The sequence below is a fragment of the Aquimarina sp. AU119 genome (assembly GCF_900312735.1).
Lineage (GTDB): Bacteria > Bacteroidota > Bacteroidia > Flavobacteriales > Flavobacteriaceae > Aquimarina > Aquimarina algiphila.
On sequence record NZ_OMPF01000013.1, the window covers coordinates 1 to 57671 of the forward strand.

The following is a 57671-nucleotide window of genomic DNA, read 5'->3' on the forward strand; positions in this document are numbered from 1 at the left end:
GTAAACCTCTATCGGAATGATGTATCAGATCTTTAGTAGTTTTTCTATTATGAGTTGCCATTTTTATGGCCTGTACCACATTTTCTGCACTCATATCATCACTAAGGTGGTAGCCCATTATTTTTCTGCTATAAGCATCGGTAACCAATGATAAATAATGAGTTCTTTCTCTGCCTTTAATATAGGTGATATCGCTAACAAAAAACTCTTCAGGTCTTGAAGGACTAGTATCTTTCATTAAGTTAGGATGTTTTCTAAGCCAATGTTTGGAATTCGTGGTCTTTGTATAGTTTTTCTTTGGTTTTATCAACAGGGATTCACTACCTAGGTAATCAAATAGAGCATCTCTTCCTATTTTGATTCCTTGACGATCAAACTCTTCTTTCAATAAAAAATATAGTTTTCTAGTACCTAGCCTAGGCATATCCATTCGAACTTGTTGTACTAAATATTTTACCTGAATAAGTTGATTACTACGAGTTAATGATCGCTTTTGTGATTGATAGATCGCCTGTCTACTGATCCCAAACAATCGACAACAACGTGACAAACTTATTAGTCTTTGTTGTTGGATGCATCTGATTGATTGGGTAAAAACTTTTTTCTGATCGCAGTACCATATTGTCTATCTGAGATATCAATCATGGTATTGAGAATCTCATTTTTTAGTTTCTCATCCGAGAGTTCACGTTCTAATCGCTTGATCTTTTGTGCTGGTGTTTCTTTTGATTTAGACATTTGATCTTGGGCTGGTTTACTCCAGTCTAAGGTACCATGTTTTCGTAACCAAGCCAAAACAGTACTCCTGCCTTGTATACCGTAAGCTTTTTGGGCTTGTTTATAAGTCATCTCCCCCTTTTCTACTTGAGAAACTATTGCCAATTTAAAGCCTAAATTGTAATCTCGTTGTGTACGCTTCTTCCTTGCTTGTTCTGAATGTTTCATAAATAAGTCAATTTTGTGTCAACTTATTTCAGGACGGGACAAACATATATAAAAAGGCTACTCATAATGAGTAGCCTTTTTATATACACTACTGCTCCATTTTTAAATAATAATCTACAGAATGTTTACCGGATCCATAGAACAGAAAAAATACACATAACAGTAAAATTGTACTGGCAACAATTAAATTTGCTGTATTCATTTCTCCTATGAAATTAATAATAACAGCTCCAAAAAGTAAAGGAAGTTGAGCCATTACCGACCACCTAGTGAGTAAACCGAATGCGATAAGTATCCCTCCTATTAAATGAGCGGGAGCAACATAATGAATAATAATCATAGAACCTGCAAGATTCTGAACAGGTTTGATAAGGTCAACAAGAATTTGGCTATTGCTAATAAAATTTATTCCTTTTATGAATAAAAATACCCCAAGAGCAACTCTTAATAAATCTAATGGGTAATACGTATGTGCATTAGCCCATTTATTTAATGATTTTATTGTTGGCATAATAATACATATATTGATTACACCTCTATAAGATACTGATTTATAACCTAATAAAAAAAAGTAATAAAATCAAACAACACTAACGCCTCGCATATCGAATACTTCTGTAAAGACGAATAATATCATTTTTAAGTAAAAGAAGTATTTCTGGTAGAGACATTATTACTTTTTTGGTAATTAAATCTACTATATAATGCAAACGAAGCTTTAATTGTTCTTCATATTTATAATAATACAAAACCAATGCGCAAATACCAAAAACAAATAATAATGCACCTATAAAAGCCTGTAGTGGAGTTAATGTGCGGTAAAAGAAACTGTTAAGCCCTAACCCAAACCAGCTTCCATAAAGCACAAAAAAGTGAATAATATAGATAGAGAGTGTTCTACCTCCTATTTTGGTCATTATTTTACCTGTAAAATAATTTCTCATAAGAATAAATACAGAGAAAAGCATACACACATTACCCAATCTAATAAATAAAAAATTATTATATGCGACAGATTTAAATACAGTAATACCACTCAAGTCATAAAACAACATTAATATGCTTGAAGAATAAAAAACTAATATTGCTCCTAAAGAAAAAAGTAACGTAATGGCAAATGGATAAAATACTTTATGCTTTCCATACTTAAGAAAAAGACTAGCTATAAAACTACCAAAACATACATAACCAAACCATGGGAACAATGTAAAAACTGATCCATTTTTACTCGTAAAATAATTTGCTACAGTTTTTGGTAAAAATTCTAAAATACAACTTCCATATATTGGTTGCAATAGAAAGATAATGATTCCCATACCTAATACAGTATTTTGAAACCAAGCAGTATTTGTTCGATATAATAAAAGATACATTCCTATCAACAGCAACAAAGACGTTCCCATACACTGCAATACATCAACAAAGAAAAATGAAGGATTTACCGTTCCTTTAAAGATCGCATAAAAACTCAGGCGTAATAAATATCCCCAAAAAATCACTTTAATTGCCCGTTTTATTCCTTTTAACACCCTAGGGTTTTCTAATCCGGTTAAGTTTTGTTTGAGTAATAAATACGTAAAAATAAAACCTGTAATGGTAAAGAATGTAGGAGCGGTCATTCCTCTAAAGTATTCCCAAATTGAATATATTAAATTGTTTCTATCTCGATATGTATCTCCTAAAAGAGTATGCACAAAATGCCCTTGAAGCATCATAATAATAGCGAATGCTCGTATTGCATCAAGAAAATGCAACCGACTACTTTGTTTAGTCATGATTGAAATGTTTGGTTAGTTTGTTTCCCTCAAAACGGGTTTTGAATGTTAATATTACTTAAAAAAAGAAGTAAACCATTTAATTTATAGTCTATTTCTGCTATTTTATGTACCAAATCATACAAATCTAACAGGATTAAAAAATTTGAATATCCTAAAAAATTGAATTTCAAAGAATTCGGATATACTTCAAAAACTTATTGATGTATATTATATTAAAAACATTCTGACAAGGAAGAATTTTCAGAATTATTGATTGATAATGTCACGCTATACTGATAGAGTTCTCAAAATCAAATATCAACATTTGAAGAATAATAACTAATTAATAAAATCAAACCTAATATGTTTTTCTATTTTGGCATCTTTATTGGTGCATTTTTATAAATAAAAACAACATAGTATGAAAACTGATTCTTATACAAAATTTATAATGAGTATAATTGCTATTTGCCTAGTTATTATAGTAGTTAGAGATATGGATATCATTCCAAAAGCTCATGCCAATAATAGCTCTGAGTCAAAATATGGTATTTTACCAATTAATGACGACGGCACTATCACTGTTCGTTTAAGTAATACAGATGAAATTGATGTAAACATCAAAAGCATTGACACTTATGATAAACTCAAAGTAGATTTGACAGATATCAATACAGACAAGGAACTAAATATTAATATTGATGAAATAGGGGGTAGTTATGTATCTAGTGGAGGACCTATCAAAGTGAAGATTCAAAATTAATCCTCTTGAAAAAGCTAAAATATTAGCTTTTTCAAGAGGATACTTAAAACCTGATAATAACATCAGTAAAATATAGGCTAACTCAACTAAATTGTTATTATCTTATACTACAAAGCCGCAGCTCCTTTTGAAATATTATCCAAAGCTTTCGTAATTGTTTGTAATATATTTTCATTTCCATTAATATCGTGACGAAGCCTTAAAAACTCCGGATCATTATAAGAGACCTTTACAACTCCTTCATCATCTTGCCATACCAGTACTTTTTGTGGAAGGTCCAACCCTGTGATTTGCGAGTTTTGCATCAATGGAGTACCTAACTTAGGGTTACCAAACATAATCACTCGCGTAGGGTTTAGCTCTAAACCAACAGATGCTGCATTTGCTTGATGATCCAATTGAGCTACAATCTTAAGGTTTGGATTATTAGTAATAATTTCTACTAATGTATTATATGTATCTTCAAAATTTTGAGAGCTTACTTTTGTAATTACACCTTGCGCTTTATCTATTTCCATTTCTTGTTTAGGATTCTGTTCTTTGTCCTTAGACGTATCATTTTGACTTTGATTACAAGAAGTAATTGTTAATACTATCAAAAGAAATCCAAATATTTTATAAATGGTCATGGTGGTTTGTTTTTTTATTGGTCGTAATAACCTATACGATAATTACAAATTATATTTTATACTTAATATCCAGTATCTAGGTTGAACAACATAGCTAGAGGTACTATTATACAATTCGTTAAAACTATCCCTATTAATACTTTTTGTACCTAATGCATTAGTTACAGAAAATTTATATTCCCATTTACTATCGGATTGCTGATACAACATATCAATATCCCAAAAACTATATTCATTAAGTGTAGTTTGGGTATCCTTATAATTATAATAATTATATGAAGATTTTATCAAAAAACTTTTGGCAAATGACCAGTCTAAACGAACAAAGGGTTGATTGGTATAAAATGTCGTTTCTGCTCCATTATTATCATAGTCGTTTATTGTAAGACTATACCCTATATCAAAATTTGGTCCTTTCTTAAAATTAGTTGACCATTCTGTCCTATACATTTGGGTAAGACTTATACTTTCGCTAGGTTGGGTGTTTATAATATTATTAAAGCTAGACCAGTTTATATTTACATCTAATTCCCCTTTCATTTTACCAAATGTTCTACTAAACCTTCCATTAGCAGAAAATACCTGATCAGCCAAATTAGAATTCACAGAAGTATTCACTCTATTAATTCCATTAATAACACTTGTGTTTTTAATTGGATTACGTCGGTTAGTATAACTGATTCTAGCAAAAACATTGGTATAATTAAACATATTGAAGCTAAAATAATTTAGAGAAAAATTATCATACAAAGCATTTTCTAAATTACGGTTTCCTTGTATTAAGGAGTTATAATTATTAAATATATATCCCCTTGCCAATCTATTGACATCTGTATATTCTGCTGTTATCGAATAATTCAACCTAAAACTTTCACTACTTTTTAACTGAGCCAGAACAAAGAAATCTGGTAGTATCTTCCACTCATTTTGGTGAATAACAGTTCCTAATTGTCGGTCTCTTAAGTCATAATTATGAAGACTGACACCAGGGTTAATTGTAAAAATACCGGTAATAAATTTATAATGCATACTTGCAAAAACATCACTAAAATTATACTTCACTCGATTACCAAATTCTTCGGTTTCAAAATCATTACGTCTATCATTATTAAGAGTTTGAAAAATATTAGAATTAAAGTTTTGTGCACTCTGTATAGTTCCTAAGGTAAAATTGAGATTACTCTTTTTATTCAACACATAATAATAGTCCAGTTTTGCATCTAATTTGCTGGTTTTCGTGTTTTTTTCCTGATTGATATTATACTGATCTGATTCTTCTAAAGGATCAAAGATATCCGAGGCAGGATCTAAGGGATCATTAATTTGAGTAAAAATACCTCTAAACGGAATTTCTGTTCGAATCGCATTATAAAAGGGATCCTCTTCTTGAAAAAGATACTGTGCTTCAAGAGAAAATATATTTTTAGCGTTAAGCGTATAATATGCATTTGCATTCTGCTGTATAGAAAACGGAGTATTTTCGAGCCTTTCATTTATATCTTCAGAAATGGTTGATCTTCTAGAAAGGAAAATATCATTTTCTTGTTGCCTGGAACCTTTTCCAAGAATATCATAATCTAATCTAAAATTGGTATTGGGACTATAACTCGCGCTTAATTTTAGTAATCCTAAAGTGCTTTTTTGCTGTGTATTTTCAGAAGTTTCTTCAACAGTATTATCTGAAGCGTCTGGAGTATCATCAATATAAACTCTGCGTGTATTCGTAATTAAATCTGTTTCGGTATTACTTACAATACCATAACCGCTAAGGTCTAATTTTTTGTTGGCAACAACACTAAAATTAGCAGCTCCAAATTTGGTATCTATTTCATTTGCACGATTATTCTGTAGTGTTGCAAAAGCAAGATCATCTGTAGAAATTGTGAATGACGTTCCTCCTCTTCCCAAATTTCTAAATCCTCCTGTAAAATTAAAATAATCTCTTCTTGTAAACGGAACTTCACCGATGTCATTCAAATCAGTAATAATATTTAAACTATATGACGGACTATAATAAAACAGTTTGGGTTTAATGATATAACGTTCTGTTTCTCCAACTCCGGATCCTGCAGTAATGTCACCAAACCAGAAATTCTTTTTTCCTTCCTTAAGCTTAATATTAATTGCAATCTGATCTTGTGAATTGCGAAGACCTCTCATCTGTCCTACATCTTCATAATTACGAAGCACTTCTACCTTATCCAATGCATCAGCAGGAATGTTCTTGGTTGCCAATTTTGAATCTCCATCAAAAAAATCTTTTCCTTCTACCATCACTTTTGAGACCCTTTTTCCTTCTATTTCAATTTCACCATTTTCATTCACATCAACACCTGGAAGTTTTTCTAAAACATCACCCAACTTTTTTTCTGTTCCATTTACAAAAGAATCTGTATTATAAACCAATGTATCTCCTTTAACAACCACAGGTATTTCATATACAATCTCTACTTCATCCAAATTATTTTCCTGAGATTTCATCTCAAAATCCACAGTAACATTATTAGCGTTTACCTCAATTGACTTCACTTCTGTAGAAAGCCCAATAAAACTAACTTTAAGAAGGTAAACATTATTTTGCGGTACCGAAATTTTATACTTTCCTTCTGCGTTAGTAATCCCATATCCAACCATTGTATTATCAGATTTTTTATATGCAATTACATTTGCCATTTCTATTGAATTGCCAATTGAATCTTTTACAAATCCTATAATCTGACTTTTTTGGGCATTAACTACCTGTGCTATTCCGAAAAGGAATACCAGTACTTGTATTTTTTTACTCATTCTATGATTGATTTTATCCGTTTCTATGTGCAGAAATCATAGTCGTGACATTGTGAGTTCCTATTGTAAAACAATAATCTAATGTATATGCTCATCAGATTATTGCTTTACCTAAAATTCTTATCCTCCAATTCGAATTCTCAAACCGTCTCCATCACCTCTTCTTGACATACGATCCCTCATTTCTTCCATTTTTTTCTCCATAATTTCTTCAAATTCTTGTTCAGAAACTACTTTGCCTTTGACCGGTGCATTGATTTCTATTTTCTTTTTGGGATTGAGAACAATTTTAGAGCATAATATATTTTCATCACCATCACCGACTTCTAATATCAAACCTGGCAATCCCCAATAATTTCCTGGGCCATTAGATACAGGGATTTCTGGAGTATACCATGCAGTAATTGCAATCTCTTCTTCTTCGGATTCATCAGTATTCTCCTCATTATTATCAGTAGCAATTCTTATATTTCTCAAACGTTGCCCCATACGTTTTGCAGTTGCTTTATAACAGGTATAAGCTCCGATAGTTTTGGTTTCATCTTCTAATATCCAATCTAGCTTTTCTAGATTATCTTTTATCAGAAATAATTTACCCATCATATCTTGCTTACTTACATATCTTCCTTCTTTACTATTTTTATATAAAACATTAGAAGGCCCAGATCCCGCTATCATAACTCGTACACCGCTAGCAGGTTTTGGCCCCTCTAAGCTTTGAAGTTCTTTGTAGACAGATTCTGTACCATTAAAGTTTAAAGTATATTCTCTCTGAAATTGTTTTTTGAGCATTTCCTGAAGTTGTTTTTGCATATCTGCATTCATTCTGGAATCATCCATATTAAGATCTACCTTGCGATTTGTCTTATACGTTGCTATACCTTGAAAATCCTGAGCAAACAAACTTTCAAATACAAAAAGGAATATCAATATTAAAATTCGTACCATAACTATTGTTTTTGATTATTACTGTACAAATATGTAAACCAAACATTAATAGAACAGTTAACCAGTGTTAACGTGTGTTAACCGATTCGTTTTATATAAGATAAGAGTCTTACTTTTGAATTATGCGAAGAAGAAGTTATAAGAATATACTATATCTTATCATTGCTGTAATTGTTATTACACTTGATATTCAGATATACTGGAATTTAAAAAACTATGAATCTGGAAAACAACAACTGATTAATGAAGTACAAATCAGTTTGGACAATGCAGTAAACCAATATTACACTGAACTCGCAGAAGAAAACACAATACGCTTTGCTTCAGACTCTGCTAATCTTAGAAAATTTTTAAGAAAAGGGAATTTTAGAAATCTTATGCGAGATATGGACTCTGATTGTATTGATTTTAAAACTTATAATTTTTCTGATAGTATTGATACGGCTGATATATCAATAATTAGAAGTTTATCAAAAGAAAGTATATCCAACCCTCCTAAGCGCTTATTTATTACAGCAAATAATAATTCATCTGACAGAGCAAAATTGACTCTATTACGAAAACACGACAGTATACACCAAAAAGAGATATTCGAACAATTAACATCTAAAATTGTGATTTCAATTACTCAGGATTCTCTTAGACTTCCAAAAATAGATACTTTAATACAACAAGAATTTCTTAGAAAAAACATTACTGTAGATTACGGTTTAAAATATATTGACCCATTTGGTAAGGAAACAAAAACTAAAAATAAAATTGTAGATACTGCTGTCTTAAGCACTTCTTCAGAATCCATATATCTCCCTAAAGTAAGCTCTCTAGAATTATTCTTCACTAATGAAAAACTAACTATTTTTAAAAAAAATCTGTTAGGTATTCTTTTATCTTTTTTATTAATGGGTATTGTAGTTGGATGCCTGCTTTTTTTACTAAGAATCATTAATCACCAAAAACAATTAGCAGAACTAAAAAATGATCTAATTAGTAATATCACACACGAATTTAAGACACCCATTGCTACCATAAGCGCTGCAATTGAAGGCATTCAAAACTTTAATCAGGAAAACGATCCAGAAAAGACTAAAAAATATGCAACGATATCCTCAAATCAATTGAGCAAGCTTAATATAATGGTAGAAAAAATCCTTGAAACTGCCACTTTAGACAGTGATAAACTACAATTAAACACAGAAGAAATATATCTCACAGATTATATCCAAACGATTACAGATAAACATCAGGTAAATTCACCTGAAAAAAAAATCATATTCAACAGTACACAAAAAGATATACGATTAAAAATTGATGTATTTCATTTTGAGAATGCTATTAATAATGTAATTGACAACGCCATCAAATATGGAGGGAATTTGATTAAGGTAAATATTAACGCAATAGTTTCTTCTATTTTGATAGAAATTGAAGACAATGGAAAAGGACTTACTAAGGCACATAAAGAGAAAATATTTGAAAAGTTTTATCGTGTACCTAAAGGAAACACTCATGATGTTAAGGGTTTTGGAATTGGATTATTCTATACCAAAACCATTATCGAAAAACATGGCGGAATCATACAGTTATCTTTAGATAAAGGAGTAACAAATTTCAAAATCATATTACCTAATGGCTGAGATCATCAAAATATTAATTGCAGAAGATGAACCTTCTTTAGGTCAAATCATCAAAGAGAGTCTAGAAACTAGAAATTTCAAAGTATATCTTGCCCAAAATGGCGAAGAAGCATACACTCTCTACAAAACAAAAGCTCCTAAACTATTGGTATTGGATGTGATGATGCCCAAAAAAGATGGCTTTACACTAGCCAAAGAAATTAGACAAGAGGATAATGCAATTCCTATTATATTTCTAACAGCCAAGTCACAAACTCAGGATGTAGTTGAAGGATTTACTATTGGCGGAAACGATTATCTTAAAAAACCATTCAGTATGGAAGAATTGATCGTGAGAATCAATAATTTATTACACCGTATCACTCTACAGAAAAGTGCAGAGATAATTACTATTGGGGCCTATATATTTGATTTCCCAAAACAAACACTCACTTATCAAGAACTAAATCAACAACTTACTCATAGAGAAGCACATCTGTTATTTCATTTGGTAAAAAACAAAAATCAGGTACTGGATAGATCCATGATACTCAAAAAATTATGGGGTGATGATGATTTTTTTAATGGACGAAGTATGGATGTCTTTATAACAAAACTTCGCAAAAAATTAAAAAACGACGATTCTATACAGATCATTAATGTAAGAGGGTATGGATATAAACTCGTCTGTTAGTGCTAATTCTCTTAGATTCTATATCCACAATTAGGTAATTAACTAGGTTTCAAAACATAAATCTTATTGAAATTCTTTTCCATCCTTTTTATGTTCCTCATAAATTCTATTATATTTACGCCCAAACTTGAACCAACGTTTTTTACAAGAACACCCCGAGAAAAATAATCGAATATGCATATAGCTATAGCTGGAAATATCGGTGCCGGAAAGACTACATTGACCCGATTACTTGCTAAACATTATAAATGGGAAGCCCATTTTGAAGATGTATTAGAAAATCCTTACTTAGAAGATTTCTATAACAAAATGGAACGTTGGTCTTTTAATCTTCAGATTTATTTCCTGAATAGTCGTTTTAGACAAATACTCGATATTCGCGAAAGCGGAAAAGATATTATACAGGATAGAACTATATACGAAGATGCCTATATCTTTGCTCCTAACTTACATGCAATGGGATTGATGACCAATCGTGATTTTGAAAATTACAGGTCACTTTTTGATCTTATGGAAAATGTTGTTGAAGGTCCGGATCTTCTTATTTATTTGAGAAGTAGTATTCCTAATCTCGTAAACCAAATTCATAAACGTGGTCGAGAATATGAAAATACAATTAGTATTGATTATCTAAGTAGACTTAATGAGAGGTATGAAGCCTGGGCGCATGATTATGATAAAGGAAACCTTTTAATCGTTGATGTAGACCATATCAATTTTGTAGATAACCCTGAAGATTTAGGAAGTATTATTAATCGTATCGATGCAGAGTTAAACGGATTATTTTAATCTTTTGAGTAGCGATATGGATTTTAATTTGCTCTTTCAATTCCTTGAAGACTTACAAAACAACAATCATAAAGAATGGATGGATGCTAATAGAAAACAGTATCAAACCATTCGAAATTCATTTGTTCAATGGTTAGATGATCTGGATTCGAAATTAGCAGGTATTGACCCTGACTACTTTCCAACTCCAGGAAAAAAAGGGATTAATCGCATCAATAATAACTTACTTTTTCACCCAAACAAGCCTGTGTATAAGGATCATTTTGGGGCAGGACTCGATCAGCGTACCAAACAAGGAGATTTTTATGTTCATATCGGAATCTCAGAGTGTTTATTAGCTGGTGGGTACTGGAAACCTGATAATAAGATTTTAAATAGTATTCGAGAAGCCATTGATTATAATGGAGAAGAATTAGTGAAAATCATAAATAAAAAAAGTTTCAAGCGTACTTTTGGCGGAATGCTTCCTGACGAAGATAAACTAAAAAAAGCTCCAAAAGGTTATACTGTAGATCATGAGCATATTGATTTACTTCGTCATCGAACTTTTGCAGTTATTCATCCCTTAACCAAAAAAGATATTCTTAGCGATGATTTTATGGATAAAGTCATAGAAGTTTATAAAGAAATGCTTCCTTTTCGACGATATTTTAATGAGGCGGTAACTGTATAACGTAGCCCCGTTAAAAAGCAACAATTCTGAAAAATCTAATCTATTTTCTTAGATAAATATTCGACAATTATATTTGTCGCTCCTGTATTGCTATTAATAAAGTGTCCAGAAATCATTCCTGTCTTCTCTCTAAACTTTTTATCTTCTGCAAGTTTCAGAATCACATTGGTAAATTCGACAGCATTAGTAATGGAGAATAGTCCGGCTAGTTTTTGTAATTGTTTTGCTTCTCTAAACTTTTCGAAGTTTTTACCAATTATGATAGGAATTCCAAAAGTAGCTGGCTCTAGAATATTATGCAATCCTCCAGTTCCCATAGCGCCTCCTACATATGCAATATCTCCATAACTATATACTCTTGATAAATACCCTATTGTATTCATAATAAAAACCTGTTGATTTTTTAGATCTACACCTTCTTTTTCTGAATATACAACAGTTTTCTTTTTGATTTTCCCTCTCAATCCATTCACACTACTGTCTTTAATTTCGTGAGGAGCGATAATAAAACAAATTTTATCTGATGCTTCATTTACGAAATCTATAAACACCTCTTCATCTTGAGGCCAGGAACTCCCCATTACAATGCAGAGTCGATCATTAATAAATTCTGAAATAAAATCTACATGATTATCCATCTCTATCTGATGCGATACCCTATCAAAACGTGTATCTCCACTTAATGTAACATTATTAAAACCAAGCCCTTCGATCAAATTTTTGGACTCTGTATCCTGAACAAAAAAATGATCCACCATCAATAGTGTTTTACGCATAAAACCACCATACCACTTAAAGAAAGAGTGATCTTCTCTAAATGTTGTTGATATAAATACCACAGGAATATTTTTTGTTTGTAGCATTTTAAGGTAATTAGGCCAAAATTCATACTTTACAAAAATTGCCAATTCTGGTTGTACATATTCTATAAATTTCTTGGCATTGCGTTTGGTATCTATCGGAAGGTATACTATGAGATCAGCTAGCGTACTGTTTTTCTTAGCTTCATATCCTGAAGGAGAAAAAAAAGTAACCAATAACTTATGATTTGGATATTCTTTTTTTAACTCTTCCATCACAGGCACTCCTTGTTCATATTCACCTAAAGATGCACAATGAAACCAGAGGACACGATCCTCGGCGAATATTTTTTCATCTACTATTTGAAAAACGTTTTTCCTTCCTTCTACAAACAATTTTAGTTTAGGACTAAACATTCCTATAATCGGAAGTATATTTTCAAATATCGCAATAAAGAAGTTGTATAAAACGCTCAAGAATGATGATTTTTTTTATGAATTGCTAAAATACAGCTCTTTGTTGTAAAACAACATGGAAAATTTCAAAAGAAGCCTCTTAATTCTTTTAAAGAATCAACAATTTAAATCTAAATATTATGCGTATAATCTATTATTTGTCTTAAAAATTAAATAACTTGATATCAATATTCACACAAACTCAATATTTATGAAATTAAAAACTACTTTAATTGCGCTATTCTCATGTGCTATATTATGCTCTCAAAGCTTCCGCGAGGTACAACTTCCTAAACCTGAAAACCTAAGCTCTTTTTTTATTGGCCCTCTACTTAAGTCTACAATTCATTATGGAGTTACACCTCCAAATTTTAATGGTAAAGTAATTCTATTTAATCATGGATATATTGATCTCAACCAATCCCAATTCTTATTTGACAATTCTTTTTATCAAGAAACTTACAATGAAGGGTACCAAGCTGTTTTTGTAGCGACTACGCGAGGAAAAGGAATTTGGATTAATGGAAAATTATTAGCCGAGTCTATTGATATTGTTACTCAAAAATTCAACGTAGACCAATTATATTTAATAGCGCATAGCAATGGCGGAAAAGCTTCAGAAGCCGCAATGTTTCATTATGGAAAAAAGAACAAAGTAGCGCAAGCATTTGCTCTTGGCACTCCTTTTTGGGGTACATATTTAGCAGATATTTCACAGATGCCCTGGTTAAATTGGGCTTGGAAACTTACTGGGTTAAATGAAGGCGCCAGAACCTCAACAACATACTATTGTAGAGATGTTATAAGACCTTTTTTAGATAATCATCCCAATAATGAACCAGAAAAGTTTGTTGTACTAGGAGCGTCAGGTTATTATAAAGGGTCTACTATTGCAGCTCCTGCTTTTTTACTTACAGGAGGGATTTTGCTTCCAGTCCAGGGAATAAATGATGGTGTGGCTCCTTACAGGAGTACACTTAGACCTGGTGCCGAGTATGTATTTAGAAAAAATGATTCGAGAGCTATTTTTGATCACCTTGATGTTAGTCTGGGACAGTTTAGTTGGTCATATATAAAATCATATATCGAAAATCGTGCTCCAAAAAACACCATCACTCTTGATACCAACCATAATAATTTTAAGATAGAAAGTAATTATTATATTATCCAATCTGAAAATGAATATGATCGCATCGTATTAGATAAAAACTCTAGTTATGCAGTAACCGAAGTTATTCATGAAAATCCAACTGCAGAATTTAAGGTTTTTGATAAAAATCATAAAAAATTAAATCTATCAAAAAGCTTTAGTACAGAAAGTCATAAAACTACTATTCCGGTTTCACAACATGACTTAACATTAAAAAGTGACTCTCGATTCGCAGCTTTTGTAAAACAAAATAGCGGAGTAAAAATGTCTTTAGAACATATTATAGAAAAGAATCATCAAATATTAAAAGTTAAGATTTATTCTGATAAAAAAGATTTTTTGTCGCTTCTAAATACTGAAGTACGAGCTGTGATAACCAAAACTTCAAAAATTGATGGAACACCTTTACAAAATGATTCTAAAGTAATCATATTTGAGAAAGATAAAGATGGTTTTTATTTCGACACCAGGAATCTGGAAGAAGGTGTATATAGTTTATTTCTAAATTCAGAAAATAAAGGAAATTTTAGAAGAAGTATTATTTCGGGATTCGTTGTGGGAGATATCAAAAATAATTTAACTACTATAGAAAATGAAAATACTTTAGAAAAACCAGAGAAATCAATTCAGATTACACCAAACTCGGTTAAAGACCAAGCCGTTTTATTTATAAAAGGATACACTACTCTAAATAATTGGCTAAATGTAAAGATATATGATATCACAGGAAAAGATATTAAAAGCTTTACGATAAGAACAAATCAGAGTTTACAATATAATATCTCTGAACAATTACAAACATTAAGTAGTGGCATTTATCTTCTTAACGTTGATGATTTTAAAACTATAAAATTTAATAAAGAATAAGTGAGTTGATATATATGTAAAGTGAAATGTATGTCTAGATACATTTCACTTTATTTTTTGCAGTTAATAAAAAATATATCAAAACTATAGTTCACATTGGCAATCGTATCAATATTTTGTACTTTCGTGAGGTTACAATAAACACATTCATGAAGAAAATACAAATGGTTGATCTTAAGGGTCAATATGAGCAAATTCAAGAACAAGTAGATTCATCTGTACTTAACGTTATACATTCCACAGCTTTTATTAATGGACCCGAGGTTCATAGTTTTCAAAAAGAACTAGAGGATTATCTAAATGTAAAACATGTAATTCCTTGTGCGAATGGGACAGATGCATTGCAGATTGCCATGATGGGACTTGGTCTTCAACCAGGAGATGAAGTGATTACAGCAGATTTTACATTTGCCGCAACTGTAGAAGTAATCGCATTGCTTCAACTTACTCCAGTATTAGTAGATGTAGAGCCTGATTCCTTTAATATTGATCCAGAAGCCATAAAAAAAGCAATTACACCAAAGACCAAAGCTATTGTGCCTGTGCATCTGTTTGGTCAAGCAGCCAATATGGATGCAATAATGGCAATTGCAGAAGACCATAATTTATACGTAATCGAAGATAATGCTCAGGGTATTGGCGGAAGTTATACATTTGAAGATGGGAAATCTGTAAAAACAGGGACTATTGGCCATGTAGCGTCAACTTCTTTTTTTCCTTCTAAAAACTTAGGATGCTATGGTGATGGAGGTGCGATCTTTACTAATGATGATGAGCTAGCACATATTATTCGAGGAGTAGTAAATCATGGAATGTACAAGCGATATCATCATGATGTTGTTGGTGTAAATTCTCGTTTAGACTCTATACAGGCAGCAGTTTTAAGAGCAAAATTACCTAATTTGGATCGCTACAATGATGCAAGAAGAACAGCCGCAAGAAAATATAATAAAGCGTTTGAAGGAATTAAAAATATCATAACCCCATCAGCAAAAGGAAATACTTGTGATGTGTCCCAAGGTAAAATTTGCAATACTTGTAATTGTCATGTATTTCATCAATATACCCTTAGAGTAATTAATACTGATCGTGATGCTTTAGTCAAACATCTTAATGATAATGCAATTCCTTGTGGGGTCTACTACCCTATCCCATTACACAGTCAAAAGGCATATCAAGACTCACGATATAATGAAGCTGATTTTCCTGTAACGAATCAGCTGGTTACAGAAGTTATTTCCTTACCTATGCATACAGAACTAGATAATGAACAAATAGATTTTATTACTAAAACTGTTATTGATTTTGTAACAAAATAAATCATACTCATAATATATACCACATGTTATGGTTTAGATAATATTATCTAAACCATAACATTATAAATTAACTGAATTTCTCCCCTAACCTGCTCAAAAAATGGATTCTTTTTGCATCTGTTACAACCTTGTTTCTTATCCCAATATTGAACTCCCTCCTCTGCCAGAGGCATATATAGTAGCCATAAAAGAAAACCATTTAGGCTATATAGAAAAACAGGCGATTCCAAGTACCTTAGAAAGCTTTAATATCAGCTATTATGAATCACCTCATGAACAAATACTAGGTATATGTAATCTTTTAAAACCTATAAATCTAGAGCAAAGATTTCAACCTAAAAAAAGCAGAAAAAAATTAAAGCTATCAGAATTAGTAAAGGATAAAAAAACTAAAGAAATTATAGTTGCTTTCATCAATAGAAAATTAGCTTTGTTTTATAATCTGGTTTATGAAAATCAATACCCCCTTTGTTTTCGAGCAGATAGAAAAGATCCTGTTTCAGTATCTCAAATTCATTTTTCAAATACTGCGTTAGATCCATTATTAACCTTTAAAAAAACTAATGATGGTATCGAATATTCTTTCTCTCTCAGTGATCACGAGAAAGAATATATTCCTTCGCAAAATGATATAACCATACTGTTAAATGATCCGGCATGGATTGTTTTAAACAAAAAAGTATATCAAATTAATAATATTAATGCGAATAAGCTAAAACCTTTCTTTACCAAAGAAGTAATTACCATTGCTCAAAAACATATTAAAACGTATGTAGAAAAAATCATTATTCCGGTGATCAAAAATATAGATATCTCTGCTGTTGGTTTTGATATCCAGATAAAAAATAGCATTACCGGTTATACTATTGAAATTATTGAAGATTTTATCAAAGGAAATTATGTAGCTAAAGTTATTTTTGAGTATGATACTGATATTTTTGATCATTATAGCCAAAAGAGCACTGCTTCTCATGTACATTTTGGTAAAGAAGAGGAGTTACAGATTATTCAGACTAGAAGAGATACTGGTGTAGAAAATAAGATTATTGATTTACTTACAAGTAAAGGATTGTCTTTAAATGATAATTTACTGTTAGAAACAGCAACAGAAGATTCTTTTTCTATATTTCAATGGTACACAAATCATGAGTCACAACTTTCTGAAGAAGGTTTTAAATCTATAATTCCTAAAATTGATAATAAAAATATTCTTCTAGCTCCTCATGCCATTCAGTTTGATAATCAACAACAAAGTGATTGGTTTGACATAAAAGGAGTGATCACTATTGGAGGTTTACAAATTCCGTTTTCAAAATTTGTAAATCATATCAAAGAGAATAATCGTTTTTTTTCTGTTGATGACGATACTATTTTTCTAATTCCGGATTCTTGGATGACCCGATATAGAAAGTTAGCTAGTTTTGGAAAAGTAGAAGAAGAAAAAATCATTATTAACAAGAGTAATTATACTATACTACAGGAGGTATTAACTCCAGAAGAAATTGACATACAAAATCCAACAGAAACTTCATATACCCAATCACCATTACTTAAAGCTAGATTACGCCCGTATCAGGAAAAAGGGGTGCAATGGCTGGTACAACATAACAGCAATAACTTAGGGGCTTGTCTGGCAGATGATATGGGGTTAGGGAAGACATTACAAACTATTGCTACTTTAGCTTTCACTAAAGACCAACTTACTCCACAGGAAAATGAAGTAGAAAAGATAAAGCTAGATTTATTTAGTAATCCGTTAGAAATAAAAACCTTTCTTAAAGCTTTAATTATATTGCCTTCTTCTTTAATTTTTAACTGGGCACAAGAGATTCTAAAATTTGCACCACATTTCAGTATTATAAAGTATACCGGTTCTGATAGAAAAAAAATAGCTCCTTATTTAGAAAGTTATGATGTTATTCTTACCACGTATACTACCGCAACCAAAGATATAAGTGTCTTAGAAAAAATTAATTTCAACTACCTCATTTTAGATGAAAGTCAACAAATCAAAAACAAAGATTCTAAATTATTCTCGGCTATAAACAAAATTAATTCGGCACATAAAATATCCTTAAGTGGTACTCCAATAGAGAATTCATTATCTGATCTATGGTCCCAAATGCAATTTATAAACCCTGGTATATTAGGTAGCTTTCCTTTTTTCAAAGAATATTTTAAAATTCCAATTGAAAAACATAGAAACCAGGAAAGAATAGAAGAGCTCAAAACACTTATTGATCCCTTTATTCTCAGACGTACCAAAGAACAAGTTGCCAAAGACTTACCTGAACTTACAGAACAGATTATATATACAGAAATGCACTCTAGTCAGGAAAAACAATATGTATCTGAAAAATCTGCAGCACGAAATCTATTGTTAGGAATTGATAGTCAAACCAGTAATAAAATTCATATCCTTAACACGCTTAACAAATTAAGACAATTAGCAAACCATCCTAAGTTAATCAACTCAGATACTGATAGCTCATCAGGAAAATTCGAAGATGTAACCAATTACATCACAACATTGGTTAAAGCAAATAAAAAAGTATTGATCTTCAGTTCTTTTGTATCTCATTTACAATTATATACAAAATGGTGTGATACTCAAAATATTACATACGTTACTTTAACCGGGCAAACAAAAGGGGATGAACGAGAACAAGTTGTTAATCAGTTTCAGGAAAACGAATCGACATCTGTCTTTTTTATATCTCTAAAAGCTGGTGGAGTTGGTCTTAATCTTACAAAAGCTTCTTATGTAATTTTATTAGACCCATGGTGGAATCCGTTTATAGAAAAACAAGCCATTGCGAGATCACATAGAATCGGACAAACCAGTAATGTTATGGTTACTCGATTTATTACTAAAAATACCATCGAAGAGAAGATATTACAATTACAAGAAAAGAAAAAAGACTTATCTGATGAAATTATTGATGTAAATGCCATCCCACAGTATGTAGAACAGGATTTGGAAGAATTATTAACATAATGTCTTCTAATTTTTCAAGTATTCGAGAAGGTTTATTCACTATGTCTTTTTATCATTGTTTTTATACAGAAATAATGATAAAAGCTTTTGTTTTTTAATATCAATCTCACAATAGAGATATGACTATTTGAAAGAGAAAATTCCTTGTCTTCAATATAATTTTCGATAGAAAACCATTCAGACTAACATAAATTCTCTTGGATAAAATTCACATTTTTAATCTTCAGAAAAGAAGGTGCTCTTTTCAGGCACCTTCTTTATATCAATCTATTTTTATTTTATGGGTAATTATATCACGTTAAATCGTTTAATTTTTGTGGCCTGATCAGAAATAATATAAATTAAATAAGAACCTTTTCCCAAATCAGAAGCATCCAACTGAAAATTACTACCTCCTATATTTAATTTCCCCAAATCTATTTCCTTGATCATTCTTCCTTGAATATCAAAAATCCTCACGTTAATTTGAGAGATTTTATTTGATTCAACACTTAAGTTGAGAACATTATTGCTCAATGGGTTTGGATAAATACGTACATTCATATTTTTGCTTGCTTGACTGGCAGTATTCAAACGAGTAGCTTTGCTACAACTAGCAGATGTAGGTTCCCAGAACCAATGACTAATTACAGGATCATAACCTGGATTATCATGTTCACAGATATAGTTAGACCCACCATAGGATACAATATCACCTGTATAATATTGAGCGCCGGCAGTCCAAGGTGCGCAGGCTCCACCATCACCTCCAGAACCGCCATCACAATTTTGAGAAGAAGGATCCCAGAACCAATGACTAATTACAGGATCATAACCTGGATTGTCGTTTACACAGATATAATTACTACCTTGATATGTTACGATATCACCTACATAATATTGCGTACCAGCTGACCATTGCGTACAAGAACCACCTCCACCAGGTCCGCCAGGGCCACTTCCCCCGTCTAATTTGGCATCAATTGTATTAAGCAAAGAATAGGAAGGATTAGCGTGATCTTGATCAACGGCCCAGATCATAACGCCTCCAATATTCTCATTTAAAGTCAATTGTACTTTGTCCTCAATCAACTTCTTTGCATTGTAGCCATAACCGTTTGATTGATCACAAGTATTATTGTTCGGATAGACTTTGTTTGGAGCACTGCTATCTGCAGCTACAATATCTTTGTATGCCATTGATGCTCCGCTAGAGTTCCAGCCATAAAAAGGAAGACCTAATTGTAGTTTAGAGTTAGTGACTCCACGACTTTGCCAATAATCAATACCTCCAGCAGCAAAAGTATACGTCGAATGATTTATTCGAGGACTATTATCATAAGCCATAATATGAATACCATCAAGATATTGAAAAGCGGCAGATGAAAAATGTTGACCACGAAATGCTGACGCAGGAACAGCTGTAGAAAGTTCTAATTGTTTTGTTGGGTGTGTATTCATCTTAGCTCTAAGTGCCGCCAGTAGATCAACATACAGTCCTTGACTACTGGCACTAGGGTATTCCCAATCCACATCAATGCCATCCATGTTGTATTGCACAACCATATTGTAAAGGTTGTTTACAAAATTTGTTTTTGAGTTCCCTTGAGCGACCGAATTGAATGCTTCTGGATTGGCATCAGCAGCACAGGGACCAGACTGATTCGCATAGCTACAAGGAAACCAACCTCCTACTGCAAGAATAGCTTTAGCACCTTGAGCATGAGCTATTGATGTCATGGTACTAAGGTAAGCACCATCTATAGCATTTAACTTACCATCTAAATCAGGATGAATAGTCGCAAAAGAATAAATAACATGTGTTAATTTCGAAGCTTGATCAGCAGTGATTTGAGCTTTCCAACTCTGCATGTAACCAACTCTTTTCTGTGCATAGATTGGCTGGACAAACATCCACGTCATCAAAAAGATTAGCGGGAAACGATAATAAATTTTTTTCATAATAATATGGTTTTTAGAGTTAATATTAATTAGGAAAAAGAATAACAAACCTCAATTAATGGGATCTAATATCCCCTCATTAGTAGGCTCAAACAAAAACAACCTATAGTAAGTTTGTTATATTTAAATTCATATTGGTCATCATATAATTGCTTACTGGTACAAATCACATAAAGGTAATATGCAAGACTCACTATAACCTTTTTTTTAGCTAAACGGTTAAAATTTGTAGCTTAACGACAAAATTTAGAAGCACTAGTTTAAGAATTCTTTTAAATATCGATCTTGACTTTTGAATTCTAAATAAACACAGCTACCATCCCTGATTTCATTAATGAGGAATTATGAGAATCGCTGAAACAATTCTGAATTACAATATTTTCATCGTTTAGATTCTAAAAAAAATCTTAATACAATTAATGGATACAAGTAATTATACTAAATTGATCCCATTAAGTAACTCATACAATTTTTTAATACAGCTCACTCATGAAATATTTTTATACTTTATTTATTGCATTAATATCTTTAACCATCTCTGCTCAAGACACCTATATTCAATGTGGTAAACTTATAGATACCAAAACAGGTAAAATACTGACTGAAAAAACTATTGTTGTTTCTGGAAATAAAATTCTAAAAATTGAAAATGGTTATGTTGCTGGTAAAAAAAATGACACCACTATTGATCTGAAAGATAAAACGGTAATGCCTGGATTGATTGATATGCATGTTCATATCGAAAGTGAATCAAACCCAAAAGCTTACCTTGAGCGATATACAGATAATGAAGCCGATGTAGCATATAAGTCTGTTGGGCTTGCAAAAAAAACACTTATGGCTGGATTTACTACAGTCAGAGACCTTGGTGGTAGTGGTGTAAATATTGCTTTAAAAAAGGCTATTGCACAAAATAAAATTGATGGCCCAAGAGTTTTTACTGCTGGAAAAATAATATCAAGCACTGGTGGTCATGGTGATCCAACTAATGGCAGCAAAAAAGCTTTGGTAGGCGACCCTGGACCAAAGGAAGGAGTTGTTAACGGTATAGAAGATGCCAAAAAAGCCGTACGTCAACGCTATAAAAATGGTGCTGATCTTATTAAAATTACTGCTACGGGAGGAGTACTTAGTGTAGCAAAGAGCAGTTCTAATCCACAATTTACTGTAGAAGAGATTAAAGCTATATGTGAAACAGCTAAAGATTATGGTTTTCATGTAGCTGCTCATGCACATGGAGATGAAGGAATGCAACGTGCAGTCCTAGGTGGAGTAAAAACCATTGAACACGGAACACTCATGAGCGAGAAAACTATGGATCTCATGAAACAACATGATGCATACCTTGTACCCACTATAACAGCAGGAAAAGAGGTTACAGAAAAAGCAGCAATAGAAGGATATTACCCTTCTATTATAGTTCCTAAAGCATTAGAGATCGGACCAAAAATTCAAAATACGTTTAAAAAAGCGTATGATCGTGGTGTTGGTATTGCATTTGGTACAGATGCCGGAGTGTATAAGCACGGACAAAATTCAAGAGAATTTGGTTATATGGTCGAAGCGGGAATGCCAGCTATAGAAGTTATACAAAGTGCAACCACTACCAATGCTAAAATTTTGAATATGGATGATCAACTTGGGCAAATTGCTCCAGGTTTTTTGGCTGATATTGTAGCCGTAAATGATGACCCTACTCAAAAAATAAAGACTATGGAAAATATAGTTTTTGTAATGAAAGACGGGAAAGTATATAAGAAATAAGGAATATATAAGGTAATAGAACTTAAAAATAACACTAACTTTAATCCTCAATCAATAGTGGTACTCTTTATAGTTTACCAAAACATTCAATCAATTGAAAAAAAGAGATCAAGATGTTATGTATTACGAAGATAATTCTATACGAATTACTCGTAAAAATTACGTGAAATTCGAAAATAACATGCTTCCACATGATCACGATTTCCTATCTGTAAGTCTAATGTTGTCTGGTAGTTTAATAGAACATACAGAAAAAGGGACAAGAATCGTAAAACCAGGGAGTATTTTGATCAAACCTGCTCTACTCGAACATAGTAATATTTTCACAGAGAGTTGCACCATTTTATCACTAAATATATATGATTGGGAGTATTATAAATTTGATTATAAAAACTGGAATATCATTCAACAGCATATGTTGTTGAAATATTTCTTAAGAATTATTCAGGATAAAGATAAAAAACAAAGCCTGAGTGCATTAAAATCTAACCTATCACCTATCGCGGATACAAAACATATACAAGAAAGCATTCCCGAATGGGTTAAACATGTTCGAACCATTATTGATACTCAATTTTTAGAGCCTCTCAAAATTTCGGAGCTAGCCAAAAAAGTCAATGTACACCCTGTACATTTAGGAAGAACATTTAAAAACTATTACAAAGTAGATATTAAAGCATATCAAAAGCAATTACGCATGCATTTTGCTGTTTCTCAAATGATTTCCCAAAATAATAATCTCACCCAAATAGCACATTCGACAGGATATGCAGACCAAAGTCATTTCTCACGAGAGTTTAAAAAATCAACCGATTTTTCTCCAAAAAAAATTGCTTCCTTATTGAATGTTTAATTTGTTCTATTTTTTAACATTTACAGCATATAGTTTTGTTTGAAATGTAAATTCTATATCAATGAAGAAAGAGATCTTTTCAATTAGCCTATTAACGCTATCACTATTTTTTTTATCCTGTAGTACTACACCCAAAAAACCTGATTATTCTGAGTTCAATACGTCATACTCAGAATTCCTGGAATCAGCAGTAAAAGAATTAGGAACAAAGCATGGATTATCTCTTGCTGTAGTCAAAGATGACCAGGTTATTTTTGAACACTATCATGGGCTTGCAAACATAGATAAAGGCATAAAAGTAGATGAGAACACCTTATTTTACATTGCTTCTGCTACCAAATCATTTACAGCCTTATCTGCATTGATTCTTGAAAACAAAGGTAAGCTAGATTTAGATAAATCTTTATCGGCATACTTCCCCGAAGTGAATTTTGCCCCAGAACTCAAAGCAGATCATATTACCGGACACGATTTACTTCTACATACTTCAGGTATAAAAAACTGGCCAATCATAAATTCAACAGCATACACAGGAATTCATGATCAAAATCAACTATTAGAACAATTATCTCAACTTACAAAAGTTAACAAAAAAGCACCTCACGGAAAATTTCAATACTCAAATCTTGGGTATAATATTTTAAGTATGATTATGGAGCGAGAACTGGATATGGATTGGCAATCTGTACTTGAAAAAGAAATTTTTAATCCTTTACAAATGAACCGTACAACTGCACGAATGTCGACCGCAGATCAGAATGGATGGGAAGTTGCAAAGCCTCACAGTCAGTTAAATGATCAGAATACGTTAGAGCGACTTTTATTAGAAAAAAAAGATAATACAATGCACGCTGCCGGAGGTATGATTACAACCTCTCGCGATATGACTCGATGGTTGATTATGGAGCTTAACAACGGAAAAATTGATAATAAGCAAATCTTTGATACCGATTTAATAAAAAAAAGTGTGTTATCTCATGTCCGTCAAGATAGAAAATATATGGAGCTAAAACGATTTGGATATGGATACGGATGGAATCAAGGGACCACTAATCATGGAGATACCTTAGTTCATCATTTTGGGGGATATGTAGGTTTCCATTCTGAAGTTTCATTTATGCCATCCAAAAAAGTTGGAGTTGTAGTCATGGCAAACGAATCTGACACAGGTAGATATCTCAGTTTCTTACTTACATCTTATGCTATTGATTATTTTTCGGGACGAAAAGATATTGATGTTTATTATCAAAATAAATTAAAAGAATATAGCAAGACTATAGCTACATTCAAAGAGAACGTTAAAGAACACTATATAAAACTAGTAGAAAGACAATGGCAATTAGAATTACCTTTTTCTTCTTATGCAGGAAAGTATACCAGTGATTTATTTGGAACATTAATAATCGAACATCTTGGGGGAAATCGATTAATTGCCAGTTCTGGAAATTTAAAATCTGTTGATGCTACACCCTATAAAAATGCGAATTCGATAAGAGTAGAGATGGTTCCAGGGTCTGGTTCTGGCATCCAATTTATTGTCAATGAAGGAAAAGTAGAACAGGCTATTTGGGAAGATCAAATATATACTAGAGTAATAAACTAATACTTCATAGTCATTCCATTAAAATCATTATGGTATAAAGAAGAAAGAAAAGTTTTTCTTTATACCGTGATGATTACAATTATATCTCAAAAACAAATACAACCTTAATCGTTAAAGCTATCCTAACATTCATGTTTATTTAGTATTTTTATCATCTGATTATTCGTTTTTACATATCATTTAAGTCTTTCCAAAAGACTCCCTCTTTTTTGGGGTAGATATTGTATTAGACTATGCTAAGTTTAATGTAATGGCATAGTTGTGTCCACTCCGATCTAAATTCAAATTTTTTTAATCATTCAAAATGGGATTGAATATGACGTCAATCCGAACATTGATATGCACGATATGTATAAAATATCATGCAATTAAAAACTAAAAAAACATAAAAAATGGATAGTAGAATAGAGCCATTTAATTCAAATACAACAGTAGTATTAGATTTTTATAACAAAGTACTTGGTCTAGGCGATACAAGTCTAATAGATGATATACTTACAAACGAATATATACAACATAGTCCAACGGTAAAAACAGGAAAGGATGGCTTTACAGAGTTTATGTCTTTTCTAAAACAGTTACCTCAACCCAAAAACCCTGTTAAACCTTTTATGCGGTTGATTAGTGATGAAAATTTCGTTGCTGTTCATTTAAGTATCAAATTTATGGGGCAACAAAAAGCTGTATTAGATTTGTATAGGCTAAAAGATGGCCTTCTTGCAGAACATTGGGATGCTTCAGAAGATATAACTGGATTCAGTTCAAACCCTAATCCTGTTGTTGAGGGAACAACAACTATTGAGAACATAAATTCAACTGAGGAGAACAAGAACATCATTCATAAGTATACAAAACATGTACTACTGGATAAGTCCTCAGACTTGTGGGTGGATTATATATCAACAAATTTGATTCAACATAATCCAAAAATCGAGAATGGTCGCGAAGCATTGATTCAATATTATAAAAAAATTGATGTCAAAAAAGTTTATCGAATATTAGGGGAAGGAAATTTTGTTGTTACTCAATCCGAAGTCTTCTTTGAAACTGTTCCTTTTGTAGTATACGATATTTATAGGTTAAAAGATAAAATAATAACCGAGCATTGGTCTGTATCTCAAAAAATTCCTAAAGAGATGGCACATCTCAATGGAATGTTTTGATTTTTTAGCTTAATAAAAGCATATTACAAAATATTAAAGGGTGTGTTTCGCACCCTTTATGTTTACCTTTACAAATCAGTAAATGTGACTTTATATCATTCATACAAAAAGAAAATATGAATAAGAACAGAGAAATACATCCTGATTTTCTTTACTTCTTAGCATTAAAAGAACCTGATTTAATTGACCTCTTTAAAGATGTAAGAAACTATATCTTGTCGATATATCCAGATAGTAACGAACTACTTTACCACACACATGCTTTAACCACTGTATATTCAATTTCAGAGAAATTATCTGATGCTTTTTGTATGATTCCTATATACACAAACCATCTTAATCTTGGTTTTAATAAAGGGGTTTTAATCGATGACCCTCATGCATTACTTACCGGAACAGGGAAATTAATACGGCATATACCTATTACAGAAAAAGAAGATTATCAAAACGACGATGTAGAAAACTTAGTGAAATCAGCAATAAATTTTGCTATCAATGATATGGACAAGCCTTCTAAATCTAGTGGAAAAACAATTTCAAAAATAAAAAAACAACTACCAAGGAATGACTAATGACGCTATAAAAATTACCAAAACCGAAGTATTATCAGATAACTGGTATACCCTCAATAAAGTTACCTATGAGTATCAAAACAAAAATGGTGAATGGGAAACACATTCGAGAGAGGCGTATGATAGAGGAAATGGAGCTGTTATTTTGCTTTACAATGCTAATACCCGAAAAGTTATTCTTACCAAACAGTTTAGATTACCAACCTATGTAAACGGAAACAAAAATGGTATGATGATAGAAGCTTGTGCCGGATTACTGGATCAGGACAATGCAGAGGACTGCATCCGTAAAGAAACTGAAGAAGAAACAGGTTATAAAATTTCTAAAGTTAAAAAGATATTCGAATCTTATATGTCTCCTGGATCAGTTACAGAAATATTATATTTTTTCATTGCCGAATATACTAAAGAAATGAAAGTAAGTGATGGAGGTGGATTATCAGAAGAACAGGAAAATATAGAAGTACTAGAATTAGACTTTGACACAGCATATAAGATGATTTACTCAGGAGAAATAAAAGATGGTAAAACCATTATGTTATTACAACATGCAAAAATTCATAATATCATATAAATAGTGTTTAATTAAGTGTTTGAGGAGTCTGCATATCTAAAGATCGTGTTAATTTGATTTTCAGCATTAAAAAAAATAATACTTTTAAGCAGTTAATTTATAAAACTAGTATATGATACCCTTACATGAACTATTAGTATTTGCTTTAGCCTCGCTTATTATGGTATTATCTCCTGGACCAAATATGATTTATTTGATATCAAGATCTTTATCACAAGGTAAACAAGCAGGAATTATTTCTTTATTTGGTGTGATTTGTGGATTTCTATTTCATATTCTCATGGTTTCATTTGGATTAACTGCTATATTCTTTGCTGTACCTTATGCGTTTATAGTTGTGAAATTTTTGGGTGTGGGCTATCTCCTGTATTTAGCATACAACACAGTTAAGTCTGATGGTAATAAAATATTTGACAAAAAAAATCACAACCTAAAAAAGGACAATCCTTTTAAACTATTTAATATTGGATTCCTAACCAATATTCTCAATCCAAAAATGGCTCTATTTTATTTATCCTTTTTTCCTCAGTTTATTAAACCAGAATACGGCTCAATCCTTTCGCAAAGTTTTCAATTAGGAATCGTTCAAATCATTATAAGTTTTTGTATTAATTTTCTCATTGTTATTTCTGCAGCAAAAATGGCTTCCTGGTTTGCCAAAAATCCAATCTGGGTTAGAGTTCAAAAGTGGTTCATGGCTTCTGTATTAAGTGGCTTGGCAGTAAAAATTGCTTTCGCAAAAGCAAAATAAAAAATGAGTTGCCTGGATAAAAACTAGATAATAGTGTATGACATATCTAAAACTTAACTCATCAGATTATAGACTTCTAGGGTTCTACTTTTTGTTAGCAAGTGTCTGGGATGCTGCTCAGTTTTATATTTTAGAAAAACCTATACTAAAATACACCGTGGACATACCACTATTTTGGATAAAAACGATACTACTCCTTATTGTTTTTAGGTATTTAATTATAGAATTATTGATTAAAAACAAAAAATACTACTTGTTTTTTATTACTGCTTTGGGATGTGTTATTATCATAGGATTTGGCTCACTTCTTCTTCAATTTTGGTCGTCTGGCAACCCATTAAAGATATCAGAAATGACTACTAATTTAGTATTCAAAAGCTATTACAATTCTGCTGTAGATGTTGCCATACCTCTTGGTTTATTACTTGGTAAAAAATACTACGAAAATTCTATCCAGATCAATCAAATTGCAAAGGAACAACGAGAAACAGAACTTAAAGTATTACGTTCACAATTTGATCCTCATTTTTTGTTCAATAGTCTAAATACTTTAGACGCACTTATAGATATTTCTCCAGAAAAAGCAAAAGTATACCTGTCTCGATTAGCATATTTATATCGATATCTTATACAAACCAAAGATCAAGAAGTGGCATCTTTGGAAGAAGAAATGAAATTAGCTGAAAATTATTTCTTTCTTATTAAAACACGATTTGGACATTCCTATGAGTTTAACGTATCAGAGGTTGATCTTCCAAAAAACAAATATTTACCCACAGGAGCTTTACAAACGGTTATTGAAAATGTTGTAAAACATAACAAACCAACTAATGATCTAATTATTACCACACAAATCACCATTAGTAAAAACGATATATTAGTTAAAAATAATACCTCAAAAAGTTCTGAAACAGATCATTATTCGGGAAATGGATTACAAAACATAAAAAAACGATATCTTTTACTTTCTGATAAAGAAGTAGCCATAAAAGAAGATGATACACATTTTACTATTCTATTGCCTCTTCTCAATTTGGAACATTAAATAATATACAACATACATGAATATTCTGATTTTAGAAGATGAGATTCCGGCTTACGAAAAACTTAAGCTATATCTTGCTGAGTATTTTGGAACTGACTTTATGCAGGACTGGTCAAGATCTGTAGTAGAAGCAAAAGTATTGTTGTCTGAGCACCAATATGACCTCATCCTTTCAGATATTCAATTATTAGATGGTATTGCATTTGACCTCTTTGACCATATAAATATATCCTCTCCTATTATTTTCTGCACTGCTTATGATACATTTTTATTGGATGCTTTTAAAACTAATGGGATTGCTTACATCCTAAAACCATACTCAAAAGAAGAACTTTCTGAGGCACTTCGAAAATATGAAACACTCATTGCATTACCCAAACACTCACGATCGTTAAATAAAGAAGTTTTTAAAGAGCTTAAAGAACTAATTACTCCCGAAAATAAGCAGTTCTTAAAACGTTTTGTTGTCAAAAAAGGAAATGGCATTAAGTTAATTGATACAGAAACAATATCCCTAATTGATGCTTGTGGTGATTTTTGTAAAATTACTGATCATAACGGAAATATCAATAGTATATCACAGACCATTGGTACTTTGAGTGATCAATTAGATCCTAAAATGTTTTTTAGAATCAATAGAAGCCAAATAATAAATATTAATCATATTAAAGTAATGGATAGTCATAGTAAAAATAGACTACTAATCATTCTTGACGGTATAGAACAAGGAGTTATCACCAGTTCTAACACAACTCCGGCCTTCAGAAAGTGGGTGCAATTTTAGTTTATCTTTAACGACAAAAAGAAACGCTTTACCTCTTTTTTCTCCTCATTCATCAGTATTCTATAATTAGAGTTTTGGTTACAAGCTATATTTATGATTTAGCAGGTATCAAACATTAAGATGAAAAATTATATTATCATTATTTCCTTATTATTAATATGTCGTGTTAAAGGACAACTAATTGATAATTCTAACGACATAGAAACTTTTGAAATTGAGTCAAAGTTCTTAAAAGAAACTCAAAACGTAAAAGTCGCCTTACCATATGGGTACCATAAATCAACTAAATCCTACCCTATTATCCTCATTCTTGATCATCAATTGATGTTTCCAACAATGACAGCAATAGTCAATCAACTAAGTTCTACCTCTAGAATGCCAGAATCTATAGTGTTTGCCATAACCGAAGGAAACAAGCATCGAACGTACTATGCCCCTGATTTGTATGACAATCACAAAAAAAGAAGTTATGGATATGGTAATCATCAGGAAGAATTTAAAATGTTCCTAGAAAAAGAAGTGTTTCCAAAATTGGCTTCTACATATCGAACAGTAAATTTTAAAACCTTGATAGGGTTTTCTCCTTCTTCGGTTTTTACGTTAGACATTTTTTGCAAGCAACCTAAATTGTTTCAGGCATATATAGCAATTGCCTCGGGAAACATTATTGGCGATGGTTATGTAAAAAATAAGAATCTTATCGATGCTATCGAAAGCTCTTTGGCACATAACTCTTCTCACAACGCTTATTTATATGTTGTTTCTGGTGGTAAAGATTTGAATGATCACCCAGACATCAAAGACAATATTACAAGTTTTAATCAAAGGTTATCTCCATTTATCACAAATAAATTTAAAGCAAAAGCAGAAATAATAGATGGCGAAGGTCATACAGATGTTTTACTCCCCGGACTGATTAACGCAATGGATTTTATTTTCCCAAAAGAAAGATGGGTGGTTGATTATATCGATATTATTAATACCTCTGGAAATGCAAAAGAAAATATTGACCTTTTTTATAATAATCTTTCTCAAGAATATGGTTTTACGATTTATCCAAATATGAATCGATTATATAGTATGAACTGTATTAAAAACATTGGTAATCGACTTTTGAGCCAAAAAAGAATAACTGAAACAATTGAGTTGTATCGATATTGGACACAGCTTTATCCATTATCGTCTACATCACATGCCTATCTAGGTTTAGCATTAAAAGTAGCAGGAAATAAAAAAGAATCGATAAAGTCTTATGAAAAAGCTATTAAAATTGCAAAACAAGAATCAAATCCTGAGTTGCTTACATACAAAAAGTCGCTAGAAGAATTAGAGCAGAACATTAAAAAATAATATATATCATTTAACATCACAATCAAGAATTCATCACATTATGAAAACGAATAGTCTCTTTATAATCATCACTCTTCTATTAGCATCTGTTTTTTCTGGAAGAGCTCAACAAGCTAATAACTCATCATTAACACAAATCTCTACTGCACCTATTTCGCATGCTGAAAAAATTACTTTTCATTCTAAAATTCTTGATGAGAAGAGAGTAATGAACATATATCTCCCAGAAAGTTTTCATGACGCTTCTGAAGATCATACATACCCAATAATCATGATAAGTGGTTCTCACGGGGTTAAGTTTTTTCAAATGATATCTGGTGTTGTAAAACATCTTAGTTCTGTCACTCGTATGCCTGAAGCCATCGTTATTAGTTTTGATGAAGAAAAACATTATGCCCCAAATGTGTATACTAATGGTATGTGGGGAAGCACAGAGGAACTAGAATTCAATGCAGACCCTGATCAATTTGTAAAACATCTTAAAGAAGAGTTATTTCCTTATTTAAAAAAACAGTATCGTGCTAATGGCTACAGAATGATTATTGGCGTATCAGGAAGTAGTGTTTTTCCTTTACATACGTTTGCAAAAGAACCTGATCTGTTTCGGGCACATATTACTGTTGCTTCTGCAGATATGATTGGCATGGGATATCGACCCAATACCACATTTATAGATGCCTTTGAAGAAAGTTTTATTAAAAACCCTAATCGCAAAGGACAATTATATCTTGGGATAGCATCATCAGATCTTAAAGGCAAAAAGCAGCAATACCAAAACAATCTTGATGAGTTAAAAAAACGTCTGGCTCCGTTTCAATCCAAAAATCTAATATTAAAGGTAGAAACCATACCCAACGAAGAACATTATGATTGTATTATAAAAGCGATGCTATCTTCAATAGAAATGATTTTTCCAATAGAAGAATGGTCTCCAAAATTCAGAGATATCATAAAACAACCAGGAAATGCCTTAGAAAATATAGATGCTTTTCACCAAAAACTTTCCACCATGTATGGTTTTCCTATTCTTCCGAAAGCAGAAAGGTGGAATAGTGTAAATTCTCTGCGATTCATAGGAGGAAAATTATTAAAAGATGGAAGAATTAAGGAATCTATAGAAGTTTTTAAAAGAAGAGTAGAATATCGTCCTAAGTCCCCATGGGCATATAATAGCTTATCAGAAGTATTAGAAAAAGATAATCAACTCAAAGCCGCAATAGAAGCACAACAAAAAGCTGTTGAATTAGCCAAAGAGTATGACAACCAATATGTATCTGAATATCAAAAACAATTATCCAAACTTAAAGATAAACTAGAAAAATAAAATTTATGAATATCAAAACCATTTTCCTATTTCTATTTCTACATGGTTTTGCCCATTATACTGCGTATACACAAATTAAAACGACAGAGAATATTGTTGGGAAAAACGTAATTATCAATTCTTCAATTCTAAAAGAAGAAAGAACAATACAAATCTTTCTACCTGATACTTACAAAGATTCTTCAAAAAAATATCCAGTTATTTATGTATTAGATGGACAACGGCTTTTCCTTCATACGGTAAGTTTATTGCACTCATTTAAACAATTTAAACTCACTCCAGAGTTTATCGTAGTAGGTATAAGTAACTCATACCCCCAACGATTTGGTCATTTTAGCTCGGGTACAAAGCCTTTTTTTAATTTCCTTTCTACAGAAGTTATCCCATACCTAGATAAAGAATATAGAACTTCTAGCGAACGCCTATTATTTGGATGGGAATATGCAGGAGGTTTTGCCATCGAAGCAATGATTAAAAAACCTGAATTGTTTAATGGCTACTTGGCTGCCAGTCCTTTTCCAATACATGACCCTGGCCTTCCGATATCTGCAAATCGAATGAAGTCATTAGATAGTATACTTAGAGTAAAAAAGAAGTTTGATACTTTTTTATTTTTCTCATCTAGCAACAATGAAGGTGTGGTTACCGAAGGTACTGAATATCTTAAAAAGAAATTAGAATCTGAAGCTCCAATAACATTACGTTGGGAATATATTTATCTACAAAATGAAGAACATCGTTCTACCTCGTATCACACTTTATATCATGGATTAAAACGCTATTATCATTACTATCCAGAACTCCAGTTTAATTCTTTAAAAGAGTATGAGTCCTCTGGAGGAATGGATAATATTATTACGTACTACAAAAAAAGAGCAAAACAATTTGATTTTCCTGAAGGAATTGCACAAGGCACCATGTGGAATCTTGTTAAAAAGGCTTCAGATGAAGATGATTATACGGCATTTAACACATTCATAAACCAATTTAAATCAAAAGGATTTCTAGAAAAATTAAGAACAAACTGGGGATGTGTATTTGCAGAATTTTACCTCAAACATAATAAACCCAAGAAAGCCGAAGAGTTGTATTTATTTTTTAATAACAAGTTTCCCGAGTTGGCAAGCCCCATTAATGGATTGGGAGATGTCTATCTAACTTTAAAAAATAAAGACAAAGCAAGAGCGTACTACAAACAAGCAATCACCCTTGCAAAGAAAAATTCTGACTGGAGATTAGAAGAATATGAAAAAGATTTATCTGGTTTAAAAAACAACTGATATTGATCATTACCATTTTGCTTAATACCGATTAATCTTATTATTTTCATTAGGTAACTATATTATTTACGACTAAAAACCATATTGGATTAAAACATCACTTTTACATATCTTTAATCCTTGGGTTCATCATTAATAATACAAACTCATGCAAATAGTACAACCTGATTTTTCTCGTTTTGAATCAATTGAAGATTTTCCTTATAAAGAGAATTTTATACGTTTTGATAATTTACAAATGCATTATATTGATGAAGGGCAAGGTGAAACTATTCTGGCACTTCATGGAGAACCTACCTGGTCTTATCTTTATAGAAAGTTTATACCCATTTTAAAAAACTATCGATTTATTGCTCCAGATCTTATTGGATTTGGGAAATCTGATAAAATTGTTGGTTATAAAAACTATAGCTTCGATCTTCATTTTAAATCTCTTGAAAATCTAATTCAGAAACTAGACCTTAATGATATTACATTAGTAGTGCAAGATTGGGGAGGGATATTAGGGTTATCTCTTCTGGCAGAATATCCAGAAAAATTTAAAAGAGTTGTTATACTAAATACTTTTTTACCAGTAGGTAAAAAGATGTCTTTCTTTTTTAAAATCTGGAGAGCATATGCAAAATATCATCCATCACTGTCTATACCGAGTATTCTTAAACATGGTTCATATCAAAAATTATCTCAAGAAGTGCTTCAAGCCTATAACGCTCCCTTCCCTAATAAGAAACATAAAGGAGGAGCAGTAGCTTTTCCTTTACTGGTTCCTGCTAATGTTAATGATCCCGCGGTTAAACCTATACAAAAAGCGAGAGATGTACTTTCTAAATGGCAAAAACCTGCATTAGTATTGTTTTCTGATAAGGATAAAATCCTGGGAGGACTTGAGAAATTCTTTTATCGATTAATCCCTTCTAGCGCAGAACAACAAAAAATTATAATCAAAAATGCAGGACATTTTTTACAAGAAGAAAAAGGAGAAGAAATAGCACAATACATAGATCAGTTCATGAAAGATGAGCTAAAAATTATAACTTAAATGATCACCAACCTACCTTTATATTCCTAATTAAAATCAAATTGTTGTACTCCTAAATTGCTATATAATTTGATTATAAGTCATACTAAACTGCACCTATTTTAGCACTTAACTCATTTTTGATGATGGTTTTAAGTAGAAAATTTAGCATTTTTAGGAAAAGAAAAAGTCAAAATAAGCTCATCAAAAAAAACTTGTAAAATTCTTATTTTCAAGTATTTAAACCTCTTTTCTTTATTTCTTAAAAACAACCATTGTGCATTTCAAAAATAACGAAATGGTTTTCTCATACAATAGGATGAAATATTTTTTTATGAGAATATGATATAGTTTTGTTTCATTAATTAATAATAGCTAAAATCATAAACTATAAAAAAGAAATACTATGAACTCATTTAAAACTAAATTCAGGTTTAATTTAAAAGCTATCATGGATATATTGTCAGAGCTTCCTAAAGCTTGTAGTCATGCTATTCATAGATAACTACACACTTTATTAAAATTTTCAATTATGGATACCAAAATAAAATTGAATTATATGTTTCTGGCAAGCTTTTGCCTATTATGCAGTATCGCTTCATTAATAACAATAGTAGTATTAATACTATAATATACCATCATTTTACATCATAGAATTTGGGTCAAAAAACCCCTAAAGTTTTTTAATCTTTAGGGGTAAAATATTATGACAATAAACTTATCCTAAGTTGAATATTATTTTAAACTGAAGCTGAAATCGTTTCCATAGAACGATCTATTTTCTTCACTAATCCAGATAATACTTTTCCTGGTCCAACTTCTGTAAAAACTGTTGCTCCTTCTTCAATCATATTTTGCACACTTTGAGTCCATTTTACTGGAGCAGTAAGTTGAGCAATTAAATTCTTTTTAATTTCAGAAGGATCTGTAACCGCTTTTGTAGTTACATTCTGGTACACCGGGCAGTTTGGAGTACTAAAAGTAGTAGCCTCTATTGCTGCGGCCAATTCTTCTCTTGCAGGCTCCATCAAGGGTGAGTGAAATGCTCCACCAACAGGTAATACCAATGCTCTTCGAGCTCCTTTTTCTTTTAGTACTTCACAAGCTTTATTGATCGCTTCAACTTCACCCGAAATCACTAATTGTCCTGGACAATTATAATTTGCTGCTACTACTACTCCATCAATTTCGGCACAAGTTTCTTCAACAACCTCATCCTCTAACCCTAAAACAGCTGCCATTGTAGATGGTTTTAATTCACATGCTTTTTGCATTGCCATCGCACGTTTGGATACTAATTGTAGTGCATCTTCAAAAGTAAGAGTTCCATTTGCAACTAAGGCAGAAAGTTCTCCTAATGAATGTCCTGCAACCATATCTGGTTTAAAACTATCTCCTAATACTTTACTTAAAATAACAGAATGTAAAAAAATAGCTGGTTGAGTAACTTTGGTTTGCTTTAGCTCATCTGCAGAACCTTCGAACATGATTTTAGTAATTTCAAAACCTAAAATATCATTGGCTTTATGAAAAAGTTCTTTGGCAATTTCTGAGTTTTCGTATAGATCAAGACCCATTCCTGAAAATTGGGCACCTTGACCTGGAAATACATATGCATTCATATGAAATTGTGTGTTTAAAATTTTGACAAAAGTAAGGATTAAAACTCATAAATGGTTAAAGATATAAAGTCTCTAAACAACATAGGTTTTCTATTCTATATATATCGACTTAAAATCTTCTGTATGCCTTTATAATAGGAACTCCCGAATACATTAAGGTGTACTAAAAGGTAATACAATTGCCAGATGGGTAATCTATTGTTCCAATGATCAACAAGCGGAAAAACTTCATTATACGTTTCAAACAGGTTCGCATTAAAACCTCCGAAAAGATGCATCATACCGATATCCATTTCTCTTGGGGCATATGCAATTGCTGGATCGATAAGACAAGGGCTTCCATTTTTATCTATTATATAATTACCACTCCATAAGTCCCCATGAATTAAACTAGGTTGTTCATTAGGAATTTCACTTTCGATAGTTTGATAAAACTTATCCAAACCTGAAAAAATATAACCCTTCTTGATTGCTAATTTAAATTGAGGTTGTAGACGTTGAGAGATGTAAAATTCTGCGGCAGAATTACATTTTGAATTATATTGAGGTAAGTTTCCTATATAATTATGTTGTTCTAAGCCAAAATACGACATATCACATTGATGTAACGCAGCTAATTTTCTTCCGAATACTTCCCAAAAATTAGGAATTGGTTGTGCGGTTTCAATATAGGACAGTATCAAAAAACCATTGTCATCATGCCTACCAAAATCAAGAATTTCAGGAACTGTAAACGTATTAGAGTTTTTAAGAATTTTTAATCCATAAGCTTCGGCTTCAAACATCCCTGGAAACTTTGAAGCAGTATTACGTTTAACTACACACTTTTGTGTTTTCGTTATCAATAAGTAGACATCATTAATATCGCCACCAGATAAGGGCTGTATAGATATAATGGTTTCTGAAAGGAGATCTTCTAAATACTTTTTGAATTCTATTGATATCATAACGAACTCTTTAGTCTCCAGTAAAGCCTAGAGGTTATATGATCAACTATACCTGGAATCTACTAAATACGACAAAAAGTTGATATTATTTATCTTCTCTTATACGTTAAGTAGGTAAAAGGATACTTATGTTTCTCATCGATATCATGAAACTCTTCTTTTTCTAGTTTCCATATTTCGGTATCAATTTCTGGAAAAAAAGCATCTGCATCAAAAGATTCATGTACTCGGGTGAGTTCGATACAATCAGAGTGATCCATTCCCATTGTATAAATTTCTCCACCACCAATAATAAAAGGTTGCGCATCTCCTTTAGCAACCTCCAGAGCATCTTCTATGGTGTGAACCACAATTGCACCTTCTGCTTGATATGATGTATTTCGGGTAATCACAATATGCACACGGTTTGGAAGTAATTTTGGAAAAGTCTCAAAGGTTTTACGTCCCATAATAATATTATGCCCAGAAGTGAGGCTCTTAAATCTTTTGAAATCATCTGGCAAATGCCAAACCAAATCATTATCCTTTCCCAAGGCATTATTTTCTCCTGCAGCGGCAATCATTGTAACCATATTCTTAGTTGCTTTTAGTTCTCCCACAATCTCAGATGTCTTTCCCTTAATGAATTCTTCTTTTTTCTTTATGAGTTCTTCTTTAGGATACATTAAATCCACATCTTTTTGGATTAAAGCTATCTCTTCTTTTTGTTTGGTAATCAATCTTTCCATCTGGCGATCAGACCATTCTTGTCCCATAAATGTACTAAACAACCATACATTACAAAAGTGAATAGCTAAAAGAAAAAACCAACATATTATGGCTACAACAGACCATGATACACCAAAAAACGTAATATCTTTTCCATAACCAAATGCCAGGTTTAAAATGGCAAAAAAAACAGATCCTACTGCAAAAACTATAAAATGCTGAAAAAGCCTTTTCTTCTGAATAACACGTTTACGTGCATGTTCATAAAGTTCTCGTTGTTGAGGATCAATTTGTAAAGTTTCTTTCTTTTTTGAAAACATATTAATGCTAACTTAGTATCTGTAAATAAACAACATTAAAACAGATCCCGCTCTATAGCGGGATAAGTTCAACTAATCATTTTGAATGCGTTGCTTACAGCAAATCTTCAAAATAAAGTTTCACTTAGTAAAGATATAGTTTTTAGTAAAATGCCCTAAAGTTACTTATGAAGAATTTAAGAAAAGAATTTCCAATTTTAGCTCAGAATACATATCTCAACACAGCTTCTTCTGGTTTACTATATGACTCACTCCTTGATTTTAGACAAGAACATGATTTAGATTTTCTGATTTCGGGTAGCATATTTAGAGATCCTCAAGCCACTTTTCTATCTAATGTGCGTAAAACCATAGCTACTTTTTTTAAGAATTCTGAAGGTGATACAATATTGACTCCTAATTTTTCACTCGGGTTTAATACGATCTTAAACGGACTTGAAAAGAGTAAAAAAGTACTTTTATTAGATGAAGATTATCCATCAATTAATTTTGCGGTTGCTAATAAAGGGTTTAAAATTTGTTATGCAAAAGTGAATGCAACTCTGGAACAAAACATTGAAAATGCCATAAAAAAACACAAGCCTGATATTTTTGCATTTAGTTTAGTACAATATATTAATGGTATTGCAATTGATCATGAATTTCTTGCTTTCTTAAAAAATAAATACCCTGATATTCTCATTATTGCCGATGCTACACAATTCTGCGGAACAAAGGTCTTTAACTTTGATACCTCGGGAATTGATATTATGGGATGTAGTGGTTACAAATGGCTATTAGGTGGTTATGGTAATGGTTTTATGTTATTCAAAAATAACATTCTGGATAACATCACGCCTTCTGATTATAAAAATGCTGCATCCAATACTGACTACGATTCCTCTTACACCAGTTTACAAGCAAGATTTGAATGTGGTCATCTGGATACATTCAATTTTGGAAGTTTACAATATTCTCTCAATTTTCTCACTAAAATAGGATTGCCAAATATCGAAACACATATTCATGAATTATGTGATTATGCCAAATCAGAACTTGCCAACTTACAACTCTTAGAAGAGGACGTTATCAAACGGTCCAAACATAGTTCTATTTTTAACTTAAAAGGTGATCATAGGTTATTTAATCAACTACAAAAAGATCATATTATCACCTCATTAAGAGGATCTGGTATTCGTATAAGTCTTCACTTTTTTAACACTATTGAAGATCTAGATAAATTATTTAACACACTACATCGTTATCGTTAATAAATAACTGACAATCTGATGCTTCTCTCTTTTTAATTATAAAGTTTTGTATTAATTTAATGCTGATTTTTATTAACCAATATAAATAGTATTTAAAATTATGGCGATTACAAAACAATATTTAAAATCTAAACCTATTTGCAAAGTTACCTTTATTGTTCCTGCAAAAGAAGCAACTAATGTTAGTGTAGCCGGAGAGTTTAACGAGTGGAACGCAGAAGCTACTGTTCTTAAAAAACTAAAGAATGGGAATTTTAAAGGAACGATTGATCTTCCAAAAGATAATAATTTTGAATTCAAATATCTTGTTGATGGCGAATGGACCAATGAAGAGGAAGCTGATGGGTATTTGTGGAATGACTTTGCAGCAGCTGATAATAGTTTATTGATTTTATAAAAAAAATGGAGATGTTGGGGGTATTTTATACCCTCAGCACCTTGCTCAAAACAAATATATCATTGATATATTTTGATAAACCTTATGCTTTTTTTAGTAGCTCATAGGGTTATTACTGTTTACTTTCCTTACACCCATAAAACAACACCTCCTTATCATTTTCACAAGCACTACCCTACCATAATAAAGGTATTGACCATACACCTAGGCTAATACAATGGATATTACTTTTTTTAAGAATCTAAATTAATAGTCTTAGTTTTAAGTCATGAATTTTTTGGAAACCATTTTTCTGTTTTTTGCTTTTCAGGCTTTTGTATTTTCAATTTTGTTTTTCCTCAAAAAGAAAGGTGATAGAATTGCTAATATATTGCTGGGTACCTACATATTGTTATTTAGTTATAACATTATATACAATGTATTATATTGGACCAACCTCCTCAACTCACTCCAATATATACATCTAACGTACACCAATAGAATACTATGGGTTTTATATGGTCCAATTTTGTTTCTTTATATAAGAAGGGTGATTTACAAAAATAAATTTAGACCTATTGACATCCTTCACTTTATACCTCTATTCTATGCTTTGATAAATTATTCTCCTTTTTATTTTCTTACTGTAAATGAAAAAATCGAAACACTTATAAACGGTAAAATGGGAGATTACATATATTTCTACACCCCATATTCCATTACAATTATTGTGGCATTAATGCTCTTTTATTGCGGACTACTATTTTTTTCGTTTAGACCTGTTATTAAAAGTTTTAATAACTCCAGGTGGTTAAATTGGTTAAGCTATTCTTTTTGCGGTTATGTACTCTCTTTTTCTTCTTATTTTGTTTTGGTTTATTTTAATTTACTAAACCCTGGATCTGATTATTTTATCGGTTTTTCTATGATCTTTTTTACTGGATTACTTTCATATTTTGGTTTTCTTCAACCTCAAGTTTTTGATGGGTTATCAATGGACAAAGTGCTTCCATTTAAAAAGTATCAAAAGACAGGGCTTTCTAAAAAATATTCTTTAGAATTAAAAACCATACTGATCGATTTTATGAAAGAAGACAAACCTTACTTAGACAACCAAATAAGAATAAGTCATTTGGCCAAAAAACTTAATATCTCAAAACATCATATGTCGCAAGTTATTAATGAACATTTTGATCTTAGTTTTTTTGATTTCATCAATACATATAGAGTGGATCAAGCTAAACATATGCTAACCAAAGACAATAACCTAAATATGACTGAAATACTATATTCATGTGGTTTTAACAATAGAGTATCATTTTACAAAGCTTTCAAAAAGTTCACCAAAATGACACCATCAGAATACAAATTACTCAAATCAAAAGAGTCCTTAAAAATGGCTTCAAAAAATAATCTTTAACCTCTTTTATTATATAAGACCTAATTAATACATCTACTTATTTTATGACCTTGTAAACTAATTATGTAAACCCTTAGCGGGAAGTATAAAACGCTTCTAAAAAGTAACACATCATCTTCAAGTTTTATATTCATTTGTTTGTAACAATACAAATCATTTATTGAAAATTTAAAAAAACAAACATGATGAAAACAGTAACTACATTAGTATTGATCGTATCAATCTCGCTTTACTCATGCGGAGTTGACGATTTCATTCCTTCTGATGATGATTCTATACCACCCATCGAGTATACCTTATCCACCCTTACCACATTGCCTATAGGAACAGGAGGACTAGACGTTGATTCCTATGGAAATATCTACGCTGGAGATTTTGGAGTAGGGCTAGCTAACATTAATGGTTCTGATATCTATAAAATAAATCCTTATACTGGAAATTCAGAAGTTTTTGCCAGTCTAGAGCCTTCTGGTCTTACAGGCAATCATTTTGATACTGAGGGTAATCTGTACCAGTCAAATTTTGGATCAAGTAAAGTATTTAAAATAGATCCCCATGGAAATCCTGAGCTTTTTACTGAAGCAGTAGCTTTACCCACAGGGATAACTATAGATGACAGAGGAAATATTTATATTTTAAGTTGTCAAAATGGTACAATTACTAAATTTACACCAAGTGGAGACTCTAATGTATTAGCAAGCAGTAGTGATTTTGCTTGCGCAAACGGAATTACCTGGGTAAAAGACACTGGTAATCTATATGTCGTAAATTTCAGTGATGGTAATGTATTACAGATTACACCTACTGGTGATGTTTCTATACTTACAGCAATCCCAAATTCTACCGGAAATGCACATATCACTTCATTTCAGGGGGAACTGTATCTTACAGCTGCTTCTTTAGGTCAAATTTACAAAGTAAGTTTGGATGGTGAATCAGTAGAAGTAATTGCTGGAGATGGCAATGCTGTTAATACTGATGGAAATGCCAAAACTTCTGGATTAAGAACACCAAATGATTTAGCATTTAGCCCAAACGGTAAGCACATATATATTAATTGTGTTGCCAACTCTGGAAACAGCAACGAATTATCTCCTACCGTAATACGAGTTCTAAAAAGAAAATAACTTAGAATAGCATCTCTGCTATAGCATATTAAAAAATGTTGGGGTTGTTTGTATACTATTCTACAACCTCAACACCTTTCCAAAAAGCAACATATCCTTTGATCTGTTTTGCTAAATCGCTAGTTTCTGGATAATACCATGCTGCATCCTGATTTTCTTTTCCATCTACCTCAACCGTATAATACGAAGCCATTCCTTTCCAAGGGCAATTTGTATGCGTTGCACTTGATTTAAAAAATTCTTTTTTTATTGCCTCAGGCGGAAAATAGTGGTTATTTTCTATTACTTTGGTGTCATTACTTTCTGCTATTATCTGGCCATTCCATATTGCTTTCATATACTATATTTTAAAATTCTTTTTATATTTTCTACTATTTAGTCTTTGTAATCAAATAGTCTTTATAATCATTGTTTTGATCTGAAAAAGTTTGAACAATACTTAAACCTGATTCTTCTACTAACCACTTTACGGTATCATCATCATACTTTTGAGAAATCTCTGTATGAATACTTTCCCAAGCTTCAAAATGGACCTGTAAAGACAAATTATTTATATCTACGGTCTGTTTTTCTTTACTTACCAAATAACTTTTGGCGGTACCACTTTCGGGATCATAAGTTTCCCAGTGCATGAATTTATCCAAATCAAAATTACCATCCAGTTCTTTATTAATCCTGGCCAAAACATTTTTATTAAAAGCTGCTGTTACACCAGTTTTGTCGTTATAAGCATCCAAAACTTTCTGCGGGTGTTTCTTTTGATCAAATCCCATAAAAAGAAGATCTCCAGGATGCATTGCATTGTATAATTTTTTAAGGAATTGAATTGCTCTAGAATGCAATAAATTACCGATATTAGATCCCAAAACCATAATAACCTTTTTGCGATCACTCATATGTTTAAGACGGTCTAAAATCTCAAAATATTCTCCTATTTGCCCCTGCACAACAATTTTAGGCATTTCTTCTTTAAGATTTTTAACTAATCCATCAACAGCATTTTCGCTAATATCTATAGGTTTATAATTAAAATCATACTTCTGATGAAGCAACTCTTTTAATAACACTTTGGTTTTCTTTCCATCTCCTGCTCCCAATTCGATAAGATCAAAGCCTTGTTTGGTTGCATCAAAACTTTGAAGAATATCTGATGTATGTGTTTCAAAAATTTCATATTCTGCACGTGTAAGATAATATTCTGGCAGAGCCATTATTTGTTGAAAAAGCTCATCTCCTACCTCGTCATAAAAAAATTTTGAGGATAGATATTTTGGAAAAGCAGTTAAGCCTTCACACACTTCTTTTTCAAAAGTGGAAACTAAAACTTTTTGATCTTTGGAATTCATTGAAAATATAGATTATAAATCTTTCACCAACCGCAATCCAGTAAATTGCCATCTTAAGTGAGGGTGAAAAAAATTGCGATATGTTGGTCTTGTATGATTTTGTGGAGTGGCAACAGAACCACCTCTAAGTACTTTCTGATTGACCATAAATTTTCCGTTGTATTCTCCAAGAGCTCCTGGAGCTTTTTTGTAATTAGGGTATGGTAAATATGCACTTTCTGTCCATTCCCATCGTGCTCCCCATTTAAAAAAGGATTGAGCAGCTTCCCATTCGAACTCTGTAGGCAAACGTTCTCCTTTCCATTGAGCAAAAGCAAATGCCTCATAATAAGAAATATGAGTTATTGGAGAATCCATCCTCAATTCTTTTAATCCTCTAAGAGTATATTGATGATACTTACCATCTATTTCATGCCAATATAATGGAGCTTTCACTTTTTCGGTATGTATCCAATCCCAAGCTTCGGCATGCCAAAACAAGCTGTTCTTATAACCTCCATCATTGATAAAGTCCAAATATTCTTTATTTGTGACAAGAGTATTGGCAATAGCATATTTATTAAGGAATACCTTATGCACACCTAATTCATTATCATAACAGAATTCATTTCCAGTATATCCAATTTCATAAATCCCTTCTTCGATACTTATATATTCTGAAATTTGCTCTGATACAGGATTTTCTGTAAATGTATCATTGTATTTTGGAAGCAATGGGTTATTACCCAATATAAATTTTATATCAGTAAGTAATAGTTCCTGGTGTTGCTTTTCATGATGAATTCCAATTTCCAAAAGTTTATAAATTTCTGGATCGTCATTCTCTTCTAAAAAAGCTTGTAAATGTGTAGTAACATAATCTCTATACTCATAAACTTCACTTACCGTGGGTCTAGAAAGATTACCTCTATTAGTCCGTACCACTCGTTTTCCAATGCTTTCATAATAACTATTAAAAACGTAAGCATATTCTGGATGAAAACGCCTGTAGCCTTCAACATATTTAGATAAAATAAATTCTTCAAAAAACCATGTTGTATGCCCCATATGCCATTTTGGTGGGGAAACATCTACTATGGGTTGAATTACATAATCTTCTATCTGAAGAGGTGCACATATTTCTTCAGTATCAGAACGTGTTTTTAAAAAGGTAGTGAGTAAATTATCTGTAACGATCATAAAAAAAGAGTGTATCCGACTTACGAATACACTCAAATTTACTGATTTTTATTTTTTCTGATCCTTTAACAAGGTTAATCCAATGTTAAAATTAACATATAATTACTGTGGTTTTCTAAAAGTAATTGGCACAGTATACGCTACAGCTATAGGTTTATTACCCCACTTACCGGGTTGCATTTTAGGAATTGCTCTTATAATTCTAATAGCTTCTCTTTGTAGATATCGATGAGCACCCGTAACCTCAAGTACTTCTACCTTACCTTTATTGTTTATGATAAATTCTACAGTAACCGTTCCACTAAGACCATCATTTAGAGCTGCATCAGGATACTCAAAATTCTGAATGATATGATTTCTTAATTTCTGATCAAAGCAATTTGCAGGTTCCAATCTTGATCTATCGCACTTTGGCCAAATTGGCGTAATTCCCTTTTCATTCGCATTCTCCTGTGATAAAATTATCGCATCCTGAGAGAAGGAGAATGTTGAAAACAAAATTGTTAATATTAGTAATAGTCTCTTCATTGTAGTTCATTTAAAATTTGGGCTTAAACTGCGACCGCTCCCTTAATATGTGGGTGAGGATCATAGTCTACTAACTTGAAATCATCAAAAACGAAGCCAAAAATATTTTTCACCTCTGGATTGATTATCATTTTAGGCAATTTTCGAGGTTCTCTTGATAGCTGTAATTCTAATTGCTCTTTATGGTTATTGTATATGTGTGCATCTCCAAAAGTATGAATAAACTCACCTGCTTCATAACCACAAACCTGCGCCATCATCATAGTAAATAAGGCATAAGATGCAATATTAAAAGGAACTCCTAAAAAAATATCTGCACTACGTTGATACAACTGACAAGATAATTTGCCATCTGCAACGTAAAACTGAAAAAAGGCATGGCATGGAGGCAAGGCCGCCTTACCATTCGCTACATTCTCTGAAAAAGATTTTGATGTGTCAGGTAAGACACTTGGATTCCAAGCAGACACTAACATACGTCGACTATTAGGATTCTCTCTAAGGGTATCTACTATTTCCTGAATCTGATCAATCTCATTACCATCCCAATTTCTCCATTGATGGCCATATACCGGACCTAAATCCCCTTTATCATCTGCCCACTCATTCCATATACGAACACCATTTTCTTGTAGATAACTAACATTTGTATCTCCTTTTAAAAACCATAATAGTTCGTGAACTATAGATTTGAGATGGAGTTTTTTTGTGGTAACCATAGGAAAGCCTTCGCTAAGATCAAAACGCATTTGATATCCAAAAACACTTTTTGTCCCCGTCCCTGTTCTATCTCCTTTTTCATTCCCATTTTCTAATACATGATGTACCAGGTCAAGATATTGTTTCATTTTTTACTCCTTCGATATTTGTTAAAATTATTCTAATGTAAGTCAAATATACAAAAAATAGGTATTGAGATATTGTTTACAATATAGATTATGAAATAGTTATTAAACAAGTTCATAAATTATATTTTCAATAAAAAAAACGAGTGTATTTTACCCTATTATCATTCCAGCAATAGTAGCTGACAATAAAGAGGCTATAGTACCTCCAAGTAATGCTTTCATACCAAATTCGGACAAGGTTTTTCGTTGTCCTGGAGCAAGAGAGCCAATCCCTCCAATCTGAATTCCTATTGAGGCGAAATTTGCAAAACCACACAACATATATGTTGCCATAATAACCGATTTATTATAGGTTAAATGTGTTGCATTTGTTACATTTTTTAAATCTGCTAATTGTATATATCCAACAAACTCACTAGCTGCTAGTTTTATTCCTAAGAGTTGACCCATCAAGGCTATGTCCTCTTTAGCGACTCCAATCAGCCACATTAATGGAGAGAAAAGATAGCCTAAAATCAGTTCAAGAGATAAGCTTGGATAAGCTGTATTTGATGCTATCCAAGTGTTTATAGAAGTAATATCTCCAACCCAACCCAATATACCATTAAGCATAGCAATAAAAGCTACAAACACTAATAACATAGCACCAACATTTACAGCTAGCTTTAAGCCTTCAGTTGTTCCATTTGCTATAGCGTCTAAAATATTAGATCCTATTTTTTCTGAAGAAACATGTACATCTATATTAATTTCTTCCGTTTGCGGAAATAGTATTTTAGAAATAACAATTGCTCCGGGAGCTGCCATTACTGATGCTGCTAATAGGTGTTTTGCAAATTGTAATCGTAAAACCGGATCATCTCCTCCTAAAAACCCAATATATGCTGCCAGTACAGCTCCAGCAACAGTTGCCATGCCACCGATCATAACCAATAACATTTCGGATTTATTCATTTTTTCTAAATACGCTTTAATTAACAGAGGCGCTTCTGTTTGGCCTAAAAAGATGTTACCAGCGACACTTAAACTTTCTGCTCCAGATATCTTGAGTGCTTTGGTCAACAACCAAGCCAAGCCTTTTACTACTTTTTGAATAATACCTAAATAGAATAATAAAGAAGTTAAAGCTGAAAAGAATATAATAGTTGGTAATACTTGAAAAGCGAATATAAAGCCAAAGGTATCCATATCTACAACCAAACCTTCAAACAGAAATTTGCTTCCGGCTCTAGTAAAATCTAAAACACTAACAAATAGGCTTCCAACCCATTCAAATATCGTTTGAACAAACGGTACTTTTAAAACTCCAATAGCAATTATTAATTGAAATCCAACACCTAATCCAACTGTTTTCCAATTAATAGCTTTTCGGTTACTGCTAAATAAAAATGCAATAATCAGAAGTACTATCATTCCCAAAACACCTCTCCATAAACTACTAAAAGAGAAGCCCTGGTTAGGTATCAGTTGATTTACCTCCACTACAGGCGCTACTTCAGTTATTTCTTTTTGAGTAGTAAGAGTATATGTAATTCCTTTTTTAATAACTACTAATATAGAATCTGTTAAAGTAGTTACTTTATAACGAATTAGAGAATCCTGAGCAGTCTCTGGAAAAAGCAAAAGGATATTATTTTGTTGAATATAATCCCCTTGGAGTATTTCTGAAGCTTCATTAAAAGAATATGAAAATTGTCCTTTTTCTAATTGAAGATAATCATCTTTCCCTACATTAGAAACCTCTTCTGAAGCTCCATCAATTTTTTCTAAAACCCATCTTTTCTCTATTGATTGTGCAGATAATACAGTAAAAATAAATAGTGAAAACAGAAAAGTAAGTACTCCTTTCTTCATAAATATTGAAATCATTTAAAAAAACATATTAGATTTTTTTATATCGACATATAAAACTATCCTCTTTTAGAAATCTCATCTCGAATTCTTGCCGCTAATTCATAATCTTCATTATTAACAGCTTGGTCGAGCATTCGGTTAAGTTCTTCCAGAGACAAATCTTTATAGCTAGTTTCTTTGCCTACCATTTCAATATCATCAGATACAAGTTCGTCTACTAATAAGCTTTCAGGATCATTTTCATCATCCTTCTTCGGGTTTACTTTAAGATATATCCCCGCTTGATCCAAGATATTCTTATATGTAAATATGGGTGCTTGAAATCGCAATGCTAAAGCAATTGCATCACTTGTTCTTGCATCTATAATTTCTTCTATCTTATCACGCTCACAGATAATACTAGAGTAGAAAACACCATCTACCAACTTGTGAATAATCACTTGTTTTACAACAATGTCAAATCGATCTGCAAAGTTTTTAAAAAGATCATGGGTAAGTGGTCTAGGCGGCTTAATTTCCTTTTCTAAAGCAATAGCTATAGACTGTGCTTCAAAAGCTCCTATAACAATTGGTAACTTCCTTTCTCCATCCACCTCGCTTAAAATTAGTGCGTATGCACCATTTTGGGTTTGACTGTATGATATTCCTTTTATGTTCAGACGAACTAAACTCATATTGCTCTCAATAAAAAAAGGCTGTTTGAACATATGGACTTTTACCTCAGTTCAAACAGCCCTGAATTGGGCACAATTTATGAAAATTATGCGTTATTCGCTTTAAATTCTTTTAATTTTTCAATAAGTTTTGGCACTACTTCAAAAGCATCTCCCACTATTCCATAGTCTGCCGCTTTGAAGAAAGGGGCTTCAGGATCATTATTAATTACCACTTTTACTTTACTAGCATTGATCCCTGCCAAATGTTGAATAGCACCAGAAACTCCAATTGCTATATATAAGTTTGAAGCGACTGGTTTTCCTGTTTGGCCAACATGTTCTCCATGTGGTCTCCATCCCATATCACTTACTGGTTTAGAACAAGCAGTAGCTGCGCCAAGTACACCTGCAAGTTCTTCTATCATCCCCCAATTCTCTGGCCCTTTTAATCCACGACCTCCAGACACAACAATTTCTGCATCTGCAATAGAAACTTTATCAGTAGCTTTATCAACTGCTGTTATTTCTACTGTAAAGTCATTATCAGAAAGTGTTGGTTCAAATGCTTCTGCAGCTGCTGCTCCAGAATTTTCTTTAAGTCCAAAAGCATTATTAGATAATCCTATTACCTTAACATCAGTAGTCATTTCGGTGATATTAAAGGCTTTATTTGTAAATGCCGTACGTTTAACCTTAAAAGGAGAAGTACTTTCTGGTAATGCAACTACATTTGATGCATATCCTGCATCAAGATTCACAGCTAATAACGGTGCTAAAAACTTACTATCCGCAGTAGAACTTACCACAATTACTTTTGTTTCTTCTTTTTCTGCTGCTTGCTTAATTGCATCTGCATATGCTTTTGCATTAAAAGCAGTAAGTTTATCATTTTTAATTTCTAACACCTTATCTACTCCATAGGCACCTAGTTCATTACTATCACCACCATTAACACTCACTGCTGTTACCGTTGTACCAAGCATATTAGCAACTTCTTTTGCATAAGAAGCCACTTCAAAAGCGGTTTTTTTAAATTTTCCACCTTCACTTTCTGTATATACTAAAACTGACATATTTCTTATTTTTTGCTACTGATCTGATCTCAGTATTTATTTTAAATTTTGTTTTTAAGCCGGATTAGATCACTTTAGCTTCATTGTGTAATAAAGAAACTAATTGATCAATATTTTCAGGATCTACCAATGTTACATCTCCTTTGGGAGCTGGTTTTTGAAACTGGACAGCCTTTGTTTCCTGACCTGCCTCGATAGGTTCGACTACTGTAAGTGGTTTTTTACGAGCCATCATGATTCCACGCATATTAGGAATACGCAAATCACTTTCCTCAACTAATCCTTTTTGCCCTCCGACAACCAAAGGTAATTTGGCAGTAGAAGTTTCTTTCCCTCCATCAATCTCACGAATCGCAGTTGCAGTATCTCCTTCTATTTCTAATCCAATACATGTATTTACAAAATTGGCATCTGTTATCGCAGCTACCATACCAGGCACCATTCCTCCATTATAATCTATAGACTCTCTTCCTGCGATCACAAGGTCATATCCTCCATCTTGTACAACTTTTGCCAATTGTTTAGCCACATAAAAACCATCTGTAGCTTCTGCATTAACGCGAATTGCATTGTCTGCACCAATAGCCAACGCTTTACGTAAAGTAGGTTCTGTTTCTGGACCACCAACATTTACGACATCTACAGACGCACCTTGCTTTTCTTTAAACCACATTGCTCTTGTTAATCCAAATTCATCATTAGGGTTGATTACAAATTGCACCCCATTAGTATCGAATTTAGTATCACCATCCGTAAAATTAATTTTGGAAGTTGTGTCCGGCACATGGCTAATACAAACTAATATCTTCATTTTATATAGGTATTTTTTGAGAATTTAATAATAAAAGCGAAGGTACAAATAAAAAGTCAAATTTACTATGCGTGCATAATAAATTTTTCAATTTTACACCCCTACTAAAGGGTTTTAATTGCTACTTTTGCCTTTCGTGTAGCACAAAATAATTATAAAGTCAATGAAAACGATACAGTTCAGAGAAGCAATTTGCGAAGCAATGAGTGAAGAAATGCGACGAGATGAATCCATATATTTAATGGGTGAAGAAGTTGCAGAATATAACGGAGCATACAAAGCCAGTAAAGGAATGTTGGATGAATTTGGTCCTGATCGTGTTTTGGACACTCCTATATCTGAATTAGGGTTTTCTGGAATTGGTGTAGGAAGTGCAATGAACGGTAATAGGCCTATTATCGAATTTATGACTTTCAACTTTTCATTAGTAGGTATTGACCAAATCATTAACAATGCAGCAAAAATGCGTCAAATGACAGGCGGTCAATTTAATATCCCAATAGTATTTAGAGGTCCAACAGCTTCTGCCGGTCAATTGGGAGCTACGCATTCTCAAGCTTTTGAAAACTGGTTTGCAAATACACCTGGTCTTAAAGTAGTCGTTCCTTCTAATCCTAAAGACGCCAAAGGTTTACTAAAATCTGCAATTCGAGATAACGATCCTGTTATTTTTATGGAAAGCGAACAAATGTATGGGGATAAAGGAGAAGTTCCTGAAGGAGAATATACAATCCCTCTTGGAGTAGCAGAAATTAAAAGAGAAGGTAGTGATGTCACCATCGTTTCCTTTGGAAAAATTATTAAAGAAGCTTACAAAGCTGCAGATGAACTGGCAAAAGAAAATATTTCTTGTGAAGTTATCGACTTAAGAACTGTTAGGCCTTTGGATCTTGAAGCTATATTTACTTCTGTAAAAAAAACCAATCGTTTAGTTGTTTTAGAAGAAGCATGGCCTCTTGCTAATATTTCTTCTGAAATTACTTATCAGGTTCAAGCAAATATTTTTGATTATCTAGATGCACCAATTGTAAAAATTAATACTGCAGATACACCAACACCTTATTCTCCTGTATTATTAGAAGAATGGTTACCAAATAGTAAAGATGTTGTTAAAGCTGTCAAAAAAGTGATGTATAAATAAAATGAACTCCTTTATTTTGCGTTTCTTCAATTTCAGGAACATCACCAAATGTAAAAAATGGCCTAAAAATTGAGGTGATCCACTAATTATCACAAGTATTAATCTTAACATCTTTAGATGAGACATTTGATTTTAGGAGTATTTCTCACTTTTTTTTGCTCAACTTTCATTCATTCACAAACTAAAATAGGCGGACAGGTATTCGATAGTAATAAACAACCTGTACCCTTTGCCAATATCGTATTTGTAAACTCTACAATTGGTACGATTACAGATGAGAATGGTAGATTTTATATGGAATCTGAAAATAACTATTCTAGTATAAAGGTTTCATTTATTGGTTTTAAAACCAAAACTATCAAGCTCACCAAAGCAGTTACATACAAAATGGAAATCCTTCTTGAAGAGGAAGCTGCAACATTAGACGAGGTTGTTATTTACAAAGGAAAAACTTCTAAAAAAAATAATCCTGCAATAGATATTCTAAAGAAAATCTGGGATAACCGAAGAGAAAATGGTGTAAAAAAGTTTAAGCAATACACTTATGATAAATACGAGAAACTAGAATTTGATTTAAATACCATAGATAGCTCTCTGATTAATAGCAGAATTTTTAATGGTATGGAATTCATTTTTGATGATGTAGATACTTCTCGAATAACAGGGAAGACTTATTTACCTATTTTCCTGAATGAAGCCAGTTCAAAAGTGTATGGAGATAATATCCTTAATGAATCTAAAGAAGTTCTAACAGGAAATAAAAATGCAGGTTTTAGTGATAACCAAACATTAATTGCTTTTGTTAAAGATTTGTATTCAGACTACGACATTTATGATAATTATCTAAAATTCTTTGATAAAAGTTTTACTAGTCCTTTATCTAGAACTGGTGTTGGTGTATATAATTATGTCCTTTCAGATAGCGCTTATATTGGTAACAAATGGTGTTATAACATCATATATTACCCTAGAAGGAAAAATGAACTAACCTTTAAAGGAGATTTCTGGGTAAATGATACTACATGGGCTATTAAAGAAATAAATCTGGAAATCACAAAAAGTGCAAATATTAACTGGGTAAAGGACCTTTATATTGAACAGGAGTTTGATGTATTAAACGATTCAATTTTTTTAATCACCAAAGACTATTTCCAATCCGATTTTGCTTTTAGTAAAAAAGAAAAATCTCGTGGAGTCTATGGTAAAAGGACGACCCTATATGACAAGTATAAATTTGACATAAAAAAGGATAGAAAATTTTACCAAACCCAGGTAGATCCCTATGATCAGGATATTTATAATCGCGAAGATTCTTTCTGGGAAAATGCCAGAATGGAAGAATTGAACAAGGATGAACAAAAAGTATATAAATTATTAGACACGCTTAGAACTGTAAAAGCTTTTAAACGTCTTTATAATATAGGAACCATATTAGCTACGGGATATGTAGAATTTAATGGTTTTGATTTTGGTCCTCTATTTTCCACTATTGGATATAATGATATTGAAGGATTTAGATTAAGAGCAGGTGGTAGAACTTATTTTACATCTAATGACAGATGGCGTATAGAAGGATATGGAGCATATGGATTTAAGGACCAAAAATTTAAATACGGTATCTCTGGTAAATACCTTATTGATCGAAAGTCCAGACTTATTGTTTCTGGAGGAAATCGAAGGGATGTAGAACAGTTAGGAGCAAGTTTAACAAACACAAATGATGTAGAGGGTAGAAGTCTTGCTTCATCATCTATTATAGCAACTGGTGATAATGACAGGTTAACTTCTATCAATTTATCAGCGCTCTCGTTGGCTATTGAACCCAGAAAGAATCTTATTTTTGGAGTCACTGGTTCATATCGAAATTTAAAACCTGCAGATCGATCGTTATTTAGTCTCGATTTTGTAGATCCAGAAACTAATGAACTTCAATCTGAAATACAACAGACCGAAATAGCAACGTCACTCGCGTATTTCCCGGGTCGAAAGACTACAGGGTATGGTGTAGATAGAGTAACCGTAAATGAAGGTGATTTTGCTACTTTATTCCTTAATTACAGCGCAGGTTTACAAGGTATTATCGATAGTGATTTTGAATATCAAAAAATTCAATTCTTATATCAACAACCTTGGAACATAGGTGGTTTTGGACGATTAAATAGTACTTTAGAAGTAGGTAAAACATTTGGAGATGTGCCTCTTGGGTTATTAAGTGTTATCCCTGGAAATCAAACTTACTTATCTATTTACAATACATTTCCTTTACTTAATTTTTATGAATTTGTAACCGATACTTATGCTACGTTACACTTAGAACATAATTTCAACGGAAGAATATTTTCAAGAATTCCATTCTTAAGAAAGTTAAATCTTAGAGAGTTAGTTGGAGTACGTGCAGCATGGGGCCAGTTATCAAATGACAATATTTTATTAAGTGCTCCATCCAATGAAATCTTAATCGCTCCAGAAGACGAGGCTTATTGGGAGTATAGTTTGGGTGTTGGAAATATTTTTAAAATTTTTAGAATAGACTTTCATTTTAGAGGAAACTATTTTGATAATCCTGACGCACGTAAATTTGGAGTTACAGGGTCTTTTGGCTTTTACTTCTAAAACAAAGGGAATCAAATTATAATATAGAAATAATAAACTATTGTTTTTACTTAGCAAAGTATAGGTTCTTTTTTCTGAAAACGTTATAGTTTATCTCTACGTTAAGATTTCATAAGAAATATAATAATTTTTCCTTATAAATTTTAACTAACCCCTTGTAATACCTATCTTTGCCGCCCAATAAAAAGAGAATAAACTTATGAGCGCAGCTAACAGCGAAAGCTTTGATGTACTTATCGAGATTCCTAAAGGAAGTCGAAATAAATACGAATATGATTTTGATATAAAAAAAATACGGTATGATCGTATGATTTTTTCATCTATGATGTATCCAGCAGATTATGGATTTATTCCAGAAACTCTGGCATTAGATGGAGATCCACTGGATGTTTTGGTACTTGTTACAGAACCAACATTCCCTGGTTGTGTAATGGAAGTAAAACCTATTGGTGTTTTCCACATGACCGACGAAAAAGGACCTGATGAAAAAATTATATGTGTCCCAATTGCTGATCCAATAGCAAGTAGACTTGCTGATCTTAAGGAAATGAACCCTCACCTTATCAAAGAGATTGAGCATTTTTTCCAAGTGTACAAAGATCTGGAAAGAAAAAAAGTTGATGTTGGTGGATGGGGTAATATTGACGAAGCTAAAGAAATTATCAAAGCATGTGTTAAACGCTTTGACGAAATTGAAAATAGACCAGAAGGATTATTTAGCATTTCTTAAGTAAGCTATATACAATCTTTAAAATAAAAGACGTGATATTTCAGATGAAATATCACGTCTTTTATTTTACATCATACTCATCTGGAAACTCCCGTTCATATAATTTCATTTGAGATCTACTCATATGCTCTGTAATATTATAATTTCTTTTATATTTATATTGGATAAGTATTGGATAATTTATCTTGTAGTTTACATTGATCAGATTTCCATCATCATATTCAAAAACATTAAAAGCCCAATAACTATGGGCATTAGTACGTTCTAGATTCATCGTTACAATCTCATAATTTCCATCGTTATCAACATCTCTTTCTACTCGGTTTTCATCAATCATCATATCATAAAAAGACACTTTTTTAAACAAACCATCTTCCCTTTGAAATAAATACATCACCTTAACCAGCATACCCATTATACCATTTCCTGTACCTTGATGCACCAATTTCACATCTTTAAGACCATCTCCATTGATATCTGAAACAATCACAAGTGTCCCATTCATCGTTAATGGCGAAAAAGAACCCGGTTGTTTTATGTTCTGAATTTGACTTTTATTTCTAAAAACCCTAATCTCTCCCATAGCTGTCGTCTTCTCTAACCAAGTTAATTGAATAGTGAGTTTATCTTCATTACTAAAGAAATGATCTATAGATAAAGTACAATCATACCTCCCTTTTGTGTCTATTCTATCATAAATTTTCCAATCTCTATGCATTGTATAGTTCGGTGACGAATAACTCTCAAATGGATACTGAGCTTCAACAAAGTTTGCTGAAAAAAAAGTGAAAAATAGTATTAGAAACAAAGTTCTTTGAATAGGTATACGCATATTAAACATATTTTAAAAATGTTGATAAAATTAAAATATCTTTACCATAGAAAAACTCCCTGAAAACCGTAGTTTTATCAATATTTCCAGCGTTCGATTATCATTTTCTCTACTATTTAACTATACTTTTGTATTTAGGGTATTTTTACTACATTTAGCGACTAATTAAACTAAAAAGACATTTATGCAATCAAATATGATTTATGTGCCAATCGTTTTGGCACTATTAGGGCTAATTTATATGCTTATTAAGAAATCTTGGGTAATGAAACAAGATGCCGGTGATGGCAAGATGAAAGAAATTTCGGATCATATTTATGAAGGTGCCTTGGCTTTCTTAAATGCAGAATATAAACTTCTTGCAATATTTGTCGTAATAGTCAGTATATTATTATTTATTGTTTCTATCGTAGTTGATACAACACACTGGTTAATTGTAATCGCTTTTGTTTTTGGAGCTGTATTTTCTGCTTTTGCAGGAAATATAGGAATGAAAATTGCTACCAAAACAAATGTTAGAACTACCCAAGCAGCTCGTACTAGTTTACCAAATGCACTTAAAATATCTTTTGGAGGAGGTACGGTAATGGGACTGGGAGTTGCAGGATTAGCCGTATTAGGTTTAACCGCATTCTTTATTATATTTTATCATGTCTTTATGGGAGGTGAATGGGTTTCTACAGATAAAATGACCATAGTTTTAGAAACATTGGCCGGGTTTTCTCTAGGTGCAGAATCCATTGCTTTATTTGCTCGTGTAGGTGGAGGTATTTATACAAAAGCTGCAGATGTTGGAGCTGACCTTGTAGGTAAAGTAGAAGCAGGTATCCCAGAAGATGATCCACGTAACCCTGCTACTATTGCAGATAATGTAGGAGATAATGTAGGTGATGTTGCTGGTATGGGGGCTGATTTATTTGGATCTTATGTAGCAACTGTTCTTGCAGCAATGGTATTAGGAAATTATGTAATTAAGGATATGGGAGGCTCTATTACAGATGCTTTTGGAGGTATTGGACCGATTCTATTACCTATGGCAATTGCAGGTGTTGGTATCGTTATCTCAGTAATAGGTACAAT

Annotated in this window: 49 protein-coding genes and 1 pseudogene (1 of these 50 running past the window's edge); 29 read left to right on the forward strand and 21 right to left on the reverse strand. The window is 32.1% G+C overall.

Annotated elements, in window-relative coordinates:
- From DK442_RS28600 to DK442_RS08655, 3 genes and pseudogenes are all read right to left on the reverse strand, one after another.
- Nucleotides 1-945 (reverse strand): annotated as a pseudogene (locus DK442_RS28600) (IS3 family transposase); the annotation flags it as partial.
- Between the two features lie 88 nt (nucleotides 946-1033).
- Complete coding sequence (locus DK442_RS08650; RefSeq protein WP_109435469.1) at nucleotides 1034-1456, reverse strand: DoxX family protein; 423 nt, start codon at nucleotides 1454-1456, stop codon at nucleotides 1034-1036.
- A gap of 79 nt (nucleotides 1457-1535) precedes the next feature.
- Nucleotides 1536-2720 carry a heparan-alpha-glucosaminide N-acetyltransferase domain-containing protein gene (locus tag DK442_RS08655; protein ID WP_109435470.1) on the reverse strand — a complete coding sequence of 395 codons (1185 nt, stop codon included), beginning with the start codon at nucleotides 2718-2720 and terminating at the stop codon, nucleotides 1536-1538.
- Between the two features lie 403 nt (nucleotides 2721-3123).
- Between DK442_RS08655 and DK442_RS08660 the strand changes: the two genes are divergently transcribed.
- Nucleotides 3124-3465 (forward strand): hypothetical protein, encoded by a 342-nt coding sequence (locus tag DK442_RS08660; RefSeq protein ID WP_109435471.1) that lies wholly within the window; start codon nucleotides 3124-3126, stop codon nucleotides 3463-3465.
- Nucleotides 3466-3572: 107 nt separating this feature from the next.
- Here the strand turns inward: DK442_RS08660 and DK442_RS08665 are convergent, their stop codons facing one another.
- The 3 genes from DK442_RS08665 to DK442_RS08675 all read right to left on the reverse strand — a co-directional run bounded on the left by DK442_RS08665 (nucleotide 3573) and on the right by DK442_RS08675 (nucleotide 7829).
- Complete coding sequence (locus tag DK442_RS08665) at nucleotides 3573-4094, reverse strand: DUF302 domain-containing protein (protein WP_109435472.1); 522 nt, start codon at nucleotides 4092-4094, stop codon at nucleotides 3573-3575.
- 42 nt (nucleotides 4095-4136) lie between these two features.
- On the reverse strand, nucleotides 4137-6881 hold the full coding sequence (locus DK442_RS08670) for a carboxypeptidase-like regulatory domain-containing protein (RefSeq protein WP_109435473.1): 2745 nt from the start codon (nucleotides 6879-6881) through the stop codon (nucleotides 4137-4139).
- A 120-nt stretch (nucleotides 6882-7001) separates the two neighbouring features.
- Complete coding sequence (locus DK442_RS08675; RefSeq protein ID WP_109435474.1) at nucleotides 7002-7829, reverse strand: GLPGLI family protein; 828 nt, start codon at nucleotides 7827-7829, stop codon at nucleotides 7002-7004.
- A gap of 122 nt (nucleotides 7830-7951) precedes the next feature.
- Here DK442_RS08675 and DK442_RS08680 point away from each other — a divergent pair, with 122 nt between their 5' ends.
- From DK442_RS08680 to DK442_RS08695, 4 genes are all read left to right on the forward strand, one after another.
- Nucleotides 7952-9463, forward strand: a complete 1512-nt coding sequence (locus DK442_RS08680; protein ID WP_109435475.1) for a sensor histidine kinase KdpD — start codon at nucleotides 7952-7954, stop codon at nucleotides 9461-9463.
- Complete coding sequence (locus DK442_RS08685) at nucleotides 9456-10136, forward strand: response regulator transcription factor (RefSeq protein ID WP_109435476.1); 681 nt, start codon at nucleotides 9456-9458, stop codon at nucleotides 10134-10136. The genes DK442_RS08680 and DK442_RS08685 overlap by 8 nt, the downstream gene beginning before the upstream one ends.
- 174 nt (nucleotides 10137-10310) lie before the next feature.
- The gene (locus tag DK442_RS08690; RefSeq protein WP_109435477.1) at nucleotides 10311-10925 is read left to right on the forward strand and encodes a deoxynucleoside kinase; all 615 of its coding nucleotides are present in this window, start codon (nucleotides 10311-10313) and stop codon (nucleotides 10923-10925) included.
- A gap of 16 nt (nucleotides 10926-10941) precedes the next feature.
- Complete coding sequence (locus DK442_RS08695) at nucleotides 10942-11598, forward strand: DUF2461 domain-containing protein (RefSeq protein ID WP_109435478.1); 657 nt, start codon at nucleotides 10942-10944, stop codon at nucleotides 11596-11598.
- Nucleotides 11599-11633: 35 nt separating this feature from the next.
- On the opposite strand, the gene DK442_RS08700 is transcribed toward DK442_RS08695, so the two are convergent.
- Nucleotides 11634-12875 carry a 3-deoxy-D-manno-octulosonic acid transferase gene (locus tag DK442_RS08700; protein WP_235010927.1) on the reverse strand — a complete coding sequence of 414 codons (1242 nt, stop codon included), beginning with the start codon at nucleotides 12873-12875 and terminating at the stop codon, nucleotides 11634-11636.
- Between the two features lie 190 nt (nucleotides 12876-13065).
- On the opposite strand from DK442_RS08700, the gene DK442_RS08705 reads away from it, so the two are divergent.
- The 3 genes from DK442_RS08705 to DK442_RS08715 all read left to right on the forward strand — a co-directional run bounded on the left by DK442_RS08705 (nucleotide 13066) and on the right by DK442_RS08715 (nucleotide 19188).
- Nucleotides 13066-14871 carry a T9SS type A sorting domain-containing protein gene (locus DK442_RS08705; protein WP_109435480.1) on the forward strand — a complete coding sequence of 602 codons (1806 nt, stop codon included), beginning with the start codon at nucleotides 13066-13068 and terminating at the stop codon, nucleotides 14869-14871.
- Nucleotides 14872-15020: 149 nt separating this feature from the next.
- Entirely contained in the window at nucleotides 15021-16190 is a 1170-nt protein-coding gene (locus DK442_RS08710) for a DegT/DnrJ/EryC1/StrS aminotransferase family protein (RefSeq protein ID WP_109435481.1), read from the forward strand.
- 100 nt (nucleotides 16191-16290) lie between these two features.
- On the forward strand, nucleotides 16291-19188 hold the full coding sequence (locus tag DK442_RS08715; protein ID WP_109435482.1) for a DEAD/DEAH box helicase: 2898 nt from the start codon (nucleotides 16291-16293) through the stop codon (nucleotides 19186-19188).
- Nucleotides 19189-19476: 288 nt separating this feature from the next.
- Here the strand turns inward: DK442_RS08715 and DK442_RS08720 are convergent, their stop codons facing one another.
- Entirely contained in the window at nucleotides 19477-21129 is a 1653-nt protein-coding gene (locus DK442_RS08720; protein WP_109435483.1) for a glycosyl hydrolase family 18 protein, read from the reverse strand.
- 489 nt (nucleotides 21130-21618) lie between these two features.
- Between DK442_RS08720 and DK442_RS08725 the strand changes: the two genes are divergently transcribed.
- From DK442_RS08725 to DK442_RS08785, 13 genes are all read left to right on the forward strand, one after another.
- A complete protein-coding gene (locus tag DK442_RS08725; protein ID WP_109435484.1) occupies nucleotides 21619-22893 on the forward strand; it encodes an amidohydrolase family protein in 1275 nt (424 codons plus the stop codon).
- A 94-nt stretch (nucleotides 22894-22987) separates the two neighbouring features.
- Nucleotides 22988-23746: an AraC family transcriptional regulator gene (locus DK442_RS08730; RefSeq protein WP_109435485.1), complete on the forward strand. Its 759-nt coding sequence runs from the start codon at nucleotides 22988-22990 to the stop codon at nucleotides 23744-23746.
- Between the two features lie 61 nt (nucleotides 23747-23807).
- Nucleotides 23808-25349 (forward strand): serine hydrolase, encoded by a 1542-nt coding sequence (locus tag DK442_RS08735; RefSeq protein WP_109435486.1) that lies wholly within the window; start codon nucleotides 23808-23810, stop codon nucleotides 25347-25349.
- A 392-nt stretch (nucleotides 25350-25741) separates the two neighbouring features.
- Nucleotides 25742-26512 (forward strand): hypothetical protein, encoded by a 771-nt coding sequence (locus DK442_RS08740; RefSeq protein ID WP_109435487.1) that lies wholly within the window; start codon nucleotides 25742-25744, stop codon nucleotides 26510-26512.
- A gap of 116 nt (nucleotides 26513-26628) precedes the next feature.
- Complete coding sequence (locus DK442_RS08745; RefSeq protein ID WP_109435488.1) at nucleotides 26629-27084, forward strand: DUF1801 domain-containing protein; 456 nt, start codon at nucleotides 26629-26631, stop codon at nucleotides 27082-27084.
- The gene (nudK, locus tag DK442_RS08750) at nucleotides 27077-27658 is read left to right on the forward strand and encodes a GDP-mannose pyrophosphatase NudK (protein ID WP_109435489.1); all 582 of its coding nucleotides are present in this window, start codon (nucleotides 27077-27079) and stop codon (nucleotides 27656-27658) included. The genes DK442_RS08745 and nudK overlap by 8 nt, the downstream gene beginning before the upstream one ends.
- Nucleotides 27659-27770: 112 nt before the next feature.
- Nucleotides 27771-28409: a LysE family translocator gene (locus DK442_RS08755; RefSeq protein ID WP_109435490.1), complete on the forward strand. Its 639-nt coding sequence runs from the start codon at nucleotides 27771-27773 to the stop codon at nucleotides 28407-28409.
- Between the two features lie 37 nt (nucleotides 28410-28446).
- Complete coding sequence (locus DK442_RS08760; protein WP_109435491.1) at nucleotides 28447-29454, forward strand: sensor histidine kinase; 1008 nt, start codon at nucleotides 28447-28449, stop codon at nucleotides 29452-29454.
- Between the two features lie 16 nt (nucleotides 29455-29470).
- Nucleotides 29471-30238: a LytTR family DNA-binding domain-containing protein gene (locus DK442_RS08765; protein WP_109435492.1), complete on the forward strand. Its 768-nt coding sequence runs from the start codon at nucleotides 29471-29473 to the stop codon at nucleotides 30236-30238.
- 120 nt (nucleotides 30239-30358) lie between these two features.
- On the forward strand, nucleotides 30359-31588 hold the full coding sequence (locus tag DK442_RS08770; RefSeq protein ID WP_109435493.1) for an alpha/beta hydrolase-fold protein: 1230 nt from the start codon (nucleotides 30359-30361) through the stop codon (nucleotides 31586-31588).
- A gap of 40 nt (nucleotides 31589-31628) precedes the next feature.
- Nucleotides 31629-32912, forward strand: a complete 1284-nt coding sequence (locus tag DK442_RS08775) for an alpha/beta hydrolase-fold protein (protein ID WP_109435494.1) — start codon at nucleotides 31629-31631, stop codon at nucleotides 32910-32912.
- A gap of 5 nt (nucleotides 32913-32917) precedes the next feature.
- A complete protein-coding gene (locus DK442_RS08780; RefSeq protein WP_109435495.1) occupies nucleotides 32918-34192 on the forward strand; it encodes an alpha/beta hydrolase-fold protein in 1275 nt (424 codons plus the stop codon).
- Nucleotides 34193-34340: 148 nt separating this feature from the next.
- On the forward strand, nucleotides 34341-35231 hold the full coding sequence (locus tag DK442_RS08785) for a haloalkane dehalogenase (protein WP_109435496.1): 891 nt from the start codon (nucleotides 34341-34343) through the stop codon (nucleotides 35229-35231).
- A 719-nt stretch (nucleotides 35232-35950) separates the two neighbouring features.
- On the opposite strand, the gene fabD is transcribed toward DK442_RS08785, so the two are convergent.
- The 3 genes from fabD to DK442_RS08800 all read right to left on the reverse strand — a co-directional run bounded on the left by fabD (nucleotide 35951) and on the right by DK442_RS08800 (nucleotide 38807).
- Nucleotides 35951-36832 carry an ACP S-malonyltransferase gene (fabD, locus tag DK442_RS08790; protein WP_109435497.1) on the reverse strand — a complete coding sequence of 294 codons (882 nt, stop codon included), beginning with the start codon at nucleotides 36830-36832 and terminating at the stop codon, nucleotides 35951-35953.
- 95 nt (nucleotides 36833-36927) lie between these two features.
- Nucleotides 36928-37779, reverse strand: a complete 852-nt coding sequence (locus DK442_RS08795; protein WP_109435498.1) for a fructosamine kinase family protein — start codon at nucleotides 37777-37779, stop codon at nucleotides 36928-36930.
- An 89-nt stretch (nucleotides 37780-37868) separates the two neighbouring features.
- Nucleotides 37869-38807, reverse strand: coding sequence for a dihydrofolate reductase (locus DK442_RS08800; protein WP_109435499.1), 939 nt, complete (start codon nucleotides 38805-38807; stop codon nucleotides 37869-37871).
- Between the two features lie 167 nt (nucleotides 38808-38974).
- Here DK442_RS08800 and DK442_RS08805 point away from each other — a divergent pair, with 167 nt between their 5' ends.
- From DK442_RS08805 to DK442_RS08820, 4 genes are all read left to right on the forward strand, one after another.
- Nucleotides 38975-40057, forward strand: coding sequence for an aminotransferase class V-fold PLP-dependent enzyme (locus DK442_RS08805; protein ID WP_109435500.1), 1083 nt, complete (start codon nucleotides 38975-38977; stop codon nucleotides 40055-40057).
- Nucleotides 40058-40157: 100 nt separating this feature from the next.
- Nucleotides 40158-40454: an isoamylase early set domain-containing protein gene (locus DK442_RS08810; protein ID WP_109435501.1), complete on the forward strand. Its 297-nt coding sequence runs from the start codon at nucleotides 40158-40160 to the stop codon at nucleotides 40452-40454.
- A gap of 661 nt (nucleotides 40455-41115) precedes the next feature.
- A complete protein-coding gene (locus DK442_RS08815) occupies nucleotides 41116-41853 on the forward strand; it encodes a helix-turn-helix domain-containing protein (protein WP_160114096.1) in 738 nt (245 codons plus the stop codon).
- A gap of 182 nt (nucleotides 41854-42035) precedes the next feature.
- Nucleotides 42036-42980 carry a hypothetical protein gene (locus DK442_RS08820; protein WP_160114097.1) on the forward strand — a complete coding sequence of 315 codons (945 nt, stop codon included), beginning with the start codon at nucleotides 42036-42038 and terminating at the stop codon, nucleotides 42978-42980.
- 55 nt (nucleotides 42981-43035) lie between these two features.
- Here the strand turns inward: DK442_RS08820 and DK442_RS08825 are convergent, their stop codons facing one another.
- The 9 genes from DK442_RS08825 to DK442_RS08865 form a co-directional block, all read right to left on the reverse strand.
- A complete protein-coding gene (locus DK442_RS08825) occupies nucleotides 43036-43317 on the reverse strand; it encodes a DUF427 domain-containing protein (RefSeq protein WP_109435504.1) in 282 nt (93 codons plus the stop codon).
- A gap of 34 nt (nucleotides 43318-43351) precedes the next feature.
- Nucleotides 43352-44326, reverse strand: a complete 975-nt coding sequence (gene egtD / locus DK442_RS08830) for an L-histidine N(alpha)-methyltransferase (RefSeq protein ID WP_109435505.1) — start codon at nucleotides 44324-44326, stop codon at nucleotides 43352-43354.
- A 12-nt stretch (nucleotides 44327-44338) separates the two neighbouring features.
- Complete coding sequence (egtB, locus tag DK442_RS08835) at nucleotides 44339-45505, reverse strand: ergothioneine biosynthesis protein EgtB (protein WP_109435506.1); 1167 nt, start codon at nucleotides 45503-45505, stop codon at nucleotides 44339-44341.
- A 102-nt stretch (nucleotides 45506-45607) separates the two neighbouring features.
- The gene (locus tag DK442_RS08840) at nucleotides 45608-46033 is read right to left on the reverse strand and encodes an energy transducer TonB (protein WP_109435507.1); all 426 of its coding nucleotides are present in this window, start codon (nucleotides 46031-46033) and stop codon (nucleotides 45608-45610) included.
- A gap of 23 nt (nucleotides 46034-46056) precedes the next feature.
- Nucleotides 46057-46881: a thymidylate synthase gene (locus DK442_RS08845; protein WP_109435508.1), complete on the reverse strand. Its 825-nt coding sequence runs from the start codon at nucleotides 46879-46881 to the stop codon at nucleotides 46057-46059.
- A 150-nt stretch (nucleotides 46882-47031) separates the two neighbouring features.
- A complete protein-coding gene (locus tag DK442_RS08850) occupies nucleotides 47032-48735 on the reverse strand; it encodes a NupC/NupG family nucleoside CNT transporter (protein ID WP_109435509.1) in 1704 nt (567 codons plus the stop codon).
- A 56-nt stretch (nucleotides 48736-48791) separates the two neighbouring features.
- The gene (locus DK442_RS08855; protein ID WP_109435510.1) at nucleotides 48792-49409 is read right to left on the reverse strand and encodes a bifunctional nuclease family protein; all 618 of its coding nucleotides are present in this window, start codon (nucleotides 49407-49409) and stop codon (nucleotides 48792-48794) included.
- Nucleotides 49410-49495: 86 nt separating this feature from the next.
- Entirely contained in the window at nucleotides 49496-50464 is a 969-nt protein-coding gene (locus tag DK442_RS08860; RefSeq protein WP_109435511.1) for an electron transfer flavoprotein subunit alpha/FixB family protein, read from the reverse strand.
- Between the two features lie 64 nt (nucleotides 50465-50528).
- Entirely contained in the window at nucleotides 50529-51275 is a 747-nt protein-coding gene (locus DK442_RS08865; RefSeq protein ID WP_109435512.1) for an electron transfer flavoprotein subunit beta/FixA family protein, read from the reverse strand.
- A gap of 163 nt (nucleotides 51276-51438) precedes the next feature.
- On the opposite strand from DK442_RS08865, the gene DK442_RS08870 reads away from it, so the two are divergent.
- The 3 genes from DK442_RS08870 to DK442_RS08880 all read left to right on the forward strand — a co-directional run bounded on the left by DK442_RS08870 (nucleotide 51439) and on the right by DK442_RS08880 (nucleotide 55759).
- Entirely contained in the window at nucleotides 51439-52416 is a 978-nt protein-coding gene (locus DK442_RS08870; protein ID WP_109435513.1) for a pyruvate dehydrogenase complex E1 component subunit beta, read from the forward strand.
- 117 nt (nucleotides 52417-52533) lie between these two features.
- On the forward strand, nucleotides 52534-55029 hold the full coding sequence (locus DK442_RS08875) for a DUF5686 and carboxypeptidase-like regulatory domain-containing protein (RefSeq protein ID WP_109435514.1): 2496 nt from the start codon (nucleotides 52534-52536) through the stop codon (nucleotides 55027-55029).
- Nucleotides 55030-55228: 199 nt separating this feature from the next.
- On the forward strand, nucleotides 55229-55759 hold the full coding sequence (locus DK442_RS08880) for an inorganic diphosphatase (protein ID WP_109435515.1): 531 nt from the start codon (nucleotides 55229-55231) through the stop codon (nucleotides 55757-55759).
- A gap of 61 nt (nucleotides 55760-55820) precedes the next feature.
- On the opposite strand, the gene DK442_RS08885 is transcribed toward DK442_RS08880, so the two are convergent.
- On the reverse strand, nucleotides 55821-56591 hold the full coding sequence (locus DK442_RS08885) for a hypothetical protein (RefSeq protein WP_160114098.1): 771 nt from the start codon (nucleotides 56589-56591) through the stop codon (nucleotides 55821-55823).
- Between the two features lie 184 nt (nucleotides 56592-56775).
- Between DK442_RS08885 and DK442_RS08890 the strand changes: the two genes are divergently transcribed.
- Nucleotides 56776-57671: the 5' portion of a sodium-translocating pyrophosphatase gene (locus DK442_RS08890; protein ID WP_109435517.1), read on the forward strand. The gene runs 1504 nt beyond the window's last position; only the first 896 of its 2400 coding nucleotides appear in the window; it begins with the start codon at nucleotides 56776-56778; the stop codon falls past the right edge of the window.

Excerpts from the sequence above, each read along its gene's own strand:
- fabD (WP_109435497.1), bottom strand. The coding sequence starts at position 36,832 with ATGAATGCATATGTATTTCCAGGTCAAGGTGCCCAATTTTCAGGAATG.
- DK442_RS08735 (WP_109435486.1), top strand. The coding sequence starts at position 23,808 with ATGAAGAAAGAGATCTTTTCAATTAGCCTATTAACGCTATCACTATTT.
- DK442_RS08655 (WP_109435470.1), bottom strand. The coding sequence starts at position 2,720 with ATGACTAAACAAAGTAGTCGGTTGCATTTTCTTGATGCAATACGAGCA.
- DK442_RS08665 (WP_109435472.1), bottom strand. The coding sequence starts at position 4,094 with ATGACCATTTATAAAATATTTGGATTTCTTTTGATAGTATTAACAATT.
- DK442_RS08675 (WP_109435474.1), bottom strand. The coding sequence starts at position 7,829 with ATGGTACGAATTTTAATATTGATATTCCTTTTTGTATTTGAAAGTTTG.
- DK442_RS08880 (WP_109435515.1), top strand. The coding sequence starts at position 55,229 with ATGAGCGCAGCTAACAGCGAAAGCTTTGATGTACTTATCGAGATTCCT.
- DK442_RS08695 (WP_109435478.1), top strand. The coding sequence starts at position 10,942 with ATGGATTTTAATTTGCTCTTTCAATTCCTTGAAGACTTACAAAACAAC.
- DK442_RS08765 (WP_109435492.1), top strand. The coding sequence starts at position 29,471 with ATGAATATTCTGATTTTAGAAGATGAGATTCCGGCTTACGAAAAACTT.
- DK442_RS08755 (WP_109435490.1), top strand. The coding sequence starts at position 27,771 with ATGATACCCTTACATGAACTATTAGTATTTGCTTTAGCCTCGCTTATT.
- DK442_RS08745 (WP_109435488.1), top strand. The coding sequence starts at position 26,629 with ATGAATAAGAACAGAGAAATACATCCTGATTTTCTTTACTTCTTAGCA.
- DK442_RS08715 (WP_109435482.1), top strand. The coding sequence starts at position 16,291 with ATGGATTCTTTTTGCATCTGTTACAACCTTGTTTCTTATCCCAATATT.
- egtD (WP_109435505.1), bottom strand. The coding sequence starts at position 44,326 with ATGAATTCCAAAGATCAAAAAGTTTTAGTTTCCACTTTTGAAAAAGAA.
- DK442_RS08710 (WP_109435481.1), top strand. The coding sequence starts at position 15,021 with ATGAAGAAAATACAAATGGTTGATCTTAAGGGTCAATATGAGCAAATT.
- DK442_RS08760 (WP_109435491.1), top strand. The coding sequence starts at position 28,447 with ATGACATATCTAAAACTTAACTCATCAGATTATAGACTTCTAGGGTTC.
- DK442_RS08860 (WP_109435511.1), bottom strand. The coding sequence starts at position 50,464 with ATGTCAGTTTTAGTATATACAGAAAGTGAAGGTGGAAAATTTAAAAAA.
- DK442_RS08650 (WP_109435469.1), bottom strand. The coding sequence starts at position 1,456 with ATGCCAACAATAAAATCATTAAATAAATGGGCTAATGCACATACGTAT.
- DK442_RS08850 (WP_109435509.1), bottom strand. The coding sequence starts at position 48,735 with ATGAAGAAAGGAGTACTTACTTTTCTGTTTTCACTATTTATTTTTACT.
- DK442_RS08685 (WP_109435476.1), top strand. The coding sequence starts at position 9,456 with ATGGCTGAGATCATCAAAATATTAATTGCAGAAGATGAACCTTCTTTA.
- DK442_RS08885 (WP_160114098.1), bottom strand. The coding sequence starts at position 56,591 with ATGCGTATACCTATTCAAAGAACTTTGTTTCTAATACTATTTTTCACT.
- DK442_RS08870 (WP_109435513.1), top strand. The coding sequence starts at position 51,439 with ATGAAAACGATACAGTTCAGAGAAGCAATTTGCGAAGCAATGAGTGAA.
- DK442_RS08680 (WP_109435475.1), top strand. The coding sequence starts at position 7,952 with ATGCGAAGAAGAAGTTATAAGAATATACTATATCTTATCATTGCTGTA.
- DK442_RS08770 (WP_109435493.1), top strand. The coding sequence starts at position 30,359 with ATGAAAAATTATATTATCATTATTTCCTTATTATTAATATGTCGTGTT.
- DK442_RS08805 (WP_109435500.1), top strand. The coding sequence starts at position 38,975 with ATGAAGAATTTAAGAAAAGAATTTCCAATTTTAGCTCAGAATACATAT.
- DK442_RS08820 (WP_160114097.1), top strand. The coding sequence starts at position 42,036 with ATGATGAAAACAGTAACTACATTAGTATTGATCGTATCAATCTCGCTT.
- DK442_RS08690 (WP_109435477.1), top strand. The coding sequence starts at position 10,311 with ATGCATATAGCTATAGCTGGAAATATCGGTGCCGGAAAGACTACATTG.
- DK442_RS08795 (WP_109435498.1), bottom strand. The coding sequence starts at position 37,779 with ATGATATCAATAGAATTCAAAAAGTATTTAGAAGATCTCCTTTCAGAA.
- DK442_RS08660 (WP_109435471.1), top strand. The coding sequence starts at position 3,124 with ATGAAAACTGATTCTTATACAAAATTTATAATGAGTATAATTGCTATT.
- DK442_RS08740 (WP_109435487.1), top strand. The coding sequence starts at position 25,742 with ATGGATAGTAGAATAGAGCCATTTAATTCAAATACAACAGTAGTATTA.
- DK442_RS08840 (WP_109435507.1), bottom strand. The coding sequence starts at position 46,033 with ATGAAGAGACTATTACTAATATTAACAATTTTGTTTTCAACATTCTCC.
- DK442_RS08725 (WP_109435484.1), top strand. The coding sequence starts at position 21,619 with ATGAAATATTTTTATACTTTATTTATTGCATTAATATCTTTAACCATC.
- DK442_RS08720 (WP_109435483.1), bottom strand. The coding sequence starts at position 21,129 with ATGAAAAAAATTTATTATCGTTTCCCGCTAATCTTTTTGATGACGTGG.
- DK442_RS08810 (WP_109435501.1), top strand. The coding sequence starts at position 40,158 with ATGGCGATTACAAAACAATATTTAAAATCTAAACCTATTTGCAAAGTT.
- DK442_RS08780 (WP_109435495.1), top strand. The coding sequence starts at position 32,918 with ATGAATATCAAAACCATTTTCCTATTTCTATTTCTACATGGTTTTGCC.
- DK442_RS08865 (WP_109435512.1), bottom strand. The coding sequence starts at position 51,275 with ATGAAGATATTAGTTTGTATTAGCCATGTGCCGGACACAACTTCCAAA.
- DK442_RS08705 (WP_109435480.1), top strand. The coding sequence starts at position 13,066 with ATGAAATTAAAAACTACTTTAATTGCGCTATTCTCATGTGCTATATTA.
- DK442_RS08670 (WP_109435473.1), bottom strand. The coding sequence starts at position 6,881 with ATGAGTAAAAAAATACAAGTACTGGTATTCCTTTTCGGAATAGCACAG.
- nudK (WP_109435489.1), top strand. The coding sequence starts at position 27,077 with ATGACTAATGACGCTATAAAAATTACCAAAACCGAAGTATTATCAGAT.
- egtB (WP_109435506.1), bottom strand. The coding sequence starts at position 45,505 with ATGATCGTTACAGATAATTTACTCACTACCTTTTTAAAAACACGTTCT.
- DK442_RS08800 (WP_109435499.1), bottom strand. The coding sequence starts at position 38,807 with ATGTTTTCAAAAAAGAAAGAAACTTTACAAATTGATCCTCAACAACGA.
- DK442_RS08825 (WP_109435504.1), bottom strand. The coding sequence starts at position 43,317 with ATGAAAGCAATATGGAATGGCCAGATAATAGCAGAAAGTAATGACACC.
- DK442_RS08875 (WP_109435514.1), top strand. The coding sequence starts at position 52,534 with ATGAGACATTTGATTTTAGGAGTATTTCTCACTTTTTTTTGCTCAACT.
- DK442_RS08855 (WP_109435510.1), bottom strand. The coding sequence starts at position 49,409 with ATGAGTTTAGTTCGTCTGAACATAAAAGGAATATCATACAGTCAAACC.
- DK442_RS08775 (WP_109435494.1), top strand. The coding sequence starts at position 31,629 with ATGAAAACGAATAGTCTCTTTATAATCATCACTCTTCTATTAGCATCT.
- DK442_RS08845 (WP_109435508.1), bottom strand. The coding sequence starts at position 46,881 with ATGAAACAATATCTTGACCTGGTACATCATGTATTAGAAAATGGGAAT.
- DK442_RS08815 (WP_160114096.1), top strand. The coding sequence starts at position 41,116 with ATGGGAGATTACATATATTTCTACACCCCATATTCCATTACAATTATT.
- DK442_RS08785 (WP_109435496.1), top strand. The coding sequence starts at position 34,341 with ATGCAAATAGTACAACCTGATTTTTCTCGTTTTGAATCAATTGAAGAT.